At 52.6% G+C, this 57,473-nt stretch carries 50 protein-coding genes (2 of these 50 cut by a window edge); 23 read left to right on the plus strand and 27 right to left on the minus strand.

Going from position 1 to position 57,473, the window contains the following annotated elements; genetic code table 11:
* On the minus strand, positions 1 to 2,754 hold the 5' portion of the coding sequence (locus ACFE8Q_RS05090) for a SusC/RagA family TonB-linked outer membrane protein (RefSeq protein WP_375444272.1). Its footprint begins 273 nt before the window's first position; only the first 2,754 of its 3,027 coding nucleotides appear in the window; it begins with the start codon at positions 2,752 to 2,754; its stop codon lies beyond the left edge, outside the window.
* Positions 2,755 to 2,963: 209 nt separating this feature from the next.
* Between ACFE8Q_RS05090 and ACFE8Q_RS05095 the strand changes: the two genes are divergently transcribed.
* Complete coding sequence (locus tag ACFE8Q_RS05095) at positions 2,964 to 5,867, plus strand: two-component regulator propeller domain-containing protein (protein ID WP_375444273.1); 2,904 nt, start codon at positions 2,964 to 2,966, stop codon at positions 5,865 to 5,867.
* 6 nt (positions 5,868 to 5,873) lie between these two features.
* Here ACFE8Q_RS05095 and yiaK read toward each other — a convergent pair whose 3' ends face one another.
* The 3 genes from yiaK to ACFE8Q_RS05110 all read right to left on the minus strand — a co-directional run bounded on the left by yiaK (position 5,874) and on the right by ACFE8Q_RS05110 (position 9,446).
* Positions 5,874 to 6,857, minus strand: a complete 984-nt coding sequence (yiaK, locus tag ACFE8Q_RS05100; RefSeq protein WP_375444274.1) for a 3-dehydro-L-gulonate 2-dehydrogenase — start codon at positions 6,855 to 6,857, stop codon at positions 5,874 to 5,876.
* 78 nt (positions 6,858 to 6,935) lie between these two features.
* On the minus strand, positions 6,936 to 8,951 hold the full coding sequence (locus ACFE8Q_RS05105; RefSeq protein WP_375444275.1) for a M1 family aminopeptidase: 2,016 nt from the start codon (positions 8,949 to 8,951) through the stop codon (positions 6,936 to 6,938).
* A 78-nt stretch (positions 8,952 to 9,029) separates the two neighbouring features.
* Positions 9,030 to 9,446 (minus strand): DUF2141 domain-containing protein, encoded by a 417-nt coding sequence (locus tag ACFE8Q_RS05110; protein ID WP_375444276.1) that lies wholly within the window; start codon positions 9,444 to 9,446, stop codon positions 9,030 to 9,032.
* A 63-nt stretch (positions 9,447 to 9,509) separates the two neighbouring features.
* Between ACFE8Q_RS05110 and recJ the strand changes: the two genes are divergently transcribed.
* Positions 9,510 to 11,279, plus strand: a complete 1,770-nt coding sequence (gene recJ / locus ACFE8Q_RS05115; RefSeq protein ID WP_375444277.1) for a single-stranded-DNA-specific exonuclease RecJ — start codon at positions 9,510 to 9,512, stop codon at positions 11,277 to 11,279.
* Positions 11,280 to 11,383: 104 nt separating this feature from the next.
* On the plus strand, positions 11,384 to 12,118 hold the full coding sequence (gene lptB / locus ACFE8Q_RS05120) for an LPS export ABC transporter ATP-binding protein (RefSeq protein WP_375444278.1): 735 nt from the start codon (positions 11,384 to 11,386) through the stop codon (positions 12,116 to 12,118).
* 89 nt (positions 12,119 to 12,207) lie between these two features.
* On the opposite strand, the gene ACFE8Q_RS05125 is transcribed toward lptB, so the two are convergent.
* Together ACFE8Q_RS05125 and recO are read right to left on the minus strand one after the other, a co-directional pair.
* Positions 12,208 to 12,987: a hypothetical protein gene (locus ACFE8Q_RS05125; RefSeq protein ID WP_375444279.1), complete on the minus strand. Its 780-nt coding sequence runs from the start codon at positions 12,985 to 12,987 to the stop codon at positions 12,208 to 12,210.
* Between the two features lie 117 nt (positions 12,988 to 13,104).
* A complete protein-coding gene (recO, locus tag ACFE8Q_RS05130; RefSeq protein ID WP_375444280.1) occupies positions 13,105 to 13,797 on the minus strand; it encodes a DNA repair protein RecO in 693 nt (230 codons plus the stop codon).
* A gap of 118 nt (positions 13,798 to 13,915) precedes the next feature.
* On the opposite strand from recO, the gene ACFE8Q_RS05135 reads away from it, so the two are divergent.
* Positions 13,916 to 14,464, plus strand: a complete 549-nt coding sequence (locus tag ACFE8Q_RS05135; RefSeq protein ID WP_375444281.1) for a hypothetical protein — start codon at positions 13,916 to 13,918, stop codon at positions 14,462 to 14,464.
* A 75-nt stretch (positions 14,465 to 14,539) separates the two neighbouring features.
* Here the strand turns inward: ACFE8Q_RS05135 and ACFE8Q_RS05140 are convergent, their stop codons facing one another.
* Entirely contained in the window at positions 14,540 to 15,394 is an 855-nt protein-coding gene (locus ACFE8Q_RS05140) for an SdiA-regulated domain-containing protein (protein WP_375444282.1), read from the minus strand.
* A 243-nt stretch (positions 15,395 to 15,637) separates the two neighbouring features.
* On the opposite strand from ACFE8Q_RS05140, the gene ACFE8Q_RS05145 reads away from it, so the two are divergent.
* A complete protein-coding gene (locus ACFE8Q_RS05145; protein WP_375444283.1) occupies positions 15,638 to 17,017 on the plus strand; it encodes a M20/M25/M40 family metallo-hydrolase in 1,380 nt (459 codons plus the stop codon).
* Positions 17,018 to 17,191: 174 nt separating this feature from the next.
* Here the strand turns inward: ACFE8Q_RS05145 and ACFE8Q_RS05150 are convergent, their stop codons facing one another.
* On the minus strand, positions 17,192 to 18,205 hold the full coding sequence (locus ACFE8Q_RS05150; protein WP_375444284.1) for a T9SS type A sorting domain-containing protein: 1,014 nt from the start codon (positions 18,203 to 18,205) through the stop codon (positions 17,192 to 17,194).
* Positions 18,206 to 18,369: 164 nt separating this feature from the next.
* On the opposite strand from ACFE8Q_RS05150, the gene ACFE8Q_RS05155 reads away from it, so the two are divergent.
* On the plus strand, positions 18,370 to 19,584 hold the full coding sequence (locus ACFE8Q_RS05155) for a carboxypeptidase-like regulatory domain-containing protein (RefSeq protein WP_375444285.1): 1,215 nt from the start codon (positions 18,370 to 18,372) through the stop codon (positions 19,582 to 19,584).
* Here ACFE8Q_RS05155 and ACFE8Q_RS05160 read toward each other — a convergent pair.
* The 4 genes from ACFE8Q_RS05160 to ACFE8Q_RS05175 all read right to left on the minus strand — a co-directional run bounded on the left by ACFE8Q_RS05160 (position 19,565) and on the right by ACFE8Q_RS05175 (position 24,208).
* Positions 19,565 to 20,779 carry a sialidase family protein gene (locus ACFE8Q_RS05160; protein WP_375444286.1) on the minus strand — a complete coding sequence of 405 codons (1,215 nt, stop codon included), beginning with the start codon at positions 20,777 to 20,779 and terminating at the stop codon, positions 19,565 to 19,567. The genes ACFE8Q_RS05155 and ACFE8Q_RS05160 overlap by 20 nt on opposite strands.
* Positions 20,780 to 20,902: 123 nt before the next feature.
* The gene (locus tag ACFE8Q_RS05165; RefSeq protein ID WP_375444287.1) at positions 20,903 to 23,236 is read right to left on the minus strand and encodes a TonB-dependent receptor; all 2,334 of its coding nucleotides are present in this window, start codon (positions 23,234 to 23,236) and stop codon (positions 20,903 to 20,905) included.
* 143 nt (positions 23,237 to 23,379) lie between these two features.
* Positions 23,380 to 23,766 (minus strand): hypothetical protein, encoded by a 387-nt coding sequence (locus ACFE8Q_RS05170; protein ID WP_375444288.1) that lies wholly within the window; start codon positions 23,764 to 23,766, stop codon positions 23,380 to 23,382.
* A gap of 160 nt (positions 23,767 to 23,926) precedes the next feature.
* Positions 23,927 to 24,208, minus strand: a complete 282-nt coding sequence (locus ACFE8Q_RS05175) for a hypothetical protein (protein WP_375444289.1) — start codon at positions 24,206 to 24,208, stop codon at positions 23,927 to 23,929.
* A gap of 52 nt (positions 24,209 to 24,260) precedes the next feature.
* On the opposite strand from ACFE8Q_RS05175, the gene ACFE8Q_RS05180 reads away from it, so the two are divergent.
* Positions 24,261 to 25,175, plus strand: coding sequence for a cation diffusion facilitator family transporter (locus ACFE8Q_RS05180; protein WP_375444290.1), 915 nt, complete (start codon positions 24,261 to 24,263; stop codon positions 25,173 to 25,175).
* A gap of 52 nt (positions 25,176 to 25,227) precedes the next feature.
* On the plus strand, positions 25,228 to 25,971 hold the full coding sequence (locus ACFE8Q_RS05185; protein WP_375444291.1) for a class I SAM-dependent methyltransferase: 744 nt from the start codon (positions 25,228 to 25,230) through the stop codon (positions 25,969 to 25,971).
* A 20-nt stretch (positions 25,972 to 25,991) separates the two neighbouring features.
* Here the strand turns inward: ACFE8Q_RS05185 and ACFE8Q_RS05190 are convergent, their stop codons facing one another.
* The 4 genes from ACFE8Q_RS05190 to ACFE8Q_RS05205 form a co-directional block, all read right to left on the minus strand.
* The gene (locus tag ACFE8Q_RS05190) at positions 25,992 to 26,399 is read right to left on the minus strand and encodes a PaaI family thioesterase (RefSeq protein WP_375444292.1); all 408 of its coding nucleotides are present in this window, start codon (positions 26,397 to 26,399) and stop codon (positions 25,992 to 25,994) included.
* 151 nt (positions 26,400 to 26,550) lie between these two features.
* On the minus strand, positions 26,551 to 26,907 hold the full coding sequence (locus tag ACFE8Q_RS05195) for a type II toxin-antitoxin system HigA family antitoxin (RefSeq protein WP_375444293.1): 357 nt from the start codon (positions 26,905 to 26,907) through the stop codon (positions 26,551 to 26,553).
* The gene (locus tag ACFE8Q_RS05200; RefSeq protein ID WP_375444294.1) at positions 26,904 to 27,215 is read right to left on the minus strand and encodes a type II toxin-antitoxin system HigB family toxin; all 312 of its coding nucleotides are present in this window, start codon (positions 27,213 to 27,215) and stop codon (positions 26,904 to 26,906) included. The genes ACFE8Q_RS05195 and ACFE8Q_RS05200 overlap by 4 nt, the downstream gene beginning before the upstream one ends.
* 70 nt (positions 27,216 to 27,285) lie before the next feature.
* Positions 27,286 to 28,965 carry a VRR-NUC domain-containing protein gene (locus tag ACFE8Q_RS05205; RefSeq protein ID WP_375444295.1) on the minus strand — a complete coding sequence of 560 codons (1,680 nt, stop codon included), beginning with the start codon at positions 28,963 to 28,965 and terminating at the stop codon, positions 27,286 to 27,288.
* Positions 28,966 to 29,093: 128 nt separating this feature from the next.
* Between ACFE8Q_RS05205 and ACFE8Q_RS05210 the strand changes: the two genes are divergently transcribed.
* From ACFE8Q_RS05210 to ACFE8Q_RS05220, 3 genes are all read left to right on the plus strand, one after another.
* Entirely contained in the window at positions 29,094 to 30,062 is a 969-nt protein-coding gene (locus ACFE8Q_RS05210; protein WP_375444296.1) for a DUF2157 domain-containing protein, read from the plus strand.
* A 30-nt stretch (positions 30,063 to 30,092) separates the two neighbouring features.
* Complete coding sequence (locus tag ACFE8Q_RS05215; RefSeq protein ID WP_375444297.1) at positions 30,093 to 31,268, plus strand: hypothetical protein; 1,176 nt, start codon at positions 30,093 to 30,095, stop codon at positions 31,266 to 31,268.
* 237 nt (positions 31,269 to 31,505) lie between these two features.
* Positions 31,506 to 32,558 (plus strand): hypothetical protein, encoded by a 1,053-nt coding sequence (locus ACFE8Q_RS05220; RefSeq protein WP_375444298.1) that lies wholly within the window; start codon positions 31,506 to 31,508, stop codon positions 32,556 to 32,558.
* Positions 32,559 to 32,568: 10 nt separating this feature from the next.
* On the opposite strand, the gene ACFE8Q_RS05225 is transcribed toward ACFE8Q_RS05220, so the two are convergent.
* Both ACFE8Q_RS05225 and ACFE8Q_RS05230 read right to left on the minus strand, forming a co-directional pair.
* Positions 32,569 to 32,988 (minus strand): hypothetical protein, encoded by a 420-nt coding sequence (locus ACFE8Q_RS05225; protein ID WP_375444299.1) that lies wholly within the window; start codon positions 32,986 to 32,988, stop codon positions 32,569 to 32,571.
* A 1-nt stretch (position 32,989) separates the two neighbouring features.
* Positions 32,990 to 33,376, minus strand: coding sequence for a nuclear transport factor 2 family protein (locus ACFE8Q_RS05230; RefSeq protein WP_375444300.1), 387 nt, complete (start codon positions 33,374 to 33,376; stop codon positions 32,990 to 32,992).
* A gap of 140 nt (positions 33,377 to 33,516) precedes the next feature.
* Between ACFE8Q_RS05230 and ACFE8Q_RS05235 the strand changes: the two genes are divergently transcribed.
* Positions 33,517 to 34,704 carry a phosphoglycerate kinase gene (locus ACFE8Q_RS05235; protein ID WP_375444301.1) on the plus strand — a complete coding sequence of 396 codons (1,188 nt, stop codon included), beginning with the start codon at positions 33,517 to 33,519 and terminating at the stop codon, positions 34,702 to 34,704.
* Between the two features lie 111 nt (positions 34,705 to 34,815).
* Here ACFE8Q_RS05235 and ACFE8Q_RS05240 read toward each other — a convergent pair whose 3' ends face one another.
* On the minus strand, positions 34,816 to 35,463 hold the full coding sequence (locus ACFE8Q_RS05240) for a peptidoglycan DD-metalloendopeptidase family protein (protein ID WP_375444302.1): 648 nt from the start codon (positions 35,461 to 35,463) through the stop codon (positions 34,816 to 34,818).
* Positions 35,464 to 35,652: 189 nt separating this feature from the next.
* On the opposite strand from ACFE8Q_RS05240, the gene mdh reads away from it, so the two are divergent.
* A complete protein-coding gene (gene mdh, locus ACFE8Q_RS05245) occupies positions 35,653 to 36,582 on the plus strand; it encodes a malate dehydrogenase (RefSeq protein WP_375444303.1) in 930 nt (309 codons plus the stop codon).
* 253 nt (positions 36,583 to 36,835) lie between these two features.
* Entirely contained in the window at positions 36,836 to 38,029 is a 1,194-nt protein-coding gene (locus ACFE8Q_RS05250; RefSeq protein WP_375444304.1) for an aldose epimerase family protein, read from the plus strand.
* Positions 38,030 to 38,123: 94 nt separating this feature from the next.
* Here the strand turns inward: ACFE8Q_RS05250 and ACFE8Q_RS05255 are convergent, their stop codons facing one another.
* Entirely contained in the window at positions 38,124 to 38,432 is a 309-nt protein-coding gene (locus ACFE8Q_RS05255) for a hypothetical protein (RefSeq protein WP_375444305.1), read from the minus strand.
* Positions 38,433 to 38,674: 242 nt separating this feature from the next.
* Here ACFE8Q_RS05255 and ffh point away from each other — a divergent pair, with 242 nt between their 5' ends.
* The 3 genes from ffh (at position 38,675) to ACFE8Q_RS05270 (ending at position 42,115) form a co-directional block, all read left to right on the plus strand.
* A complete protein-coding gene (gene ffh, locus ACFE8Q_RS05260; RefSeq protein ID WP_375444306.1) occupies positions 38,675 to 39,994 on the plus strand; it encodes a signal recognition particle protein in 1,320 nt (439 codons plus the stop codon).
* A gap of 109 nt (positions 39,995 to 40,103) precedes the next feature.
* Positions 40,104 to 40,559 carry a hypothetical protein gene (locus ACFE8Q_RS05265; RefSeq protein WP_375444307.1) on the plus strand — a complete coding sequence of 152 codons (456 nt, stop codon included), beginning with the start codon at positions 40,104 to 40,106 and terminating at the stop codon, positions 40,557 to 40,559.
* 101 nt (positions 40,560 to 40,660) lie between these two features.
* Positions 40,661 to 42,115 carry a S41 family peptidase gene (locus ACFE8Q_RS05270; protein WP_375444308.1) on the plus strand — a complete coding sequence of 485 codons (1,455 nt, stop codon included), beginning with the start codon at positions 40,661 to 40,663 and terminating at the stop codon, positions 42,113 to 42,115.
* Here ACFE8Q_RS05270 and ACFE8Q_RS05275 read toward each other — a convergent pair.
* The 3 genes from ACFE8Q_RS05275 to ACFE8Q_RS05285 all read right to left on the minus strand — a co-directional run bounded on the left by ACFE8Q_RS05275 (position 42,104) and on the right by ACFE8Q_RS05285 (position 45,767).
* Positions 42,104 to 43,381: a T9SS type A sorting domain-containing protein gene (locus ACFE8Q_RS05275; protein WP_375444309.1), complete on the minus strand. Its 1,278-nt coding sequence runs from the start codon at positions 43,379 to 43,381 to the stop codon at positions 42,104 to 42,106. The two genes, ACFE8Q_RS05270 and ACFE8Q_RS05275, sit on opposite strands and share 12 nt — an antisense overlap.
* Before the next feature lie 59 nt (positions 43,382 to 43,440).
* Positions 43,441 to 44,628, minus strand: coding sequence for an AIR synthase related protein (locus ACFE8Q_RS05280; protein ID WP_375444310.1), 1,188 nt, complete (start codon positions 44,626 to 44,628; stop codon positions 43,441 to 43,443).
* Positions 44,629 to 44,771: 143 nt separating this feature from the next.
* Positions 44,772 to 45,767, minus strand: coding sequence for a Gfo/Idh/MocA family protein (locus ACFE8Q_RS05285; RefSeq protein WP_375444311.1), 996 nt, complete (start codon positions 45,765 to 45,767; stop codon positions 44,772 to 44,774).
* Positions 45,768 to 45,836: 69 nt separating this feature from the next.
* Here ACFE8Q_RS05285 and ACFE8Q_RS05290 point away from each other — a divergent pair, with 69 nt between their 5' ends.
* Positions 45,837 to 46,685 carry a DUF481 domain-containing protein gene (locus ACFE8Q_RS05290; RefSeq protein ID WP_375444312.1) on the plus strand — a complete coding sequence of 283 codons (849 nt, stop codon included), beginning with the start codon at positions 45,837 to 45,839 and terminating at the stop codon, positions 46,683 to 46,685.
* 2 nt (positions 46,686 to 46,687) lie between these two features.
* On the opposite strand, the gene ACFE8Q_RS05295 is transcribed toward ACFE8Q_RS05290, so the two are convergent.
* On the minus strand, positions 46,688 to 46,891 hold the full coding sequence (locus ACFE8Q_RS05295) for a hypothetical protein (protein ID WP_375444313.1): 204 nt from the start codon (positions 46,889 to 46,891) through the stop codon (positions 46,688 to 46,690).
* Positions 46,892 to 47,127: 236 nt separating this feature from the next.
* Here ACFE8Q_RS05295 and ACFE8Q_RS05300 point away from each other — a divergent pair, with 236 nt between their 5' ends.
* Complete coding sequence (locus tag ACFE8Q_RS05300; protein ID WP_375444314.1) at positions 47,128 to 48,594, plus strand: tetratricopeptide repeat protein; 1,467 nt, start codon at positions 47,128 to 47,130, stop codon at positions 48,592 to 48,594.
* Between the two features lie 85 nt (positions 48,595 to 48,679).
* On the opposite strand, the gene ACFE8Q_RS05305 is transcribed toward ACFE8Q_RS05300, so the two are convergent.
* Positions 48,680 to 49,768: an endonuclease/exonuclease/phosphatase family protein gene (locus ACFE8Q_RS05305; protein ID WP_375444315.1), complete on the minus strand. Its 1,089-nt coding sequence runs from the start codon at positions 49,766 to 49,768 to the stop codon at positions 48,680 to 48,682.
* 229 nt (positions 49,769 to 49,997) lie between these two features.
* On the opposite strand from ACFE8Q_RS05305, the gene purE reads away from it, so the two are divergent.
* From purE to ACFE8Q_RS05325, 4 genes are all read left to right on the plus strand, one after another.
* On the plus strand, positions 49,998 to 50,477 hold the full coding sequence (purE, locus tag ACFE8Q_RS05310; RefSeq protein WP_375444358.1) for a 5-(carboxyamino)imidazole ribonucleotide mutase: 480 nt from the start codon (positions 49,998 to 50,000) through the stop codon (positions 50,475 to 50,477).
* 13 nt (positions 50,478 to 50,490) lie between these two features.
* Positions 50,491 to 51,201: a LysM peptidoglycan-binding domain-containing protein gene (locus ACFE8Q_RS05315; protein WP_375444316.1), complete on the plus strand. Its 711-nt coding sequence runs from the start codon at positions 50,491 to 50,493 to the stop codon at positions 51,199 to 51,201.
* A gap of 862 nt (positions 51,202 to 52,063) precedes the next feature.
* Positions 52,064 to 53,893, plus strand: coding sequence for a molecular chaperone HtpG (htpG, locus tag ACFE8Q_RS05320; protein ID WP_375444317.1), 1,830 nt, complete (start codon positions 52,064 to 52,066; stop codon positions 53,891 to 53,893).
* A gap of 208 nt (positions 53,894 to 54,101) precedes the next feature.
* Entirely contained in the window at positions 54,102 to 55,145 is a 1,044-nt protein-coding gene (locus tag ACFE8Q_RS05325) for an adenylate/guanylate cyclase domain-containing protein (RefSeq protein WP_375444318.1), read from the plus strand.
* A 15-nt stretch (positions 55,146 to 55,160) separates the two neighbouring features.
* On the opposite strand, the gene ACFE8Q_RS05330 is transcribed toward ACFE8Q_RS05325, so the two are convergent.
* Positions 55,161 to 56,402, minus strand: coding sequence for a BamA/TamA family outer membrane protein (locus ACFE8Q_RS05330; protein WP_375444319.1), 1,242 nt, complete (start codon positions 56,400 to 56,402; stop codon positions 55,161 to 55,163).
* A 167-nt stretch (positions 56,403 to 56,569) separates the two neighbouring features.
* Positions 56,570 to 57,473, minus strand: partial view of a thioredoxin family protein gene (locus tag ACFE8Q_RS05335; RefSeq protein WP_375444320.1) — the 3' portion only. 479 nt of this gene lie beyond the right edge of the window; only the last 904 of its 1,383 coding nucleotides appear in the window; its start codon lies off the right edge, out of view; its stop codon occupies positions 56,570 to 56,572.

A 57,473-nucleotide genomic window follows, 5' to 3' on the forward strand; every position in this document is an offset into this window, starting at 1 on the left:
ACTGTTGGCACCCGGCTCCGTCTGCGACCCATTTGCCGAGGTCCAGCGGCTGTATGCCATCGTTTTTTCGACGTTGTCGAGCACATTCTGGCGGAAGGCCCGCTTTCCGTTGTAGACCTGATTGCCAACATTTCCGTAGATATCGACGCTGAAATCGAGGCTTTTATACGTCAGGCCAAGGTTCAGGCCAAAGTAGGCTTTGGGTTGGTAAGAGCCCGCGAATACCCGGTCGTTGTCGTCGATTTTACCATCGCCGTTGGTGTCCTGGTATTTAAAGTCGCCGGGTGTTGCCGAGGGTTGAATCACCTGGCCGGTCTGGTTTGTATAGCTGTTTATGTCGGCGTCGTTCTGGAACACGCCCAGCACCTGAAGCACGTAGAAACTGCCGACGGGCTGGCCATTGTCGGTACGGGTGGTATACTGCTGGTTGGCGCCAATGCCGCCGTCAAGAATGGGCTGACCACCGTTCAGACCGATCACGCTGTTGCTGTTCAGGGTCGCGTTGCCGCCAATGCGGTAGGTCAGGTCGCTGTTGATCCGGCCGCGCCAGTTGAGGGTTAGTTCGAGTCCCTGATTGCGAATCGACGCGGCATTGGTTAGCACAACCCCGTCGGCATCACCCGTTACTGAGGGTACTTTCACATTGATGAGCAGGTCGCGGGCTTTCTTGTCGTAATAATTGATTTCACCCGTTAGCCGACCTTTCAGGGCCGAGAACTCGACACCGAAGTCAGTTTCTTCGGTTGTTTCCCACTTCAGGTTCGGGTCTTTGATCTGCGTGATGGCGCTGCCGGGCGTGGCTACACCGCCGCCGAACGGATACGCCAGATTGGGTTGAACGGTGATGGCATACGAGTCAGACGGAATACGGTCATTACCAACCCGTCCCCAACTGGCCCGCAGTTTCAGCAGGTCGAAGATGTGCTGATTCTGCATGAACGACTCATTGGAAATAAGCCAGCCCGCACCCACCGACGGAAAATAACCCCACCGGTTCTGACTCGGAAAGCGCGACGACCCATCAGCCCGGATGGTAGCCGTCAGCAGGTATTTGTCATCGTAATTGTAGTTGAGTCGGCCGAGGTACGAGTTGCGGGTATACTTGTCGCCCGTGCCGTCATTGGTCGATGTATTGGCGTTACCCGTACCGACATACCAGAGATTTTCGGCCGCAGGTACGTCCTTCCTGAATGCGTTGACACTGGCCAGCGTGTATTGTTCGGCGGTTGTTCCGGCCAGTACGGTCAGCGTGTGCTTGTTGAACTGGCGATTGAAGGTCAGTAGGTTATCGAACGTCCAATGGAAAATTTTGGTGTTGCCGACGCTCAAATTGCTGTTCGGGTTCCGCTGATTACCACCGGGGTTGAGAAATGTCGTAGTATCGTTGTTGAACTGGTAGTTATAAACCCGGCTGTTCTGGGTGACCCAGTCGCCGCCCATGTTGGTCCGGTAGGTTAGCCACGATACCGGCTTGATTTCCAGATATGCCGAGCCCAGCAACCGGTTGTCGATGGCCAGGTTGTTGTTCTTCTCAATATCCAGCACGGCGTTGCCTACGTTCTGATACACCGACGTGTTACCGTATTTGCCATTCTCTTTGGCGGCAATGATCGGCGCGGCGCGATAGGCGTTGTTATAGGCCGAATTCAGGTTGGCGATCTGGTTATTGCCGTTGGCGTAGGAAGCCGAAAAGCCAGCCCGCACCACTTTGTTGAACGTGAAATCCTGGTTGGCCCGAACTGAAAAGCGTTTGTAAATATTGTCGATCACGATGCCCTGATCGGTGTAGTAACCCGCACTCAGAAAGTAGGTCGACTTGTCGGTGCCGCCGCTGAGGGAGAGGCCGTGGTTCTGCTGGAAACCGGTACGAAGAATCTGGCTATACCAATCCGTCGATGTGGCGCCAGGGCTGACCAGATTCCCGCTGGCCGTGCTGACGTAGTTGGCGTATTCGGTCGCATTGGCCATCTGTACCAGGTTGGCTGGTAACCGAAAGCCCGCATTGCCCGAATAGCTGACAACCATTTTGCCCGCTGTACCGCGTTTTGTCGTAATAATGACTACGCCATTGGCGCCACGCGCTCCGTAAATTGCCGTTGCCGACGCATCTTTCAACACGTCTACGTTTGTGATGTCGGCGGTATTAATGTTGGAAATATCGTCGGTCAACACGCCATCGACGACAAACAGGGCGGCTGTTCCGGCGAGGGCGGTGCCTGTGCCACGTACCCGGATGACGGGCGAACTACCGGGCTGGCCACTGCTGATGATCTGCACACCGGCGGCTTTGCCCTGAAGTGCCTGCGTGGCGGTCAACACGGGTTGCTTCACCAGTTCGTCGCCTTTGATGGTGACGGTGGCTCCGGTTACGTCGGCCCGTCGCTGGGTGCCGTAGCCAACAACCACTACTTCGTTCAGCGACCGCGAATCGTCGATAAGGGCTACGTCAATCACCGTTCGGCCACCGACCGCAATTTCCTGGCTGGTATAACCGATGCTCGATATTACCAGCGTTGCATTGGTGGGAGCCTGAATGTTGTAAGCTCCGCTGGCGTCGGTATTTGTTCCCAACGTAGTGCCTTTGATCTGGATGGTTACGCCGGGTAAATCAGCGTTGGTCGCTTTTTCGATAACCTTACCCGTGATCCGATTCGTAACAGTCTGCGCATGGGTCGTGGTCACCTGTAGAAGTAACAACAGGAAAACGGTCAGGAAGCAGGCGGCTGCTTGTCGATTAAGTGAAAAGTAAACCATCTATTGTCGAGGTTAAGTGTGGCACGTTCTGTAGGCCTGGGTACGTCGTAGTACGCCCAGGTACGTTATCCTGCATGAGCACTAATTTTCTTATATTTTTTTGGACAAAAGTAGGCGGGTGATTGTTCGCTACCTAAATTAGGGGTACATCATTACCACATCATATCGCCGTTTTTAGGCTGTATTCACTGTTTTTCGACACATCAACCGTGTTTTTACTACTAAATCGCATCTTTTCTCTCATCCACCGGCAACGGGCAGTCAAACAGTTACTGCTCGGGCTTATTTTTATACTAGTTGCCTGCCATGTCGGTGTGAGTCAGGATAGTTATAGCTTTTGCCGACCAGAGATAACACAGTTCTCGCGGCAGGTGTACGGAGCCTACAATCAGACCTGGAACATCAGCCAGCAGCGGGGGAATCGGTTCATGTATTTCGCTAATTCCAAGGGCCTGCTGGAGTTTGATGGGAGTAGCTGGCGGCTCCATGAATTGCCGCAAAAGCAGAAAGTACGGTCGGTGGCTGTTGATGAAACCGGACGAATTTATACCGGTGCTCTCGGCGAGTTTGGCTATTGGCTGCCAGATCAAACGGGAAAACTAACCTACCATTCATTAACCGCCCTGATTCCGGATCCGTCATTTCGGAACGAAGAAGTATGGAATATCCTGGTCACGTCGCAGGGCGTGCTTTTCCAGTCGTTTGCCTATGTGTACCGCTACGCGAATGGTAAAGTGCAAACTTTACATCCGCCCGGAAACGTGCTATTTGTCAAGCAGGTACGTTCCCAACTAGTACTGGAAGTGATCGACAAAGGGCTGTATGAATTGCGGGGCGATACCTTTGTGCTGGTGAAAGGCAGCGAGTTTTTGGGCAAAGAAACCGTGAATACGTTGCTCCCTGCCGGGGACAAAGACATTCTGATTGGTACCGAACGCGCCATTTACCGGTACAACGGACAGCAATTTCTACCCTTCAATTCCCGGATCAATGCCTTTATGCAGCAGAATCGGCTAAACCAGGGACTAAAGATTGGAGGCGACCGGTACGCGTTCGGTACGCTGCTCAACGGCGTACTGGTCACCACGGCCGACGGGCGGGTACTATACCAGTTCAACCAGAAAAATGGCTTGCAAAATAGTACCGTATTATCCATGTGTCAGGATGCGGATGGGAACCTATGGGTGGGGCTGGATCGTGGTATCGATTTGATCAATTTCAATTCGCCGATCCGGTATTTCACCGATCACGACGACAATCTGGGTACCGTTTATGACATTGCCCGACAGGGCAATTACCTGTATCTAGGCACCAATCAGGGGCTCTACTACAAACCACTTGCCGCGCCCGACAGGCCATTTCAACTGATTCCGGAAACGCAGGGTCAGGTTTGGGATCTGACCGTGATGGATGGCCAGCTACTCTGCGGGCATAATCGGGGTACGTTCCGGGTCGATGGTACAAAAGCGCGCCTGATCTGTGCTATTACGGGTGGTTGGGTGTTGCATCGCCTCAGCCGACACCCTGAGCGGCTTATTCAGGGTACGTACACGAAACTTTGCATCTACCAGAAAGACAGGCTGGGGCAATGGGCGTTTTCGCATACCGTCGATGGGTTTTCGGCACCGGTCAGGCAATTGGAAGAAGATAAAACCGGTGCCATCTGGGTCAACAAAGCACCCAATCAGGGGTTGCAGCGGGTACGCCTCTCGGCTGATCTTCATCGAATCGAGGCCAGCAGTGTATACAGTGACCCCGTTTTTCAGCAGTCGATCATAAACCTTTGCCAAATTGGAAATGAGATCATGGCCACGTCAGCTAGAGGAATAAGGCAATATCAGGCGGCTTCAAATCGGTTTGTGTCGGCTAATACACTGTTTCCGCAGGCCGAGCCGATTATTCGGAAGCTATTTCCTGTGTCGGCTACCGAATTGTTCATTCTTCGTCAGGATGGAACACTGTCTTTTGTACGGCCGGGGAGTGATCAATTTGGTAGCGGAGCCACCCGAGAATTGCCCATCCGTACCAATCAATGGGTCGAAGAATCGGAAGCTATTGTGCCGCTCGATACAAATTATGTTGCCCTATGCCGTGAAAACGGGTTTGCATTGCTGCCTCGTGCCGAACTGCCCCGGCTCGCCACCGATTCCGTCAGTGCGCCAATCATCCGGTCCATAGCGGCCCTTGATGATCCGGCTCACACGTTGACGTTCCAGAGCAATCAACAACAGGGGTCGTTGCCAGAGCCTTCTTTCGCCCATCGGCAGGCCGATTTGCTGGTCACCTTCTGCACGCCCTATTATACCCGCCCCATAAAGTACAGCTACTGGCTCGAGAATAGCGCTAGAGCCTGGTCGCCCTACGCAGCAATTCATCAGAAGGAGTTCAGTAACCTGCCGCCGGGCCAATACGTGTTGCATCTCCGGTCGAACCTGAGCCAGTCCGAAACAACCCTGACGTTTGAGATCAGGCCGCCCTGGTATTGGAACACCTGGAGCAAACTGCTGTATTTCCTGTTACTGCTGGCGCTGGTGTGGCTGTTTTATCAACTGCACCTTCGTCGGGTGGCTGTGAAACAGGATCAGGTACGTGAAAAGCTGGAAGAACAGTTGCGCCATCAGGAAGAGGCTAGTCAGCGGGAAATTATTCTCCTGCAAAAGGAGCAACTGGAGCAGGGGTTGATCCAGAAATCCGAAGAACTGGCCAACTCGACCATGTCGCTGATCCAGAAAAATGAACTGCTGATGCAGTTGAAAGATGAGTTGAAACAGGTGAAAAATCAGTTGGGAAGCCGAATGCCAACCGACCACTTTCAACGGATCAACGTGCTGATCGACAATAACATGTCGAGTGAGCAGGACTGGAAACTGTTTGAAGCTAATTTTAATAAAGTGCACGAGCAGTTTCTCAAACACCTGATTGACCGATACCCTGATCTAAGTCAGGGCGATTTGAAACTGGCGGCTTATCTGCGCATGAATTTATCGACCAAGGAGATTGCTCAACTGCTCAACATCACGCACCGGAGTGTTGAATTGAAACGGTATCGGCTTCGGAAAAAGCTGGCCCTCGATGCTGAGATCAACCTGAGTGAGTTTATGATAAAGCAGTAGTCACCGTTACATGGCGAGTAGCTCCTGCCAGTAGCGCTCATTCACGTGAACGCCGGTTTCCAGGCTCTCTTGCCGACGGGCAAGCGTGCTTTCACCGGGATACCGGATGGGGCTGTCTGGCTCGACCAACGCGCTTGATTTGGTATACTCGATCAACTCATTGATGAGTGCTTCGTGCATGATGGGGTTCTTGATGCAGATAAAGCATTGAGATACGCCCGATTCGTTGCCACTGTTGGTGATGGCCGCCACTGATTTGCCGCCCGTTAAGGCCGTCAGCAGGACGTCCAGTATCATAGACAGGCCGGAGCCTTTCCAGAAACCGATCGGCAAGGCCCGCTGGGTTTCGCGGATGGCCTCCGGGTCGGTGGTCAGGTTGCCCTGCTTGTCGTAGCCGCCGGGGAGTGGGAGTTGTTTTTTGTCGGCGGCGTACTGCCCTATTTTTCCATACGAATACTGCGACATGGCCATGTCGACCACAATGTTACCTTCTTGTCGGGGCACCGCGATAACGAACGGATTATTGCCTAATCTTGGTTCTATACCACCCCAGGGCGGTACATTAGCAATGGTATTGGTGAAACAGATGCCGATATAACCCGCGTCGGCCGCTTGCCAGCCGTAGGTGCCGCCGCGCATCCAGTGGTTCGTATTCCTGATGGCCACACAGCCAATGCCGTTATCGTCGGCCAGTTTCATGGCACGGTCCATGCACAGGGTGGCGTTGTACATGCCTGGAGCAAGGTTGCCATCCCACCGTTCTATCGCGCCAAGCAGACCCGTCACAATCGGTTCGGCATCGGGACGAATCAATCCTTCTTTGACAAATTTCACGAAGGTAGGAAACCGGTTCAGGCCGTGTGTTTCCACACCGTCGCGGCTGTTTTCGGCAAAGATTCGGGCGCATAAATCGGCCTTTTCTTTGGTGAACGCAAGCGTGAGTAATACCCGCTCAAATTCCGCTTGAAGTTGGTCGAATGGGATTCGCATGGGAGTAGTGCCGACGCTCCAGCTTCGGTAGTCAAGGCTAGTTTTATTTTACCGAAGCTGGAGCGTCGGCACTACTACTTACTTTACCAGTACAGCCGCACTTTTTACGCCATCAGCAGTTTGCAGGCGCAGAACGTACCTGCCCGCCGGGAGTGATTTCAGCGACAGCGAACGTACCTGTTTACCCGCAGGTACGTTGCTGTCAGCTTGCGTCGACACCGGTTGACCAAGCAGGTTGACGAGCGAAACAGTCAGCGGACCGGCGGTTTGGGTGGTAAATTCAGCCGTAAGCAGATCGTTTCCGGGATTCGGAAAAACGCGCAACTGACTAGCCTCTTCTGTAGCCAGCACAATCGGTTCAACCTGGGTTGTTATTTGGGTAATGGTGGCGCCGCGCAGAATCCAGGTATTGGGGTCGATCACGACGTTGGTCACGGTACCCCGCCCTGTGACGGTAAACGACTGAACCGACTGGTCGTTGAACACCGTTACGGTGCTGTCGCCCGCTAACGATTGAACCGTAATCTGCACCGGCATGGTGAAGGAAGCCGGATTTGTGCTGGTTTGTGTTTGCCGAAGCTGCACCACGGCCCGATTGGTGTTGGCAACAGGCGCTACCGAGTAGCTGTAGGTCGGGTAGCTTTCCCCGTAGAACCACTCACGGAAGAAATAACCCAGGCTTTTGCCTGAAGCAGTTTCCATGACTTTTTGGAAATCTTCCGTTACGGCCGTACTGTAAGCAACCGGCGAACTGGCGTAGGATCTCATGCCTTTAAAAAAGGTGCTGTCGCCCAATACGCCGCGCAGCATGTGCAACACGACGGCCCCTTTTGCGTAGGTACGGTTGCTACTGAAGATCTGGTTGATGTCGGTTACGTTCTGCACATACAACGTACCTGAAGCTAGTCTGGCCTGCGAAATGAAAGTATTCATATAGCTTTTATAAGTGCTCAGACCGCCAATCGACTCCTGATAAATGGCTTCACCGTACGAGGCAAATCCTTCGTTGAGCCAGATATTCTGCCAGTTGCGGCAGGTGATTTTGTCGCCGAACCACTGGTGCATCAACTCATGCGAGATCGTAGTGCGGGTCATGGCACTTTTAATGATCGACGTGGCCGTTTGGTGTTCCATGCCGCCACCCCAGCGGAACTGGGCGTGCCCGTACTTTTCGCGAATGAATGGGTACGTTCCAAACAGGTCGGAAAACACCTTGATCATGTTGTTTGTCTCCGTCAGCGCGGTTTTTACGCTGGCCAGATCTTCCGGAAAAACGTAGTGCGTCACGGGCATGGTTTTGCCCTGATAGGTGAACGGGTTATCGTAGAGCGTGTAGTTCGAGCAGGCAATCGAGATCAGGTACTGCGCAATGGGGTAGCTGTTTTTCCAGCGATACGTTTTCGTGCCGTCGGTATTGGTGGTTACGCCTTGCAACAATCCGTTGGAAACTGACACGAAGAACGGAGCCGCCGTTACGCTCACGTCCGACGAATCGGCTTTGTCGGCGGGGGTATCTTTGCAGGGAAACCAGTCGGAGGCACCGTATGGCTCGCTGAGGGTATAAATCAGCGGATCGGTGGTGGTTTCGTGGGTACTGAACACAAACGCCTGATCGGTCAACCCGGCGTTGGGGGTAACAGGCAGGCCCTGATAATACACCGTAACGCGGCCGGTTTGGCCTCTGGTGATTGCCTGCGGCAGCGTGATGGTGAGCCGGTTGCTCTGGTGCGTGTACGTCAGCTTTTGTACGCCCGCTTTCACCGAATCGACCTTCATATTGATGTTGAAATCCAGATAAAACTGCGACAGCGTGGGTACGTTGGCCTTCATGGCCACGGTTGCCGCCCCACGCAGGTAGTTGGGCGAGGTGGTTATCCGCAGATCCAGCCCGTAATACGTAATGTCGACGGTCGAATCGCCAATCGCCTGAACGGTAGGAGCCAGTTGACGTCCCGACGCTTGCCCGGTCTGAAAGAGTTTGCCAAAGTAACGGACCTTCCCTTCCGCACAGACGTCTGCTCCCGTCTGCTCGGTTTGGGCGTGGGCAGTTGTCAGCAACAGCCAGCTTGTAATCAGAAAGAAGATGTGTTTCATAAATCTGTAGCACCGAAGCTCCAGCTTCGGTAGTCAGAACGGCACAATCACTACCGAAGCTGGAGCTTCGGCGCTACTTTATTCAATACGTACGCTGACGGTTTTTGGATCGTGACCGACCTGCACGCGACAATCGGCGAATTTAGGTGCCGAGAAGCGCGGGCGAACGTTATTACTGAATCCGTAAGGCTCTTTGGGTATAAAAAAACGCATGTCGATTTTTCCGTTGCTGTTTACATCGTGGAAAATAGCGAGTGCATAATCTCCGGGATCGACTTCAAATACGGCCTGGACAACGCCTTTGGTGGCCGTAACATGTTTCGATTCGGCTGGCCTGCACTTATCTGGAAACCCGTCGCAGGGCTTAAACAGGCCAATCTGCACCGTGCCAGTTGCCGCACGAACATTATGTACTTCTACAGTAAACAGTGTTTTGCGAGCCGGGGGCGGGGTAGGGGTCGTTAGCAGGTTAAGCAGCGACAGGAAAATGAGCATGAGCGAAACTGTTTTCTTTGAAACGAAATTAACTTGCGTACTGATGCTTTGCTAACCGACCGTATGATTGTTCGTTCATCTCCTGCTGCCAAACGCTGGCTATACAAGCCGTTTCCCGATTCGCCGTCTCAAAAATCGGCCGTCGAATCGTTGGTACAGACGCTGAACATCAGTCCATTTCTGGCTACACTGCTGGTACAGCGCGGGGTGACAACCTTTGAGGAAGCCCGTACCTTTTTCCGGCCTGAACTAGGCCATCTGCACGATCCCTTCCTGATGAAGGACATGGACCGGGCCGTTGACAGGATAACCCTGGCGATGGAAAAAGGTGAAAAAATTTTGGTATACGGTGATTACGACGTAGACGGGACCACCTCGGTTGCGCTCATGTTCGGATTTCTGCGCACTCTCTACGACCGGCTCGATCACTACATTCCAGACCGCTACAAAGAGGGATACGGTATTTCGCAGGCGGGTGTTGCCTATGCGGCCGAAAACGGTTTCTCGCTGATCATCGCCCTCGACTGCGGCATAAAGTCGATCGAGCGCGTGGAGGAAGCTACGGCGATGGGCGTCGATTTTATCATCTGCGATCACCACCGTCCGGGCGACCAGATTCCTGCCGCCGTGGCCGTGCTGGACCCCAAACGCGACGATTGTACGTACCCATATGATGAACTGACGGGTTGTGGCGTAGGCTTCAAACTACTGCAGGCCCTGTGTATGGTACGGGGAATGCCGGCCAGTACGCTGTGGCCGTACCTCGATCTGGTGGCGGTGAGTATTTCCTGCGACATTGTTCCGGTGACGGGCGAAAACCGCGCACTAGCCTACTACGGGCTGAAACAACTGAATTCGTCGCCCCGGACCGGCCTTTGTGCGTTGCTCCGTATTGCGGGTTTTGTGGCCGAAAACGAAACCTGCCCGCCCCCTGCCAAACACCTGGATGTAACCAACGTCGTGTTTGGTCTTGGCCCACGGATCAACGCCGCCGGGCGTATCAAGCATGCCCGCGCGGCGGTGGACCTGCTGCTGGCTACGCACCACGACGAAGCCGAAGACTTTGCCTATGGCCTGAACCGCCATAATGCCGACCGCCAGCAGTTCGACAAGAGCATGACCGAGCAGGCACTGGCGATGATCGAAGCCGACGAATGGTTAAAAAACGCTAAATCGACGGTTCTCTACGACGCATCGTGGAATAAAGGCGTTATCGGTATAGTGGCCTCGCGCTGCATCGAACGGTTTTACCGACCAACGATTATTCTGACCCAATCGAACGATAAAGCGGCGGGGTCGGCCCGCTCGGTGGCGGGTTTCGATGTGTATGAGGCTATTGAAGCGTGTTCCGATTTGCTGGAGCAGTTTGGTGGCCACACCTTCGCCGCCGGGCTGACGTTGCCCGTCGAAAACATCAAGGCATTTCGGGAACGGTTCGAGCAGGTAGTATCTGACCGGATTCTGGCCGACGATCTGGTTCCGAAGGTTGACATCGATATTCCGCTGGACTTTACTGAGATCGACGCCAAATTTTACCGGATCATGAAGCAGATGTCGCCGTTTGGTCCTCGAAACCTGGCTCCGGTTTTCTGCACAGAGGACGTGGTGCTGGTGGGTGAACCGATTATTATGAAAGAGAAGCATTTGAAATTCACCTGTAAGCAGCTTGGGTCGGGCCGAAGTTTTGTCGCTATCGGCTTTGGCATGGCAGAATGGGCGAGTCATCTACAGCAAAATGAACCGTTCTCAATCTGTTATTCCGTAGAAATGAACCACTTCCGCGACCAGTCAACCATTCAGCTCAACCTGAAAGACATTCGGTTGCCGGAGTAATTTTTTTGACAGGATTTACAGGATGGACAGGATTTTTCTCCCTAGAAGAGGTAAGCAAATCCTGTTCATCCTGTAAATCCTGTCAAAAAGATCAACCCACATATATGATTCTTAGAACCGAACATTTGGTAAAGAAATACGGCAGCCGCTTCGTTAATAGCGACGTGTCGTATCAGGTTGCGCAGGGCGAGATTGTTGGGTTGCTGGGCCCAAATGGCGCGGGTAAAACCACGTCGTTTTACATGGCGGTGGGGCTGGTGAAACCCAACAGCGGTAAAGTCTATATCGACGATCTGGACATTACCAACCTGCCCATGTACAAGCGGGCACGCCTGGGGCTGGGTTATCTGGCGCAGGAAGCGTCTATTTTTCGCGACCTGACGGTGGAGGAAAATATTCTGGCGGTGCTGGAAATGACCAACAAACCCAAAGCCGAACAGCGGCAGCGAACCGAAGACCTGATTGAGGAGTTCAACCTCGGCCATGTGCGCAAAAATCCGGGTAAGGTGCTGTCGGGTGGTGAGCGGCGGCGCACCGAAATTGCCCGTGCGCTGGCTGTTGATCCGAAGTTTATTCTGCTCGACGAACCCTTTGCGGGCGTTGACCCGATTGCCGTCGAAGACATTCAGAGCATTGTGGCCACACTGAAACACCGCAACATCGGGATCCTGATCACCGACCATAACGTGAACGAAACCCTGTCGATCACCGACCGGGCCTATCTGCTGTTTGAAGGCAAAATCCTGAAACAAGGCACCGCCGAAGAACTTGCCAGCGACGAACAGGTACGTCGCCTGTATCTCGGTCAGAACTTCGAGCTAAAACGGAAGTTTGTGTAGCGGCTGGGTACGTTGTCCGTAAAAGTCGTTTAGTTTATTCTCCAACCCCCTGAAGGGGGTTGGAGAATAAACTAAACGACTCGATTATCTTAAAACGTTAATACCGCGCCGACGCCGTTCTGGCCGGGCGTAAAACGGAGGGTCGTTGGCTGGCGGTTGTTGTAGCGATCGGCCGCCCGGCGAAACTGAACCGACGCGCGGTGATCGAGCCAAAGCGAGGCCACGCCCAGTAAAAGGCCACTGCCCACCAGCGCAGCTCCTGCTCTACGCCCGTCGTGCCGGTTGTCGAAGGATGGCCCGCCTGAGTTGGTGAAACCTGGGCCTCGCCCGCCACGTCCGTCGCGTCCGATAGACAGGCCTATTCCTGTTCCAATCAAGGCCCCCGCCGATACGGCTGTAACCACCGACCAGGTACGTAGTGAGCGACCCCGGTCAAGCGCATTTAAAGCATCAGGCTGGCTGTAGAATAATGAACTGGCCTGAGGCAAGCCAATTTGCTGACCATTGTTTCCGACGTAATAACGGCTAAATAAGCCACGGTGATACCGAAGTCCATCCAACCCCTGCATTGGGGCAGCAGGGCCACCTATTTCTATGGGCGTGGGTCGTGCTGGTCGGTTACGCATCATAGGCCGGTCATTGCCGAAGGTATCTTTAGTTCCATTGGCGTATTTGATCAACAATACATCACGCAGGGTAGCGGTATAAATCGGGCCGTCGGGGTTGGCCGCCTTTCGGTATTTAAGGTCCGTCTGAGTTACTTCAAGCACTTTTGCAGGAACCTCCTCCCCATTTCTTAGAATGATATTGTCCTGGGCATAGGTGAGCGTGGCCGTTAGCAGCGAGACCATCAGGATGAATAAGCGCATATGAATGAATGGTTTGCCGAGCGGGATATCGCTCTTATGTCCCCATACGCGTGTAGTGCGGCAAATCGTTGCTGTGGCCGACTTATTTGTTTGTTAAATAGCGTTAATACTGCTTCCTCAACCCATCACTTCCCGCAGAACCGGTAATGATTTTACCTCGCCGAGGTTATCGAAGTGGATACGGTAGTAGGACACCAGTGCGTCGAGGAGGTCGGCGCGTTGGGTACGTGTCAGGCGGACGGGCGTATGTATGGGCTGGCTCATGAGCGTGGTAAGTGCCTCGTTCATGGCGTCGTCGGCCATGTAGGGAACCGACCGTTCGCGGAGTTGATTCTCAAATTCCTGTGCACTTTCCGGCCCGAATCCCAGGTACGTTGCCAGTTGCAGCAGGAACGCGATATGCAGGTTTTCGTACTGCTCGGTGGCTTCTTCCAGATACACGATGGACGTGAGCAGAAACCGAAAAAGATGCGGATTGCCGGCTTCTTCCTTCAACGTTTTGCTCAGTATCTCGGTCATAAACAAGGCCATACTCGACTTGGCGACCTCAAACGGAATATGCTGAAACGGATACGGCGTTTTTACTTCCGATATCCGGTGCAGGTCGCGATCGTCGCGGTAATACACCACCATATCGAGTAGGGTCAACGGTTGAAACAAGGCGATTTTGTTCGTCTTGCTTTTGGCCGACCGCACCCCGTTGATGATGTAGCTTTGCAGCCCAAAATCTTCGGTATATACGCGGGCAATGATCGACGATTCGCGGTAGCGGATGTAGCTAAGGGTGATTCCCCGGGTTTTATGCAGCATGAATAAAGGAGCAGATACGCCTGTTGCTATAACAAGGGTAGCGCGAAAAAAGTACCGGATAACAAACACACCCGTTAGTGCGTTGAGAAACAGTTACACCACTAGTTCGCCCACAACCTTGATCCTACGTTTTACTTTTGGCGTGTTGCTGGCGCTTCTCTCAGAAGCCGGTTACGCGCAGCGCGACACGTCGTTTTACCGACAAATTCCCGTTCCGGCTCATCTGCGCCCCATCGAACGTGCCATTGGTTCGTCGGCACTGGGCAGCGTGTATTTCTACGGCGAGAAGAAACTGAATTCGCCTTACTCGCTCGAAGTGCCCTTTTTTGAGCTTAATGACCCGCAGGTGAATCAGCATTTTCGAAATTTCCGCACCTGGAACACAATAAGCCGACTTACGGCGCTGGTGCCACTGGTCTATTTCTTCACCCGGACGCGCTCAGTAGGCTTTAATTCCGGCGAGTACTGGACAGTCTATGGCGGCAGTGTAGCCCTTGCTCTGGGAACCGTTATTGTTGCCAACACACAGGTAAACAAAGCCGTTGGCCGGTACAACACCATGCTCAGACAAGTGCCAACGGGCATCATTCGCGTTGGTGCTGTGTATACGCCTACTTCCCTGGGTACGTCTGTCGTAGGCGTTGGAGGCGCGTTGGTGATCAGGTAATAGGGGTCAAGTGGCATTGCTAATCAACCACCTGCTTACTTAGCAACGCTACTTGAAACTTGACACGTCAACCCTTTATTTCTCTTTGAACTCCAGGATAATTCCTTTTTTACCGTCGCCTTCGCTGGCGATGTAGAGTGTGCCGTCGGGGGCAAAGCAGATGCCTTCGGGCTGGCGCAACTCCTTATCGTTGAGTGGAACGAGTGATTTTACCTTTCCATTGGGCGCTAAAATGGCTAGCCGGTGGGCCGCGCTGGAGAGTACGTAGTAGTCGCGCGTTTTGGGATGAACGGCGATTCCCGACGGTTTAAACTCGCTCATCGACCCATCGAACGCTTGTAAATCAGCCTGTTTGAGCACGATACCCTGAAACAGGGTCTTATTCTTGAGGCTGTAGTAATAAATGATTTTATCGGTCCCTTTGCCATCTTTGGTGGCCAACAGAAGGGCGTCTAACTGCGAATCGTAGCTCAGGCCTTCCATGTCGTTTTTGCCAGGGAGGTCAATCTTGATATGGCGAGTTTGGGGACTACCGCCAATTATCTTAACGCCGTCGGTGGGTTCCATCTCGTAGAGTTCGCCATCGCTCCGCAGCATATAGAGCTTTTTGCCCACGTATTCGACGCCTTCATAATCCCCATTCTTGCCAAACACATGCTCATCAACGATGTCTTTCCGGCCGAGGTCATAGATGAATACTACGCCCAGCTCATCCTGGATGCAGGCTAATCGGCCGGGTTTGTAATAGCTCAGGCCCGATACTTCACGCAGGTCGCCGGGTAATTTATGGCGTTCGGTAGGGTTGGCCAGGTCGTAGGGGACAGGTATGTTGACTGCCGACTTGTCTGTGCTATCTGCCTGCTTTTTTTTGTCGGGCTGGCAGGCGAAAAAGCTCGTGAGCAGAAAAATAGAAACTAGAATAGGACGCACGGTTAGGCTGGATTTAGGGTGGGAACTGTGTTTTACCCACTTGGTAAGCGGCTGTCAATGTACAGTGAACTAAGGGAAGAACATCCAGTCAACTTGTTTTTAACGGGCTAATTCTACACAGAGGTGTTTTTTCGCTATTGGAACGCGGTTACTTAGATTGTGCCGTTTCGTGCTTCGATTGCCGCAGGCTCACTGGTTTGCGCTTTTTTATTGTAGTTTCGTCTGCTAAATCAACAACCTGTCATGTCATTGAGAACATCATCTTTACTACTTTTTTTGGGGCTGCTCACGTCCCCAATTTTCGCTCAAACCATCATGCAGCGCGATCCGGTTATTGCCGATCTGGTTGGGCAACTGTCGGCCGATAGTCTCCGGGCGCATGTCGACGGGCTGGTGCGATTCGGAACGCGCCATACGCTCTCGACAACTACGGACCCCAAAAAAGGGATTGGAGCCGCCCGCCAGTGGATTCTGGGAAAGTTCCAGCAGTACGCCAAACAGTCGGGTGGCCGGATGACAACCGGACTTGATTCCTGGACCCTCGCCGCTGATGGTCGGCGCATCGACAAGGCGTCGGAAATTGGTAATGTGATGGCGACGTTGAAAGGGACCGAACCAACTGACGACCGCGTCTTTATTGTGCAGGGCCATATGGATAGCCGCGTCACCAACGTGATGAACCGCGAAAGCGACGCCCCCGGTGCCAACGACGACGGATCAGGAACGGCGGCGGTGATCGAACTATGCCGGGTGCTGAGCAAATCCCAGTTTCCGGCTACGATCATTTTTGTGACTCTAACGGGTGAAGAACAGGGCCTGCTTGGTGCCGAGCACCTCAGCGAACGGGCTGTTCAGGAAAAATGGAATCTGGAAGCCGTGCTGAACAACGACATTATGGGCAGCAACCACTCCAACGAAACGCGCATTATCGACAACACGCGGTTGCGGGTATTCAGCGAAGGGTTGCCTGCTTATCAACTTAGTGACCGCGCTTCGAACATCAGGCAGTTTGGCTCTGAAAACGATGGAAAAGCCCGTACGCTGGCCAGGTACGTTAAAGAACTCGGCGAACGCTACGTGGATAACCTGGAAATCGTGACCGTTTACCGTAATGACCGATACCTGCGCGGCGGCGATCATACGCCCTACGTACAACGCGGTTTTGCGGCCGTCCGCCTGACGGAGATGAACGAAAATTATGATCATCAACACCAGGACCTGCGTGTTGAAGGCAAGGGCAATGCCGCTGTCGAGTACGGCGACTATGCTAAATTCATGGATTTCGATTACCTGAAGAAAAACACGGCGGTGAATCTGGCCACGCTGGCGAACCTGGCAAAAGCACCGTCTACGCCCCAGCAGGTCACTATCGAGGTACGTAACCTCACCAATTCAACGGCTTTGTACTGGCAGGCTCCTAAAACCGACGGCAGCCGTAAAGCGAAGGGCTATTATGTGCTGATGCGCGAAACGCACATGCCTTACTGGCAGAAAAAATTCTTCACAACCAAGCTCGGAATGACGCTGCCGTACTCGAAAGACAACTACTTCTACGCCGTTCAGGCCGTTTCTGAAGACGGTAACGAAAGCCTGCCCATCCTGCCAGCTCCCAATCTTCGGTAGCAGAAACGTCAGTAGGCTACGCTGTCATTGATTGTCATTTGTAGTCATTAGTTGTCATTGGTAGTCATTGGTTGTCATTGATTGTCATTAGTAGTTTTACAACAAATGACTACCAATGACAATCAATGACTACTAATGACAACCAATGACGGCGTGGCCTACTGACGTTACCAATCAATGCTGAACCAGGATGCGTTGCGAATGGGTGCTTGTTTCGTCGGTGGTGCGGACGATGTACATCCCGCTCCGCAGGGCCGACAGGTCGAGGGTGGTGGCAGCCTGGAGTGAATAATGTTGTTGCAATACGCCTTTCAGATCATAGATACTGAGTTGAACATCGCTGTCGATGCCGGTTACGAGCAGGTAGCGGTCGGTGATGGTTGGCTGGATTGTGATCGTGGGATTCACATCAATCGTTACGCTTTGCGGACGAAACGCGGTGGTTTTGCCGTCGCTGTCAACCTGCTTAAGCCGGTAGTAGCTCGTGCCGCGTAACGGGCTCTGATCATGGGCCGTGTAGGTACGTTGCTCAGTGGTGGTGCCGCTTCCCTCAACGGTAGTAACTCGTTGCCAGTTGATTAGGTCACGGCTGCGTTCAACGTCGAAATGGCTGTTGTTCTGTTCCAGAGCGGTAGTCCAGGTCAGGGCAACGGTCGTGTTTTCCTTTTGGGCTTTGAATGATACCAGCGTAACGGGTTGGGCCTCTTTACCTGTCACCGTGAAAACGATCGATTGAGTAGCACCCATGAACACCTCGCCGCCGGGTGTTTTCTGAAGGCTCAGGAAAGCCTCCAGCGTAAAGGTGCCATTGCCGGGTGCTGCCGTGTACAAATCCAGGTCGATTGGGCAGTTGCAACTGTTGCCATTTACGCCCCGATACAGCCAGATATTGTCTGAGCCCGTACGTTCTGAAGGAATCAACTGGGTAAACGTGCCTACGCCGGGTGTGCTGCTTTCCCGAATGCGATAGCTTAAGCGGGCTGTTGACAAGGTAAAGGCATCGCGCGGGCCGAAAAACTCCTCCGAACCGACGTAAAATAGCTGATTCGGCGCGGTTATATCGTAGGAGGTTCCATTGGCCGCTTCATTTAATACCCCGTTGAAGCGAACACTGATTCGTTCATTGAACGAAAATTGAGCCGACGCTATAACTGGCAAGAATAGCAGCAGAATGCAGAGTTTTTTCATAACCAGATGGGTAAGCAATCAGTATATACAGTTGTTGAAAGGCGGGGTGAGCTATTTATCCAGTTATGACCTTTATTCATCAGGTACGTTACAAAAATCTTGATCGAACGGTCAATGAATGGCGTTACTTTACTGGCCACACTCAACTTTTCAGGCAACTGGTTATGTACAATCGCCTACTGATTGGTTTATTGTTGTTTATTCCTTTCTGCCTGAAGGCACAGGAACAGGCTGTTGTTGTGAAAGGCCGCCTGATTGATAAGCAGACGAAAGAGGCGTTACCCTATTCAGCGGTTTACATACCCAGTCGTAAAATGGGGACGGTAGCCAATGGAGAAGGCCGCTTCGCCTTTCACATAAGCCAACCTACCATCGCCGATTCGGTCGTGCTATCGAGTGTGGGCTACGTGTCGGCCCGGTTGCTGCTGGCAAAGCTGCTCAATCAGCGCGATGAGCAGGTCATTGCGTTGCAGCCATCGGTACAACAACTGAACGAACTGGTGGTGCGGCCGGTCGATCCGGTTGAACTGGTGCAGGAGTCGATGCGGCGCGTTGCCCGTAACTACCCGTTGAACCCTTCGTTACTGACGGGCTTTTACCGGGAATGGGTACGCGAAAAAGACTTCATCGTTCTGAGTGAAGGCCAGTTAGAATTGTATAAGACCGGCTATAAAAAACATACCTTCGACGACGCCGTTCGGATAGTAAAAGGTCGCCGTAAGCCATTGCCCGATTACTTTCTGTCGGGAGGTGACACGTGTCATCTGCCCGACATTACGAACGGCCCACACCTGGGCATTATGCTCGACGTGGTGAAGAATCCGGGACTCAGCAACTTTCTGGAAGCGGTAGGCCCCGACCTGTATGAATACACCTATGCAGGACAAACCAGCGTGAACGACCGCAACGCGTATATCATTGAATTCACGCCCAAATACACCCCGGCCATAGCCATAAAAGGCGGTATCAACAATGCCATTTTTACAGGCAAACTGCTGATCGATACCCAGTCGGAGGCGATTGTAAACGCTGATTACACCCTCACTGTGAACGGGTTACGGATTGTAAACCGTAGCCTGGAGGCGCTCAGGCTTCCTATCCGGCTAGATAACCGGCGGTATGTAGTCAGCTACCAGCCTTTAGACGACCGCTATGTGCTGCATCATGCCCAGGTTGAAAACAGCTACACGTACAAGCTGCGCCCAGCACAGCCTATACGGAGCCGAATGGATTTTGTGGTCACACAAACCTCGTTCAATAACGTGCAGCGGCCAAACAAAAAAGACATCATCAAGGCCGATCAGTCGTTCAGCGAGCGGGTGATGACCTTCGACGAGACGTTCTGGGCCAATGACAATATCATTGTGGATGAGCAATAAGCTGGGTGACGATGACGGGTTTTTGATCGCCGTTTTTTTGCTCGAATGCCACCAGTAACCCCTTGGCCGTTGCCAGTGCAACTGGGTACGTTGCACTCACCGTTTGGGAAGTCAGGTACGTTACCGGGGCTGTTGGGGCCGTGCGCAGGGCGATGCGCTGCGTGAATTTTGGCATGGGCTCGTCGGCCGGTTGATTGGGAAGCCGCACCGACTCGTCCCAGAGCCACATCAACTGATTCTGGTAAGCAACCACCTGTGGATGCTTCGCCCGGCTCGACGGTACCGTTGCCGCCAGATCGGCCTGGCCCGCTCTGGCAAGACGTACTCCTTCGCTGCCTTCTTTCCCCGAAAACCAGGTCGTATACAGGTCATTACCCACCTGCGCCACGCTCGATCCGGCATGGGGACAAGCCGCCACGCGCCAGTCGTCAACGTAAATTCGCTGTGGCGTACCAAACGTTTTACCCCCGTCGGTCGATGTTGCCCGGCTCATGTCGCGGGCGGCGGGCGAGCTTTTACCGGTCGGAATCAGGTCACGGTAGGTGAGGTGAATCTGGTTTTTCGAGTCGATAAATACATTCGTCCGGCAGCACTGACAGGCGTTGCTGTCGACAATGATTTCCGGGCTAAAACCGCCTTGTGGTTGCGTCTGCACAAATTTGATGCATCGCCCCTCCTGTCCATTCAGCTTTTCGTCGATCCAGACAAGGCCGACTTCCCCATTGGGCAGGCGGGTTAGATCGCCGAACGAGTGGCTTTTGCCGGGCGTCACATCCCGGTGTACTGGCTTTGGGTCGGTCCATGACTGCCCGTTGTTGGTCGAGGTCATGGTGTAAAGATTCCCCGCATAGGGCGACTCGGTGGTGGGGTGCGCCACCTCAAAGAGAGCGATCAGCGTGCCGTTGCCTTTTATGGCGATTTTTGGCATTCCTTCGGCGTGCGTAGACAGGTCGGCCGGTACGGGAATGCGCATGGCAGCCCCAAACGTTTCGCCGCCATCTGTAGACACGCTAAAGAAAAAGACAGCGGCTTTGTCGCTCGTCTTTTCGGCCCAGCTCAGCACCGGATTACCCCGTTGATCTGTCGTAAATCGTGGCGTGGTGCCAGCGTGGGTCGGGTTCGATAGAATGGTTTCCCGGATCGGTTGATCGAAGAACGTAATCCAAAGGAGCAGAAGTGCTAAAATCGATTTCATAAGTTAACGTGATTTATCGATAATCGTGCCTGTAAGTAGTTGGTAGTTAATGTATTGCTGACGCCTAGTTGAAGGGGCACGCGTCAGCAATGCGGTAAAGAATTATCCACAATTCATGTTAAGTCATTTTCCTGAGAAGCTGTATTGTAAGCCGACCACAAAGGTGCGGGGCGCCGCCGGGGTATAGGTGGTGCGGTCGGTGGCATTGTTGCCACGTGTAGCGTTGGTCGCAAACAGCGCGTTGGTGGCATTCAACACATTGGTGTACAGCTCAATGCCTTTGTACTGGTATCCTAGCCTGACATTGGCAAAATCATAGCCGCCGTAGCTAACTGTGTTGATCTGGTTTTGATACCAGCCCGATACATGTTGCCATTCTACCGCCGTACGGAAATTTTTCAGCCACGACGGATAGTAGCTGATTTCGGTGTTCCAGAGCGTGCGTGGTGCCGACGGCATGTCTTTTCCGTTCACGTTTTGCAACGCATCGGAGGTACGTTGACTAAGGGTGAACTCGACAAACTGATGCACGGCATGGGTGCCCCCGAAGCGGAAAAACAGTTGCTTCGACGGCCGGTAGGTGAGGCCAAGCTCTACGCCCCGGTGCAGGGTTTTTCCCGCCGATTGGTAGTCGGTCGAATTGTCGGGCTGGCGGATGTTGAGCAGTTCGTTGGTGCCATTCATCTGGTACAGAGCCGCATCGACATAGACTTTATTGTTGAGTAGCGAGGCCCAACCGCCGATTTCTACATTGTCGAATTTGGCGGGCTGGAGGTTATAATAAAATAGATCGCCGGAAGCCGTTGGCGTTGTGCGTTTCAGGAAAATAGCCGTTAGTGCCGGGGGCGAAAAACCCCTGGCGTAGTTGGCATACAGGCCCTTGCCGCCGCCCAGATCGTAGGTAGCACCCAACTTCGGCGTCACCTGGCTGTAGTCTTTTCCGCCGGTAGTTTTATCCAGCGCGTTGGTATAATCGAACGCCATTTGGTCGTAGCGCAGGCCCGCCGATAACCGGAGTTTGGTTATGGGTTCGAAGTCATATTGAGCGTAAGCGGCCGTGTTGTGAATATCAGCCTGGTAATTAGCGAGCTGGATATCAGGACGTTCTTTCAAAAGTGTATACTTGACTACCGATTTTTTATCGGCCCTTAAATCCGCTGTCAGGTCAGTCTGGTAAGCGTAATAGGTGTTTGGCGACAGGTCGATGGTAGCCCCGATGGTGAGTTTACTGTGCAGGAAATTCAGGTGCTGCGTGTGCTGGGCAATGGCGCCGTAACTCTTGAAATCGTTGCTGTTTATCTGGCCCGTTGCCGTTGCCGAACCACTGGTCCACCGAATTGAATAGGCTGGGTTTTGGCCCACACTGTTGTTGCGAACAAAGGCAGTGATGAAGGATTGAGAGCCATTGGCCCAGTCATGTTCAAGCGTGAGTCGGCTGCGGAGCGAGAACGTTTTACGATACGTGAAATCGGTGGTGCTCACATACTGCCGGGCGAAAAAGGCCGTGCTGTCGACGCTACCGCTTGTCTGTGAATTGTAATCGTTATACGACAACGTACCTGTGAGCCGGGTTTTGGCCGTAAAGGCGTATTCGAGCCGGGCGAAGTACGATGACTTATCGTAGTCGGAACTGGCCAGCCACGAGTTGCGCTGCCGGGAAACGAGACCCCCGATGTAGATGCCGAATTTTCCCTGCCGGGCACCTGCTCCAAACTGGAGTCGCTGATACCCCCACTGGTCGGCCTGAATACCTACGCGCGCCGTTGGCACAGCCGTTGGGCGCTGGGTGATAAAGTTGACCGCGCCGCCTACCGCTTCCGGCCCATAAATTGACGATACCGGTCCTTTCACTACCTCGATCGAGCTAACCGTGAACTGGTTCATTTCGAGCAGCGCGTTGTGGTTGAATACACCCATTGGCCGAACAGGCACGCCATCTTCGAGGTACAGAAAATACGCATTGGTTGTCATCGGTTGCCGGATCGCCATCATGTGCTGCTCATTGTTGAGGTTAACCATCAGCACGCCCGGCGTTTTATTAATGACTTCATAAATACTCGTTGGCTTGGTTTCTTCGATCAGCCGGGGCGATAGCTTGGAAATGGCAATTGGCGTCTGGGTACGTAGTGCGGCCTCCCGATTGCCCGTGACCACCACCGTTTGCAGGTCTTCGATGGCGGCTTCGAGCGCAATGCGGATGGGCTTGCCGGGAGCTAGCGTGATTGTCTGCTGACGATACCCAACTGCCGAAAGCGTAATGGTAGATACGACGTTAGGGAGCGAAAAATGGCCGTTTGCGTCGGTAGTAGTGCCTGATTTTCCATCGGCCCACGATACCGTCACGCCTGGAAGTGGTTCCTTGGTTTGGGCATCGTATACCTGGCCCGTAAGAGGAGATTGAGCTATAGCGCCCAGGCTGAAAAACAGCCCCAGGAGCATACAAAAGAAGTTAGTCATGAAGATTGTACGGGCCAGTATCGCCCGATTGTGGTAAGCGAGGTGTTGAGAAAGCAGCAGCAGGAAACCTGCGAAGACTCCTTTAGACCCTAGGGGTTTAAGAAGCACAACGGGTCGCCAATTGCCACAAAAAAGAAGGCCGCTTATCCGATGCGTGGGGGCTGGAAGATACCGTGCAGTGGCGCGGCATAGGGCGATTGCTGGTAGTACGACAGTGGGCGGCAAGAGGTTGCGTCTCCGGTGGCGTCAGCAAAGTGGAAGGAAAATAAATCGGTGCAGAACAGGGTCAGCACCGGCATGTTCTGAATGCGCTCGGTAGTTTCGCGATCTTCGCGATCATGCTGCGCCTTCAGCTTTTTGGCCAGATAACACGTACCGTTACAATTCAACTGGGGGCGGTTTCGGTTCTGGCAGAGGTTTTTGGCAATGAACTCGCGGTTCAACTCAAACGACATCACAATTACCTCGCGGCTGAACAGTTGCAGCAGCAAAGAGGCAATAAGTGTGTACGTGAGTAGTTGACGAACCATGTGTATAGCTACAGGCTGGCGGCAAAAGTAAGGCGATCCACTATCCGGTCGATTAAAAGAGCGGAGTAATTTCGCTGACGGAAAACATACGACTTATCAGCAACCGTAGTTTTAGGTAAGTTGCTATTTAGTTGGCTGGCAAGCTGCCTTTTTGTAAGCGCTATATATCGGGCTCTTCCGGTTTGGCCAGCAAATAAATCACCAGGCTGAAAACCAGGGCTCCGGCACTACTCAGGAGGAATGTGAAAACGGTCAGGTTGAAATCGTCGCCGGGCAGAATGGGGCCTGTACGTGCAAGGAGGTAGCCGATTCGGGCTACCAACGTCACGGCCGTCAGGGTTGAACCAACTACGATCAGCCAGAGTACGGCTGGTACGCGGAACCACCGCCAGCTAACCACGCGCCCGTCGGGTGTAACATAGGTTTTTATCGATTTTTTCATTCCCTGAGAAAATACTGCGTTGCTTTGTAGACAGTCGAATAAAGATACAACAATGCACAACCACGCGCACGATCATTCACACGCCCATACACCCACTATAACCACGATAAGCCGCACCCTGTTAATCGGGGCCGGGCTGAATATTGTTTACGTGGTGATTGAATTTGGCATGGGGCTACGTACCCAGTCGCTGGCATTGATGGCCGACGCCGGGCATAACCTGTCCGACGTGGCCGGGTTGCTGTTGTCGTTGCTGGCGTTCCGGCTGGCCAAGGTCAAATCGAACCAGCGGTTCACGTACGGACTTCGGAAAAGTACCGTACTGGCTTCGCTGGTCAATGCCGTATTGTTGCTGTTGGCCGTAGGTGGAATTATGCTCGAAAGTATTCAGCGGTTTCGCCATCCCGAACCCGTATCGGGCAACATTGTGGCGTGGGTAGCCGGGCTGGGTATTATTGTCAATGCGGCGTCGGCCCTGCTGTTTTTTCGGGATAAAGACCATGATCTGAACATGAAAGGAGCGTATCTGCATCTGCTGGCCGACGCGCTGGTGTCGGTCGGAGTGGTGGCGTCGGGGCTGGTCATCAGCTATACCGGCTGGTTCTGGCTCGACCCGTTGATGGGCCTGGTGGTGGCGCTGGTAATTCTGTCGGGTACGTGGCAGTTGCTTTCCGATAGTCTGCGCCTTACCCTCGATGGCGTGCCGATGGGAATCGACCTGGCCAAAGTACAGCAGGTTGTAAGCTCGGTGCCGGGCGTCGTAGCGGTAGATCATGTACATATTTGGGCCATGAGTACTACCGAAAATGCACTTACGGCTCACCTCACGATAGCACCAGAGTTGACGAATAGCCAGCTCGACAGCGTGAAGAAAGAGGTGCGCCATGAACTGGAACACCTGGGTATAGAACACGCTACGCTCGAAGTGAATACAGAGGGAATGGCGACCGACAAAACGACTATCTAACGCACCGGATTGCACCAGGTTGACCTAAATTCATAAATCTGAACTAGTTTACATGTCTGTTCCCCTCGACCGTTTCTCCGGCCACGCCGCTGATTACGCCCGCTACCGGATCGACTATCCCGGCGAGTTGTACGATTACATACTCAACTACGTACCTGGCCGACAGGCCGCCTGGGACTGTGCTACCGGGAACGGACAGGCGGCCGGTGCGCTGGCCAATTACTTCGAGCAGATCGAAGCAACCGACCTGAGCGAACGGCAACTGGCGAATGCCGTAAAGCGGCCCAACATTACGTATCAGGTCGCCACGGCCGAAGCAGCTCCTTTCGCCGACGAAAGCTTTGATCTGGTCACCGTTGGGCAGGCATTGCACTGGTTCGACGTACCTGCGTTTCATGCCGAAGTGCAGCGGGTACTGAAACCGAAAGGCATCATTGCCGAATGGGGATATGGCCTCAACGAAGTCAACGCGCCCATCGACGCGCTCGTCCGCTTTATTTACCGCGAAGTGGTTGGCCCGTTCTGGGACCCGCAACGGCGACATATCGAAACCGAATACCAGAACCTGCCTTTCGACTTTGCCGATGTGAAATACACCCGCGTTACTGCCCGCCGCGAGTGGCTGGTGGAGTGGTACATGAACTATCTCCGTACCTGGTCGGCGGTGCAGGGCTTTCGCAAACAGCATGGCTACGACCCAATCGACCAGTTCGATAGTGACTTCCGGCGCCTGTGGGGGCCTATTCACCGCGAGGTCCGTTTCCCAATCTTTCTCCGTCTGGGACAGAAAAAGTAAACGTTGGACTTTGTAGCCGCTTACTTTTTCCTTAGCACATTAAAAACGGCGCTTACACGGACAATGCGTTCGTCGTCTTTCATAATAAAGGCATTGACGAACGCTACGGCGTCGCCGATTTGTTGAATATCGGTGTGTACTTCAAGCCAGTCGCCCACTTTGGAGTTGCCCACAAAATCGGTGGACAGGCTGACGGTGACGAGCGGCACGGGCGGTTTTTGTGAGAAAGCGGCGGCGTAGCCCATTGCCACATCGGCTAACGTGGTGTATACGCCCGAGTGCGTAAAGCCACGGCCATTGACGTGCTTATCGAGTACCAGCATGCCGATAATCAATTCATCACCAACTTGTTGACTATACAAAGGACCTGCCGTTTCCAGGAATGGGCTGGTGCGAAAAATAGGCTCAAAGCCTTCTGGAATTTCCATAAAGAGAGATTTGAGGCCAATTTACAACAGCCGAAAGGATTTTTTGCCGAATGTATATACCGAGTCTGCCAAGTAGGTAACCGGGTATAGTTGTGTCATGCACAGTGCAAGACTGATGTAATCAGGTGTATCTGGAATGTCAGAATCTCGCTTAAGCCAATAAAACGCTGGCTGGAATGCCTAATTCTTTGTAAAAGAACTTGGCCATTGTAAGTGTGAGCGGTTTACGTCGATTGAGAACTGCTGATACGTAGCTTTTGCTGCCCAACTTGCCAACAAAGTCTTTATTGTGGATTCCTTTCTCGGCCATCTTAAGACGTATAGCTTCTATTGGGTCAGGCGATGGTATGGCATACTGCACATCCTCGTACGATTTAATGAGCAGTAGGGCGACCTGTAACGCTTCGCCATCTGGACTATCCGGCTTTACTTTTCTGTCAAACTGTTCATCGACCCAAGCCATCATCGAGTCGTACTCCTGTTCCGATTTTATTGTCTTAAGTGTCATTGCTTATGATATTGAACAGTGGAAACAGCTACCTTATCGTATTCGGTATGCGTTCCAAACCACTTGATCTGAATCGTCTTATAATCAAATACCATACGTACCACCATACGATATTTGTTGCCCATGATATTGAAGACTACCCGATCATCGGCGACTACGCTAACGTTGCCAAATGTTGCTTTCAACTCATTGAAATTCGTAAACTCCCGTTCTTGTAAGTCGATATACCAATGTTTCAAGGCGTTTGCGGCTTGAGGGTATAACTGGCAATAGTCGAGTAGCGTCCGGCGAGCTATGATGTTGAACATGAAGCTACAGAGAGAAGTTTACTCATAGTGAACAAAACTACTCCTCTTTCGCTGGCGGTCAAAATAATACTTACATGGCCCAGATCACGCGTACGACTTTGCCCTGCACGCCGATGGTCTGGAAATACTCGAGCCAGTGAAGCTGCTGAGGCCCCAGATGGTCGGTAGGGGATTTTACTTCCACGAAACTGTAATCGCCCGTTTCGTTCCAGATCAGCAGGTCGGGAAAGCCGCGCGTGTGCTCGCGGACGTTGCGCGCCATTTCGAGCAGGATCAGCCGTAGCTGCTCGATATCCAGCACGTCAATCAACTGATTCACCAAGCCCAATAGCTCATCATTCCAGTCGACCAGCACGTTGGTGATGCCGTACTTGGCGTTGTAGGTACGTCCCACGTGCCGCCGCCACTCATCTTTGGTGGTCAGTTCGGTCAGGCGCTTCTTGAGCAGGTCTTCGCGACGTACGTAAAAATCGGGCAGGTAAAAATCTGACGGGGCGCGTTGCAACGGGTGGTGAATCGCGGCTACGTTGGCATCGTAAATCACATCCCAGAACACCAGCCCGAACAGGCCGCGCCAGGGGTAATTTTCGGTGAAGGCCGCATCGTAGCCTTCTTCCAGATAATAATTCATCACGCCCGCCTCAACATGGTGCCGGTACGCCGCCGGAATATCGAGACTTTCGGCATCGGACAAAAAACGAGTAGTGGCTTTCCGGGTACGTTTTTTGGCGGTGGTGCCCAGAATTTTCTCCCGGAAATCAGTGGCAAAATACCGTTCTTCGGCGTTTTGCGGCGTCACGGCAATCTCGTCGATCAACGCCAGGGCTTCATCGACCAGCCCGTTTTTGAACAGCAGACGTACCCGGCGTTCGCGGGCCGGCACCCGATCTGAAAGTTCGTAGACCGCCAGCGCCTGATCGGGGAGTTTTTGCCGTTCGAGGTAGGCACCAACGCGGCAGACCAGCTTCTGGTAGCCGGGAAACGCGATTTCGGTCAGTTCGGGGCGGGTTTCGTTCCAGTTCAGGAACCAGTTGTAAATGGCTTCGGGCGGTGTTTCGGCTTCTTTCTGCTCGTAAAAAGCTTCGTTCGTCAGCGAGATCAGCAGCTTGTCTTCCACTTCCTTGCGCGTTCTGAAACGAGCCGTCATCTTGCTTTCGTCATGCTGCTCGAAGTTCATCATGCCCATATCGCGCATCACAAACTCGGTCATGTCGGAGCCGCGATTGCCGAAGAAGAGGAACTTCACCATCATGACTTCCGCCTCGAAATTGACTTTTACCACCGTTTCGCGCGTGGTGAGGCTGGTCACGATTTCGCCAAAATCCAGTTCGTTAAGGGCGTAGCGAACCACCTCTTCCTTTTTCAACTTGGTCAACGCACGCACTTCGTCGGGTTCCAGCGGCAGCAGATCCATCAGATCAGGCTTCGTGAACACATCGAGCGCTTCGTGGCCCATGCCTTCGTGACGGGCATGCAGGCGGTCGACAAATCCGGCATTCAGCAACTCGCCCAGGGCAACCGGTAGGTCGTTTATTTCGCGGTAATTCAATTTATTGACCCGAAAGAATACACCTTTGCGATTACTGACCCTCACGTACAGGCATTGCGCGTCGGTGCTTAATGCATCAAAACGATTCAGGAAATCGGTTTCGGCCTCGTTGAGCAGCCCGCCATAGAGCCGCCGCACAAAGTCGAGCACGTACCTGAAATTATGCCAGTAATAGCGGGGTTGAAGAATGACTTTTTGCATGGTTCTGATAGAACGCAGATTAAGCGGATCAAGCAGATTTTTGTAAATAAAGCGAAAGAAAAATCTGCGTAAATCCGCTTGATCCGCTCAATCCGTGCTCTATTATTTTAACACAAAATCCCCCGTTTATGTCCCCATTTGACGTGCTGACGGCCCTGAAACAGCGGAGCTTACTCACGCCCACGCAGGCTGACGCACTGGCTGATTTTGAACGACAGCGACCCGTTTCGCTGCATCACGAACTGCGGGCTGCGCTGTATGTTGGTATCCTGCTTTTAACGGGTGGCCTGGGCTTACTGATCTACGAACATTACGACGAGATTGGCGACCTGGCCATTATTGGGGGCATGGCCGCTTTATGCGTCATATCGTTCTGGTATGCCTGGAAAAATCGCCCGTTGCTTTCGCCCGAACAGGCCAGGAACCGATCGGTTTTTGGCGATTATACCCTGCTGCTGTCGTGTTTGCTGTTTCTGTCGCTGGAAGGCTACGCCCAGTACCGGTTCAATCTCTTTGGTACCCGCTATGGGCTGGTTACGTTTATGCCGGCGGTTCTGTTTCTGGCCATTGCCTACCGGTTCGATCATCGGGGCGTGTTGGGCATGGGCCTTACCGCGCTGGCTTCGTGGGTGGGGGTTACGGTTCGCCCGCTCGAACTTCGGCTGAAAACCAATTTTTTCGACGAACCCACCGTGCTGGCCGCCATCGGGCTGGGTACGTTGCTCATTGGCGCGGCACTCTGGCTGGAGAAGCGCCGCATCAAAGCGCACTTCACCTATACGCTGTTGACGTTTGCTGGTAATTTGCTACTGCTGGCGCTGCTGGCGGGCGTTTTTAATTTCGACGGGCGGCGGTGGCTGTATGGCGTGCCGTTGTTTGCCGTTTGTGCCGCCTTCGACTGGTTATCCCGGCGCGAGCAGGTATTTCTGTACCGGTTGATGGGCGTAGTCTACGCCTATATCGGAGCAACGTACCTGATCCTCTTTCGTCTGCTCGATGGCATGAACTACCCAACCGAAGTGTACCTCATTTATTTCATAGCCACCGGAACGGCGGCCGTTTATTACCTGACCCACACCTTCCGCAAACCCCGCTGATGCTGGCCAAACCTACCTGAATACGACCCTATGAAAGCATATAATCTGGCCTGGCTCGAAGAACGCGACATCCGGCAGCAGGCCGACCGCTGGCAGGCCCAGCACGTTTTGACCGATGAACAGGCCGAAGCCATCCGACAGGCGTATCCGATTCGCTTTAAACAGACCGGTACAGCGCTTGAAATCGGGTCGTTTGTGTTTACGTTGCTGGCGGCGCTGGCACTCTACGGGCTCGTGAGCATTACGCTGGATATAAACTCCAGAGGGTCGGGGCTGGTGTCGCTGATCATGGCGGGCGGCACGTTTGCGGTAGCCGTATTTTCCATCCGGTCAAACCAGTTTTACCGGAATGGAATCGACAACGCGTTGTGGCTGGTGTCGGCTCTGTCGGCGGTCTGGGGGCTTGTTCTGGTCTTTTTCCAACGAAACGATGTGTTTCCGCCGTTCTGGGAAGTTTGCCTGATTGCCCTGCCCGTTTTGCTGGCTTACATCATCTACACCGGCGATACGATCCTGACCTACTTCGGCTTGGCTGCGTTCTATGGCCTCATCTTCGACGGTTTGCTCGACATAAGTTGGGGGCAATCTATGTTGCCATTCGCCCTGATGGGTGCTTCGGCGGGGTTGTTTGCGCTGGTCAGTTGGCTTGGTAACTCAATGACTAACGCCGTGTATTACAGCGACGTGTTGACGCTGGTGCAGTGGGTGTCGCTGTTTATTGGGCTGGCCGCTGGCAATTACTACGTCGTCCGCGAACTGAACGCCCTGCTGCTCGACGGCCGTTATGCCATTTCGCCGGAGATTGCTCTGCCCGGTTTATTCTGGCTTACTACGTTTGTTATTCCGCTGCTATACGGGGTGGTTGGCTTTCGGCAGCGCAACCGGATGCTGCTGGTGGTGGCGGTTATCGGTGTGGCGGGTGCCATTGCAACGGTGTATCATTATGTAGGTACGTGGCCGCTCTCGGTAACACTCGCGATTCACGGCGGGGTAGTGATTGGTCTGGCCATTCTATTGATCCGCTACCTGAGAATGCCCAACTACGGATTCACCGATGCCATTGATGAGGAGCCGCCTTTGGAACTGCTTCGGCACGTTGGCCTGCTGACCACGTTGCAGGGCACGGCCAATGCCCAGAATCAGCCTACTGGTCCACGCTTTGGGGGCGGTGATTTTGGCGGGGGCGGCGCTGGCGAACAGTATTGATCTGACGATTTACAAGCAGCGATTAGCCGAAAGTGGTGATGATATACATGGCTGCCGGAACGTAATCTATCCCGTTGAATCTAATTGTTACTTTGTCTGTAGACTTTATAGTCAATAATCAATTCAGGTACGTTATCTAGCTACAAGTACATCTGTAACAAGTGATCAGTAGCAAACTGAAATGGGACGAATCGTCGCAGAAACAGGCTGTTTATAGCTGGGATCTTCGCTTTTTTTATGTCTCGAAATGTATCGATTGAATACCTGAAAGCTGTATTGGTGAGCGTGATGGTATTCACTCACAGTTTTGCGTTGTTGGGAACGCTTACTCCCGGCAATATCAGTAGTCAGGCGTATTATCTGTTTTCTGTAGTGGGTACGCTCATCGTTTTTTCGGGCTTCATTTTCTGCTTCGGCTACGCTTCATACCACGCTTATCTGTCGAAACCGTTTTCACAGGTTCGACAGAACCTGCTGACTACCGCGAAGAATCAACTGGTGAGTTATTACATTTCGGCGCTGCTGGCGGTGGTTTGCCTGCCAATTCCGGGCCGGGCCACCGGGGTTCTACTGTCAGGCGATGTGGGTGCGGTACTGGGGTTTTCCTACATAGCTCCGTATTCCGAGTTTATGCTCGCTTACTTCCTGATTACGGTCATCACGCTCCTGCTTTTCAAACCGCTGGTAGCTCTGTCGAAATCGCCTTTGGCCCTGTTGATTACCGGGTTGCTATCATTGATTGCCACCGTACTGATTCCGTATGATCTGTTTATCGATAACCCACTTGGTCTCTTCGTGGGTAGCCGGAGCTACGCCGCATTTCCGCTTGTGCAGTATGGGGTGTTTTACATGGCAGGGCTATACTTTGCTCGTTTCACCATTATCTGGAAGTGGCCCGTTGCGGTTATTGCACTAAGTGGAACGCTATTTTTTGTCCTCTACTACCTCAAAACGGGTTCGTTTCCAGTCCGGTTTCCGCCATCGATCGGCTGGATATGCGGGTCATGGGGCATTCTCTACGGGCTATATTTATTGATACACTGGGGTGTCTCCAGGGGATTCACATCGCCGCTTTTGTTGATGATGGGCGGCAACACGCTGCTCTTTCTGCTGCTCAGCAACATGATGTTTTTTGCCCTGAGCAATCGAGTCAAAACCACGCCAGTTGGGGCCATGCTCATTGGTGCCGCTGTCTTGATGGCCTGTTGCTACATGGTGCAGATTACCCGAAAACCACCCGCCCTCATCCGGCGGGCAACCCCCGTTATCGAGCCAACCGAGTTAAGCTGATTCGTTGAATTTATTTTTCCCGATTTCCCCACTGATAGGCTATGTAAACCACATAAGCTACCACGGCAAACTGAATCTGCCAGATACGTTGCTGGATCAGTTCATAACCGGGTAGCTGGGTACGTTCGGCGGCCCAGAGCGTGGCTGCTTCGCGCGAAACGATGGTCAGAAACGGGATTGTCGCGAACCCCAGTGCCACAACGAGCCGGTTACCCATTGGGCTTTCGAACCCGGTCATCGCTTGCTTTATGGCGAAGAAAAGGAAGGCAACAGGTACCGTTGAGAGGAGCCACATATGCCATTTGCCAATGACCAGGTACGTATCGTATACGGTGATGGAAGTGGCTGCTTCGGGCAGGAAAAACACAAGAAGCCCGCATCCACTGGCAATAACCAGCAGATAGATAAGTTCCCGATAACCGGAGTTCATTTTACTGAATATCAATCAGTTTGCTGATGAGCCGGTCTTGCAGAACAAAAACGGAATGGCTTTGAAGGCTGATGGTTTCGCCCGCCGTCCGGTCGTTGAAATCAACGGCGAGGGTGGCGCTGTAATCGATTTTTACGCTGATCACGTCATCGGCTACCGTCCGGTCGCGGAGGGTTTGCTCGCGCTGACTAAATAGCTTGGCGGCCTTTTCAGCTTGCTCCCGAAAAGCGGTTTTCCCGGTCAGGGTCATCACCGGATGCCCGTTGGTCAGGTGTTCAAAAATAACATCCTCGGCCAGGCAGGCCATCATGCCATCAATATCTTTGCGATTATACGCGTCCACATAAGCGACAACTGTCTGTACGTTCGCTTCTTCAATGCCAGTCATGCAGGTTGAACTTCAGTTTGGTAATTTGACCCTGAAATAGGGGAAATTTAGGCAAACTATCACATAGTTAACTTAGCCACGTTTGGATTCGCGTACTTTTGGACCGTAATACAAACCAGAAATAACCTTCTGACGCTCCCATGCAGACCGTAGACTCCTACAATTTTGCCGGTAAAAAAGCCCTCGTTCGTGTCGACTTTAACGTACCGCTCGACAAAGACTACACCATTACCGACGATACGCGGATTAAAGCGACGATTCCCACGATTAATAAGATTCTGGCCGATGGTGGCTCGGCCATTATGATGTCACACCTGGGCCGCCCGAAAGATGGACCTACGGAAAAATATTCACTTAAGCACCTGATTACCAAGTTATCGGAGACATTTGGCCGGGAAGTAAAGTTTGCGGACGACTGCATCGGCGAGCAGGCTACTGAACTGGCCGCGAGCCTGAAACCGGGCGAACTGCTGCTGCTCGAAAACCTTCGTTTCTACAAAGAAGAAGAGAAAGGCGACGTTGCTTTCGCCGAAAAACTGGCCAAACTGGGCGACGTCTGGGTGAACGACGCCTTCGGAACCGCCCACCGCGCCCACGCCTCAACGGCCGTCATCGGTCAGTTTTTTCAGGACCGGGTTTGTGGGTACGTAATGCTGGCCGAAATTGAAAATGCCGACAAAATTCTCAACCATGCCGAGCGCCCCTTCACCGCGATTATGGGTGGAGCCAAGATTTCAGACAAGATCCTGATCATCGAACGGCTGCTCGATACGGTCGATACGCTTATCATTGGTGGCGGCATGACCTACACCTTCACTAAGGCGCAGGGCGGCATGATCGGCAAGTCGCTGCTCGAAGCCGACAAGCAGGAACTGGCCCTGGAGATTCTGAAGAAAGCCGAGGCCAAAGGCGTGAAGATCGTGATGCCCGTCGATAATATTTGTGCCGACGCGTTCTCGAACGATGCCAACCGGCAGATCGTTGCCACCGGTCAGATTCCCGACGGTTGGGAAGGCCTCGACATCGGCCCTGAGTCGGTGGAGTTGTTCAAAGAGATCGTGGCTAACTCAAAAACCATCCTTTGGAATGGCCCAATGGGTGTATTCGAGTTTCCGAATTTCGCGACGGGCACCAACGCCATTGCTGAAGCAGTGGTAAAAGCCACCGAAGAAAACGGCGCCTTCTCGCTCATCGGCGGCGGAGACTCGGCCTCGGCCATCAACAACGCGGGCTACGGCGACCGCGTTAGCTATGTATCAACCGGCGGCGGCGCCCTGCTTGAATACATGGAAGGCAAAGTGCTGCCCGGCGTAGCAGCGTTGCAGTAGGTATATAGTTCCGACGTAGCCCCCGCCCTACAGGGAGCCTGCTTGCGTGAAAGTAACTTCGCCATAGGCATACGCAAGCAGGCTCCCTGTAGGGCGGGGGCTACGTCAAACCTAAAATACAAACGGGTTCGGATCGGGGCATAAACCCAGCCAGTAGTCCCGTTCCGACTCCCGGCAGACACCGGGAAAATCGCCGCGCAGGCCCAATATATCGTGCATGAGTTGAAAATGCAGATGCGGCGGCCAGTCACCGTTTTCGGGGTAGGGGCCAAGTTCGGCCAGCTTTTCACCCGCCTTTACTACTTTTCCTTCATACAAATCGGCCAGCGACGCCCGCGACAGGTGCCCATAGAGGCTGTAGCGGGGAAATCCGCCGTGGTCTGCCGCTGCGGTCTGGTGTTCCAGAATAATCGTGGGGCCGTAATCGGCATAGCGGGCGTTGTCGGCGAAACTGTGGATGATTCCGTCTACGGGAGCGAATACCGGCGTACCGGCGTCGGCCCAGAAATCGACGCCGAGGTGAATCGTACGGGGCTCCTCATCGGTGGGGGTAAAATGGCCACTGTTGCGGTAAATAACCCGATCTTCGGCATACCCACCCACGCCCACTACAGCTCCCGCTTCGCGCAACTTGCCGGACACGTACCTGGCGAACGTACCTGTATTGGTCAGGTCGAGGGTGGATAGGTCAGGATTGTTAGCGCTAAAATCGAGTAGTACGTAAGGGTCGTGGGCAAAATCGAAGGGAAGCAGGTGCATAGCGAGGCAACGATTGGACGTATGGAATTAGGTATTCATTAATTAAACCACAAAAAACGGCTTTAATCATTAGTCCCGACGGCTTTTGGCCTTTCTGATTAGATCGGCGAACGTAATGCCTTGTTTTGCTGGGTGGTGTACCTGAACTTTACGCCCAGTCGATTTACCCGTTTTAACACTGATTCTCGCATGAAAATTACCGTAGTAGGAGCCGGAGCCGTAGGGGCTACCTGTGCCGATAACATTATCCGTCGTGAGCTGGCCGAAGAGGTCGTGCTGCTTGACATCAAGGAAGGGCTCAGCGAAGGCAAAGCCCTGGATATGTTCCAGACAGCCACGCTTTGCGGTTTCGATACCAAAATTACCGGCAGCACCAACGATTACGCCAAAACGGCCGGGTCGGGCGTGGTGGTTATCACCTCAGGTATTCCGCGCAAACCGGGCATGACCCGTGAGGAACTGATCGGCACCAACGCCAACATCGTGAAGGGCGTGACCGAAAACATCCTGAAGCATTCGCCCGAGGCCATCATCATCATCGTGTCGAACCCGATGGATACCATGACCCAACTGGCGCTTCAGGCGTCGGGGCTACCCAAAAACCGGATCATCGGTATGGGTGGTATCCTCGATTCGGCCCGCTTCAAGACGTACCTGTCGCTGGCGATGGATTGCCCACCCAACGATATTCACGGCGCAGTTATTGGCGGTCATGGCGACACGACCATGATTCCGCTGACGCGCCTGGCTACTCGTAATGGTGTGCCCGTGAGCCAGTTTCTCGATGCGGCAACGCTGGAAAAGGTTGCTCAGGACACGATGGTAGGCGGTGCCACACTGACGAAGCTCATCGGCACGTCGGCCTGGTATGCACCGGGTGCGGCCGTGGGTGAACTGGTAGAGAGCATCGTTCGCGACCAGAAGCACATTTTCCCTTGCTGCGTAGCGCTGGACGGCGAATACGGTCAGTCGGATATTTGTCTGGGTGTGCCCGTTGTGATTGGCAAAACCGGCTGGGAGCAGATCATCGATTACAAGCTGACCGATGAAGAACAAGCCACATTTAACAAGTCAGCCGAGGCCGTTCGGAACATGAACGAAGTGCTAAAAACGCTGTAAGAACGATAAATTATGAATAATGAGTAATGGATTGGCTGCTTTAGTGACAAGCAATTCATCACTTATTATTCATAATTAATAACTCAATTAGGGAGATATTACCAACTTTATCCTTTCACTATCATGAACTTGTTTCATCATAGGTTAGTAATGAAAAAAAACGTCGGCCCCCTGGTCGACGTTTTTTTTGTAGTAAGTAGAGCCGCCGTTTTTCTTTAGTTTGTGCCTTTTAACTGGCCTATCACCCTTTTTCATGAAAAACTTCATTATTCCTGTCGCACTACTGACCGTACTGTCGGGAGCTGGTTGCCAAACCTCAACAAAGTCGGGCGATGCCGACACTGACACTGCTTCGCAGACCGATTCAACTACTATGTCTGATACCACGGCTATCGATTACAAACTGCCCGATCCCAAAGCGTTTGAGGGAACGATCAACGGCAAGAAAACGGCCCTTTACACCCTTAAAGGAGCCAACATACAGGCAGCCATTACCAACTACGGTGCCCGGATCGTAAGCCTGCTGGTGCCCGATAAAAACGGTAAACTGACCGACGTGGCGATGGGCTTCAGCGGCATCAAAGACTACGAAAAAGATGGATCCGATTTTTTTGGACCCATTGTAGGCCGGTTCGGAAACCGCATTGGTAAAGCCCAGTTTACCCTCGACGGGAAGACGTACAAAACCGCGCAGAACAACAACGGCAACACGCTGCACAGCGGGCCAACGGGCTTTCATAAGCAGGTGTGGGATGCCAAACAGATCGACGATAAAACGGTACAGCTAACGTACCTGTCGAAAGATGGCGAAGGCGGTTTCCCCGGTAACGTAACCACAACCGTGACGTACTCGATCGACGGCGACAATGCGTTAAAAATCGAATACAAAGCCACCACCGACAAGCCAACGCCTTATAACCCAACCAGCCACGGGTTTTTCAACCTGAACGGCGACGGTAGCGGTACGGTGAATAATCATGTGCTGATGATTGATGCTGACAAGTATTCGCAGGTCGATAAGGGGCTAATTCCGCAGGGTGAGCCCGTATCAGTTGACGGAACGCCGTTCGATTTTCGGAAACCGACGGCCGTTGGTGCACGCGTTGATGAGAAAAACGAGCAACTGACCTTCGGCGGCGGCTACGACCACAACTGGGTGCTAAACCACAAGATGGGCTCGCTCGATAAAGTGGTGGAAATCACGGGCGACAAATCGGGCATTAAGATGAGCGTGTTGACCACCGAACCAGCGATGCAGTTCTACGGCGGTAACTTCTTCACTGGGACCGACAAGGGTAAATATGGCCGGGTAACGAATTTCAGGGGTGGTTTTGCCCTTGAAGCGCAGCATTACCCTGATTCACCAAACAAGCCAACGTACCCAAACACGATTCTGAAACCCGGCCAAACGTACAAGCAAACGACGGAGTACCGGTTTGAGAAATAGGGGTTCAAGGGTTCATGTTTAAAGTCTAAAGTCGCGCTGCTACACTACGTATGGTTGGTATGCAGCGCGACTTTAGACACTGAACTTTGAACTCTTACTGTTTCGGTTTCTTCTCTACGGAATGGACGTCCCGAAAGGCATCCATGATGCGTGACCAGAAACGCTTGCCCGATTTATCTGTTACTTGTGCCGTAGTAGCTGTTGTCGATTTGGGTGATGAGGCGGTCGACTTAGCCGTAGTAGCTTTGTTTGTTTTTGTCTGAGGCTTTTGGGACGGCTTTTCAACCAATGCTGTACTGGTTTGCTCCGTAGACAGGCGCAACGAGCAGGCAACTACGGGTGAGCCAAGCAAACTGGCCAACACAACGGAATAAATAATAATTGAGGCCGATTTCCTGGACATAAACTGGTTGTTGTATGATTAGTAGATCAAGTATTCATGTTTACGGTATGGCAATGTATAAATTTTAGACGAAAGAATTAGACTTAAATTGCGGGTGTTCTTGTTTTTATTTTGTTCTATAGAGTTAGTATTTATTAAAAAGATAGATCAGCCGGGTGGTAATGAAAATGTCTTTGGCCTGGTTAGTTATAGGCGTCTGCGGGCGAAACCGTTATCTTTGCTGATACTACGTTTACAATATCATGTTCGAGAACCTACAGAGTAAGCTTGATAAGGCCTTTAAAACCCTGAAGGGACAGGGCCGCATTACCGAAATAAATGTTGCCGCTACCATTAAAGAAGTTCGCCGCGCCCTGACCGACGCCGACGTAAACTACAAGGTGGCTAAAGACGTAACCGATCGGGTTAAGGAGAAAGCCCTTGACCGGAAGGTGTTGATCGCCGTTGAGCCGGGGCAATTGTTTGTCAAGATCGTGCAGGAAGAACTGACCGAACTGATGGGCACCGAAGCCAAACCGATCAATCTGAAAGGGGAACCAGCGGTCGTTCTGATTGCCGGTCTGCAAGGGTCAGGAAAGACTACGTTTTCGGGGAAACTGGCTTCGTATATTAAAAAACAGGGTAAAGGTGTGCTACTCGTTGCCGCCGACATTTACCGTCCCGCCGCTATTGACCAATTGAAAGTGCTGGGTGAACAGGTTGGCGTTGAGGTCTTTGCCGAGCCGGAAAATAAAGATGCCGTTTCGATTGTGCAGAACGCACTGGCCCACGCCAAACGGACGGGCAAGAAAGTGATGATCGTGGATACCGCCGGTCGGTTGGCGGTGGATGAGGTGATGATGCAGGAAATCGAGAAGGTGAAAGCCGCCCTCAATCCAGCCGAGACTCTGTTTGTTGTCGATTCCATGACCGGGCAGGATGCGGTAAATACGGCCAAAACCTTCAACGACCGCCTGAATTTCGACGGGGTGGTACTGACCAAGCTCGACGGTGATTCGCGGGGTGGAGCCGCCTTGTCGATCAGGGCGGTGGTGAACAAGCCGATCAAGTTCATGAGTACCGGCGAGAAAATGGATGCGCTCGACGTATTCTACCCCGACCGGATGGCCAGCCGGATTCTGGGCATGGGCGACGTCATTTCGCTCGTTGAACGCGCCCAACAGGCATTCGACGATGACGAAGCACGCCGGATCAACGCCAAGATGCGGAAGAACCAGTTCGATTTCGACGACTTCCTGAGCCAGCTTCAGCAGATCAAAAAGATGGGTAACATCAAAGATCTGATCGGCATGATTCCGGGCATGGGCAAAATGGTGAAAGACCTCGATCTGGATAACAAGTCGTTTGCGCCCATCGAAGCCATCATCAGTTCGATGACACCGAAAGAACGCGCGCGGCCCGAAATCATCGACATCAGCCGCAAAAAACGCATCGCCGCTGGCTCTGGTACCGACGTTCAGCAGGTAACCAATCTGCTAAAGCAGTTCGATGAGATGCGGAAGATGATGAAGAAAATGAACAACATGCAGTCGTCGGGCAAACTGGCGAAGATGATGAAATAGATAGACTTAGAGAGTGAAAGAGCTAAAGAGTGATAGAGTGAAAGTTGCTTAAATCTGGCGCAAGCAACTTTCACTCTATCACTCTTTAGCTCTTTCACTCTTTCGCCATATGAAGCACCTCTCCACCATTCTTCTTTTTCTTGCCTTACCCGTAACGGCTTTCAGTCAGGCGTCTGTGGGGTATTATCCGTTCAATAGCTTCGGTTTGTTCACCGTTAGTACCAATCCCGATAAACTGATCTGGCTGGACGGCCGCTTGCAAACCAACTCGCTGTTTGAGCAACTCAGCACCACGTTTTGCCCGATGGTGAACGTGAAGCGTACCGAACGGGTGAATTATTACGTGGGTCCTGGCATACAGATCAACGCGCTCAATTCGGTGAATGGCGATAAAATTCTCGAAGGCTATTCGCTGCACGTTGGCGTTCGGGCGGCACCGGTAGCCAGTCTGCCCAACCTGCGCATTGCGTTCGAGTTGTCACCATCGGCCCGGTCGAATTTTAAATCAGGCGTCTTCTACTCCTATCTGGGCTTGGTCTGGCACTTTCGCAAACGAACTGACTAATAGGTCGGTAAAACGATTTTTTCATACTTTTTTAAGCCCGGCACCGCCACAGTTGCCGGGCTTTTTGCGTTAAGTAGTATATAGAGTCTACAACGTTTTCTATGAACATCTCAACAAAATCAATCCGTACCGTTCTGGCGCTTTTCGTCGCAGGTACGTTGTTGCTGACGGGCTGTAAAAAAGACCCCGTAGAGATTAACCCAACCGGCGCAACAGCCACGAATGGGTACGTCGACAACTGGATTCTGAATAACATGCGGTATGCTTATTACTGGGCGGATAAGATTCCTGCCAGGCCCGATACAACGCAGGCGCCGCGCGATTTCTTCAACTCGATACTGTATACATACAACGCGACAACCAACCCGAACGGCGACCGTTTTTCGTGGATTCAGGAAAGTTCGGCCGACCTGACGGCGTTGCTGAATGGGCAAACCACCACCACCGGTATGGAATTTGACCTGCTGCCACGGGCGCAGAACAGCACCGATGTCGTAGGCGTTGTGCTTTACGTATTGCCCGGTTCGCCCGCCGATAAAGCTGGTTTTAAACGAAATGACGTCTTTTACTCGGTCAACGGAACACCGCTGACTACGACAAATGCGGGTATTGCCTATGGTGATGGGACGCTGACGTTTGGCATGGCCACCGTTCAGAACGGCGCGTTGACCAACACCACCACGACAAGGGCAGTGACGCCGGTTGTGTTTCAGGAGAATCCTATTTTTAAAGACTCTGTCTACGTTGTTGGCGACCGCAAGATTGGGTACTTGATGTACAATCAGTTCGTGCCTGGCCCGAACGGCTCAACCACCCGCACGTATGATAATCAGGTGAATACAGTGTTTGGTAAGTTCAAATCACAGGGTGTCAACGAATTAGTGCTCGATCTGCGCTACAACGGTGGGGGTGACGTACAATCATCGACCAATTTGGCCAGTCTGCTTGTAAAGGGCGTGAACGGACAGGCGAAAGTGCCGTTTGTGCGCAAAGAGTTTAACCCGCAACTAACAGCCGATATCCTCAAAGATCCTCAGGGTGGAAGCGACTACTTCTATAATTATTTCAGTAGCCCGGCTAACAATATCGGCAGTCAGTTGTCGCGGATGTATGTACTGACGACTGAACGCACAGCATCGGCCAGCGAGTTGATCATTAACGGGTTACGGCCGTTTATGACAGTCAATACGGTCGGTTCAACATCGGCTGGTAAAAACGTAGGTTCGTTTACAATCACGGACGACAATAATTCGGGCAACAGGTGGGGTATGCAACCTATTGTGTTCCGTTCATACAACAAGAACAATGAGTCGGACTATTGGACAGGCTTCACGCCGACTGTATCGGTTGATGAACCCTATGGCGCGCTTTATCCCCTTGGCGATACCCGCGATGCCCTGCTGGCCGGTGCGATCAGCCATATTCGTGGCCTTACATCGGGCGGGCGTATTGGCCGCGTAAACGCGCAGACGGTAGTTGGCTCATCGTTGACCCGCAAGCCAGGCGGTAGCGTGATTACGCTGCCACAGGCTATTACTCATAAGTTACTGAACTAGTACCCGCTTGGTAAGCCGGGCGGTTCCGGTACTGGCGGTGAGCAGATAAACGCCCGAAGGCAGAGGATGTTGCAAAAGCAGCGTTATCTCCCCTTCGGGCGTTTCGCGTTGCTGGCAGGATACAGGGTGGCCTGCCAGGGTGCTAATCAGGTACGTTGCTCCGGTCAGGTTCCGGGCAAGTAGCCTTATGAACGTACCTGCGCCGGGATTATCCAGAATGGTAAATCCAGGTACGCTGGTGGGTACGTCGGCGGTCGCGATTTTGCTCAATACCACGGAGCCATCGGTATTGGTTTGTCGAAGCCGGTAGTAGTTTATGCCCTCTGCTGGCTGTGCGTCAATGAAGTCGTAGGTACGTTGCTTTGCCGGGTCATCTGTTGCCTGAATGATTCCGATAGCGGTGAATTCCTGTGCATTGGTGCTTCGTTCAACCGTAAAGAGCGTTGCCAACTGGTTCACTGATTGCCAGTTAAGGTTAACCTGCGTGCCTGTTGCCTGAGCTTTTAACAGGGTAGTAGCGACCGGTAATGCGCCGTTTATGTCGCGAATCAGGAAGTTATCGAACTGGAAAATGGCCGCGTAAACATCATCGTCAATACGGAGCTTGAAATCCGTCATGGTTTGGGTTGGTGTAAGAACAGGAAGGTCGGTAAAGACCCGAGTTGTACCAACCCATAGGTCATATGTATCGTTGGGCAAGGTTTTTAAACCGCCGCCGGGTTGCAGGTACGTAACAGTATAGTCGGCATTATTCAGAACAAACGTTAGTGTTTGTTTGCCAGTAAACGCTACCGAATTGGCACCACCGCCACCAGACGGAATACTGCGCACCGAAAATTCGTGTCCGTTGCCTGTAAAGTTGATGCCGAATCGGGCGTAAATATCAGCGTTACTCGGGTTGCCCGGACCGTTACTAAAGCTATTTCCTACGTAAAATAGCAGTACGCTGTTCCCTGCTATTGTTGTGGCAGAAACCACTTCGAAATCAAACTGGATATATAACGAACCCGGCGTTGGGTTGAAGTCAGTATTATGGGCAAAATGACCTGTAGAGCCGTTATTGGGGCGATCAAATTGAAGCGCACCATTTAGGATCGACGCCGAAGGTCCCGAAATTCCTTTGAACTTGGTTGACCCGGGGTTGCTGGAATTGACGTAATCACTGAGTACGCCGCCCGCCGAAAAATCCTGCTGAAAAAGCGTAGTTTGGCCAAAGCCAGCACACGTTACCAGACTAACTAAACTGGTAATAAGTATAATCTTCATGGCATACGGTTTCGTTATCCGTTGCCAAACTACCATTTTTCTAACTACTTACAAATTTACTAGTACGTATACGTAATCGAATCGTGTTGAATCGTTACCCGTTTGCCCGCGTAGGCCTCAACGTGGCCAATAACCTGAGCGTCAATGCCGAATGAACGCGATACGTCGATGACCGTCTGTGCGTGTTCAGGAGCGAGGTACACTTCCAGGCGATGTCCCATGTTAAAGACCTTAAACATCTCCTGCCATGAGGTGCCGCTTTCCTGCTGAATCAGCGTAAAGAGCGGCGGCACGGGCAACAGGTTGTCTTTCACCACGTGCAGGTTGTCGATGAAGTGCAACACCTTCGTTTGTGCTCCGCCCGAACAGTGAACCATGCCGTGAATCTGGCCACGTAGTTGGTCGAGCAGCGTTTTCGCAACCGGCGCGTAGGTACGTGTCGGCGACAGGATCAGCTTGCCCGCCGGAACCGTCTGTGTATCACCGCCCGGTCCTTTTCCAATCTCCACCGGTGATTGCAAATCCATGCTACCACTATAAATCAGGCTACGGTCAACGGCGGGGTCGAAACTTTCGGGATAGCGGTCGGCCAGGTTGTGGGCCAGCACATCGTGACGGGCCGAGGTGAGGCCGTTACTGCCCATGCCGCCGTTGTATTCAGTTTCGTAGGTCGCTTGCCCGTAAGACGCCAGCCCAACTACCACATCGCCGGGCCGGATTTGGTCATTGCTGATCACATCGGCACGGGGCATCCGGGCAATAACCGTGCTGTCGACAATGAGGGTACGTACCAGATCACCCACGTCGGCTGTTTCGCCGCCCGTACTGTGAATATCGATGCCATGATCGCGCAGCATCTGAAGTACCTCTTCGGTCCCGTTGATGAGCGCCGCAATGACCTCGCCCGGAATCAGGTTTTTGTTGCGGCCAATGGTCGATGAGAGCAGCATGGGGCCGGTGGCACCCACGCAGAGCAAATCGTCGGTATTCATCACTACGGCGTCCTGAGCAATGCCTTTCCAGACGCTCATATCGCCGGTTTCGCGCCAGTAGAGGTAGGCCAGCGACGATTTGGTGCCCGCGCCATCAGCATGCATGATGGTGCAGTAATTTGGGTCACCGGCTAGCGCATCGGGTACTATTTTGCAGAAAGCCTTCGGAAACAGGCCTTTATCGAGGCGGGAAATGGCGTTGTGAACGTCTTCTTTGTCGGCAGAAACGCCCCGTTGGGCATAGCGGTCAGTCATGCACGCAAAGATAAGGACGGTCTACGTTGTAGCGTCTACAGTTTACTGTCTAAAGTTCAGAGTCTAAAGTCGCTCCGCTGGTTTGCTAATCGTAGGCCAGCGGAGCGACTTTAGACTTTGAACTTTAGACAGTATACATCATTTTACTCATAAATAATGCCAGCGGCCCGGCGCACATCGTCGAGCAGGGTCATCAGGTTTCGGCTGTCGGTATGGCTCCAGAGCGGGCTTTCGGTGAAGCCGTCATTCAGGCAGTCCATCACATGCTGCGCCTCATAATCGTAGCCGAAGGTAGTGCGGTCATACGTATGCGTCAGCGGTTCGGTATCCGGTTTTTCCAGCGTCACGACGGTTGATTCGTGGAAACGCCCGTGAATGCGAATGGTCCCTTCGGTGCCATAGATCAGTGCCACATTTTCGGTATTGGCCATGAACGTGCTGTTCAGGATCGCCATCGCGCCGTTAGAATAAGTTAGCACCATGCCGCATTGCTCGTCGGCACCAGTGGGAGCCAGGGTAGCCGAAGCCACAATGGAAGCTGGCATACCGTTGATGAGGTAGCTGATAAAGAGCGGGTAGATGCCGATGTCGAGCAACGAGCCGCCGCCCAACTCCTTGTTGAACAGCCGTTTGCCGGGGTCATACTCGGCTTTGAAACCAAAGTCGGCCTTGACGGTCAGCACCTGACCAATAGCTCCTTCATCGATCCACTTTTTGGCCTGTTGAATGGTGGGCATGAACCGGCTCCATAGTGCTTCCATCAAAAACGTTTGTCGGGCCTCGGCAACACCAAGCATCTGGTTTACGTCGCCGATGTCCATGCCAAACGGTTTTTCGCACAACACTGCCAGGCCGCCATTCAGGCAGAGCAGCGTGTTGGCGCGGTGATAGACATGACGCGTGGCAATGTACACCACATCAATATCGTCGGCCAGGGCAAGCAGCGCTTCATACGTACCCAGCGCACGGGGCAATGTGCCGTCGGGGCGGGAATAGTGCGCGGCGAACTCGTCGGCCCGGCCCTGATCGGTCGAAGCAACGGCTACCAGATCGGCATTTGGAAGGGTGACTAAGTCGGTAGCGAACTTATGGGCAATACGGCCTAAGCCCAGGATGGCCCAGCGAGTTTTTGTTGGCATGAGTCTGTTTTTACCGCAATGAAGCGACTTTTGCGAAAATCATTGTGTCGCTTTAGTAAAAACAACGTTATGCGCTTTCTCCTTCTTTTTAGTTTAGTGGTGTTCGCTTTGCCCACGTTTGCCCAGAATACCGAACAACCCGACCCGTTGCGCCCCTCCCTGCGCGACAGCACGCAACTTGCCGCCGATTCGACCCGGAAAGTGGCCGATTCATTGCAGGGAAAACCCAAAAGCAGGCTGGCTTTTACCCCCGTTTACCGCTTCCGTCTAACCACCGATGGCACCTTTACGAGCGGCAACGTGAATCGATCGCTGCTTCAGATTGTCAGTGCGTTTGATGTGGAAGTGAGTAAGGTGGCTAAACTGTCGACAACCCCTTCGTTTGTCTTTGGCCGACAAAGCGGACTACTGGCTGAACGGGAATATTTCGGCGACGCCCGCCTGACAATGTTCTATGAAAATAACCTGTACTACCTGGCATTTGGCTCCTATGAACGGAGTAACCTGCGCCAGATCCAGAATCGATACACAGCCGCCGCAGGCATTGGCTATAAACTGCTCACGCGCAAGCACGCCTACCTGTCGATTACCGACGTACTGATTCGTGAGTATACCGATTATATGGAACTGAGCGACGTGAACATCTGGCGTAACTCGGCGCGGCTTTTTGGTGAATACACGTTTGACAAAGACCGTTGGAGCGTGTCACACACGGTCTTTTATCAACCCGCGTTGAGCAGGCAGGAAGGGCAACCGCTCAACGTACGCTGGAACGGGAGCGTTAGTGTTCAGTATAAGTTCAGTACGTACCTGAGCTTTAGAACTACACTGGCCAACTCCTACGAAAGTGTCGTGGTGCCGGGCCGCGTGAACAATGATCTGCGCCTGACGGTAGGAATGACCTACGAAAGAAAGTAAAATCAGGAATTCACGTATCGCATGCTCAGCCCGGCACTGACTAGCAAAATGGCCACCAAACGCAGTACCCAATGAGCCTGCCGTCTGCCGATCTGTTGCTGAACGCGCTTAAACTGGTTAAGGCCCACAAGAGACGAATAGCCCATCAGCGCAAGTATGTCGTAAAAGAACAATAATAACCCGTAGAAAAGCAGGTAAAAACTCATGAATCCTCAGTTGATCTGTTACTGAAATGACGGCACGAATATAGGGCTTGCCCAAGTGTGAATCCCTGCCAAAGTTTATTAATAATAGCTTGACTTAACTAGTCAATTGGTTTACTATCGATTCCACTTAAGCGGGTATTGCATGGTTTAGACCAGATTGGGCCGTTGAAGTAACGCGCGGTTTAGCTGTGAATGAGATACCGTTTGGGAGCGATGGCTTGTAGCTTTGCCACCTTATGCGATACCTCCTGTTTTTCGGGCTATTGATATGGGCTGTATCCAGCCAGGGGCAGGACTTTGTCTGGACACCGGGCCTGCGCCATTCCTACATTGACCTCACGAAAGGACGTCTGCAAGCCGCGCGTCAAACGTTGGCGATGGAGTCTGCCATGCCAGTCAATGGGGTGCAGATTTATGTAGCAGACTACGCCGACATGATCGCGCTGCTCAGTTCCGATGATGATCGACTGCTCGAAAAGCTATCTGCGCGCGAATCAGAGCGCCTCGATCAGTTGGAAGACCTCGACGAAAAGTCACCGTATCAACGGCTGCTACTGGCCGAGGTACGTCTGCACTGGGCGTTCGTGAAACTCAAATTTGGCAAAGAAACCGCCGCTAGTTGGGGAGTTATCAAAGCGTATAAACTGCTGGCCGAGAATCAGCGGCTGTTTCCCGGTTTTCTGCCTACCTACAAGTCGCTGGGTGTGTTGCGGGTCATGATTGGGTCGGTGCCGACCAGCTACGCCTGGGTGCCGCGCCTGCTGGGGTTACGGGGTACTGTCAGCCAGGGTCTCGCCGATCTGCAACGAGCCCGGCACGACTCTATTTTCGGTGCGGAAGCCCAACTGGCCGATTTGCTCATTCGTGCCTATGTGTTGCGTTTTACGGAGAGCGACGAAGCCAACCTGAGCCGGCTTGTGGCCGAGTCGCCGGATAATCTGCTGGTTCGTTTTTTTGCGGCTACCACGGCCATGAAAAATGCGAAGTCTGAACAGGCACTTCTCTGGTTAACCTCGCGCCCCACTGGATCAGCCTATGTTTCGTTGCCCGTTATCGAAAATCTGCTGGGCGATATTTATCTGCAAAAAGGGCAATACGCTATGGCTCTGACCCATTACGGCTCATTTCTAAGTGTCTATCGGGGGCAAAACCTGCTGAAAGACAGCCACTATAAACGCTTTCTGTGTTATTGGCTGGCGGGTGATGAGGACCGCGCCCGTCTGGAATTACCCCGGATCATCTCCACCGGAAGAACCACGGTTGAAGCCGATAAAGCCGCCCAGAAGGTAGCCGAAACGTACCTGAAAACGTTTCCGACGCAACGGCAGCGAGTGCTGATGCAGGCCCGGCTGGCCTCCGACGGTGGCTTTCTCGACCAGGCCATTGCCGTGATGAAGCCGTATACTGAGGCTACGTTTCAAACGGTGGCCGAGCGGGCCGAGTACCAGTACAGGTTGGGGCGGATCTACCAGAAGCAGGGCAACGTACCTGCGGCCATCAGTGCTTTCGAGCGATCTATCGTGTTGAGTGACCCGGATCAGCTATCGTTCGGAGCTACGTCGGCCCTACAGCTAGGCTACCTTTTTCAGCAACAGCGCAACGTACCCAAAGCAAAGCAAGCCTTCGAAAAAGCCCTCAGCTACAAGCATCACGAATACAAAAACAGCATCGATAACAAAGCCCGAGCCGCGCTTAATAATTAACAGTTATCAATGACCAGTTATCAGCGTTGCCAGAGCGCAACATGCCCCTTATAGTAAGGTTCCTTAGCGGAGCAATTGATAATTGTTAACTGGTTCTGCTTTTTTCTACGATTTCCTGCGCCTCCTGAAGGTCGTCGCCTTCAGGCTTAGGAGCCTCCCTGATGCGTTTAGGGTCTGGATTATAGGTTAACGAAACCAGGATTGGGAAGTGATCAGAGCCGCAGGCGGGCAGGCGACGCAGAGTGCGAAGCCGAAAATGATGCGACACAAAAACATGATCGAGCGGCCAGCGGAGAAAGAAATAATTCGCATGAAAGGTGCTGTACAGACCCCGGCCAATTCGGGGGTCGAATAGGCCACTAAGGCGCTGAAACAGCCTTGTGGTGTGCGACCAGGCTACGTCGTTCAGGTCGCCCGCCACCATAACGGGGCCTGTTTGCCTGCGCGCTTCCCGGCCAACCAGTACCAGTTCTGCGTCGCGCTCTGTTGAGCGATAATGTTCTGTAGGGCTTGGTGGTTGCGGATGAACGCCGTAAAAATGCACCAGTTGCCCCGACTTCATTTCAAGTTGGACGTAGATAGACGGAATATCATCTTCTACCAGAAACCGCAATTCCTGACGTTTGAACGGCAACCTTGAATAAAACAACATGCCGTAGGTGTTCTCCTGCGGATACAAAATCCGATAAGGGTAACTGGCTTCCAGAGACGATAACTCCTGCTTCCAGTGAGCACTGGCTTCCAGGATCATGATCAGGTCTGGCTGGTGTTTTTTTGCCAGATCAAGCACTTTCGGACATTGTGTATTGGTCATCAACACATTGGCAGTCAGCAATGTCACCGTGTTTGCGTCTTCCTGAGGCCTGATTCGCTGTCCACGCGGATAGCGCTGCCGAAGCACCTGCCGGGGGTGCAGAAACGTGTAGGGCCAGAATAGCCAGGCTTGGTAAATCATTGCCGCCGTAACGCCGGCTGGTGCCAGCCAGTGGGGCCACGAGTAGTCATGAACAAATATGCCCCAGCCAAGCAGGCCAATAGCAGCCAGTGCTGCAAGCTGGGTGTGTGGAAAGTCCCAGATACGTACCCACCAATATTCGATTCGTAGTAAGTGAATGAACGAAAGAACTGTTATCAGCAGTCCGTAGACCAGCCAGCCCCACTCAGTTGTTGTCATGCAAACCTAAACTACACTTTTGGCCTTCCGGTTTTTCAATGAACAATTATGAGTTATCAATGAACAGCGTTGCTCAGGTACAGCCTGCCCCGCAAGGTGAAGTTCGTGGTAACGCTATTGGTCATTAGTCACTAATAACTGCCAATTGTTCATTGAAAAACCTGCTCATTGAGTAAAAACTTAGTCACTAACATCTTAAATGCCTGTAAAGTCCGTTATTTCGCAGGAAATGAAAGTAGGAATTATCATGGGTAGCATCTCCGACCGTCCGGTGATGCAGGAAGCCGCCGATGCACTGACGGAATTGGGCGTAGCCTGGGAGATGGACATCGTATCGGCGCATCGCACTCCCGAAAAAATGGTCGAGTACGCAAAGTCTGCCCGCGAACGGGGGCTGCGCGTGATTGTAGCTGGCGCTGGTGGGGCGGCTCACCTGCCCGGCATGGTGGCGGCGCTGACGGTTTTGCCTGTTATTGGGGTGCCCGTCAAATCAAGCAACTCAATTGACGGATGGGACTCTGTACTGTCTATTTTGCAGATGCCCGGTGGTGTGCCCGTCGCTACTGTAGCGCTCAACGGTGCGAAGAATGCGGGCATTCTGGCTGCCCAGATCATCGCCACTGCCGACGAAACGGTGGCCCGACGTCTGGCTGATTACAAAGAGGAATTGAAAGTGAAAGTGGCTCAGATGAGCGAGCAGTTAAAGTGATATCCATACGACGATGCCCGAAACTCCTAATAACGAACGCCAGAAGGCTAGCACATCGCTGCCGCTGATTACGCTGCTGGTGCTGGTGGGCCTCATTGCTGCGTTGCTTTACATCGGTTACGACAGCCTGGCCGATGACACTGGCAATGCCAGAGAACTGACCAGCGTACCGCTCGACACCACCGACCAGGCGATGGCCGGCCAGAATGATAATCCTGAAAACATACTGCCTGATACCAGCACTACACCTGCGCCGGTAGACTTGTCGCAGGCGCCTGCTCCAACTGATGAGGATGTTGCCGATAAGCCGACGGAAAAGACCAGCAACGAAGCGACCGATGCCGACAAGCCAGTGAAGGAAGAGGAAAAACCGGAAGATAAGCCCGAGAAGAAACCAGAAACACCTAAAGTGAATGGCAGCAACTCGACGTACACCATAGGCGACGGCGAAACATTTTATGGGGTCGCTAGTCGACTAAATATGAAGGTAAGCACCCTGAAAGCGTTAAACCCGGACGTTGACGAAAGCAGTGTAAAATCAGGAGTAACTAAATTACGGGTGAAAGTGAAAGCTATCCACACCGTTGGCAAAGGCGATGTGCTGCGGGTGGTTGCCGATAAATATGGTGTCAGTAAAGAGGCACTGATGAAGGCCAACCACAAAACAAAAGACATTGCCACTCGGGGCGAAAAATTGATCATTCCCCTTTCCTCGAAAGAATAGGTACTGCCGAAGTAGCCGCTATCGACTGCAACAACGTACCTGAGCAAGTGATTAATCGACTGCCAGAAAGCAGGCCTACCTACGATTGGGCTTGCTTTTTTAGTTCGCGCTTTACTCGCTGCACGTAAGGCATTGGTACCTCGACTAGTAGGGCGATGCGTTTCGTGTCGAAATCCGGTTGGCCACGCAGGTTGACAGTCAAGTTATGCGTTGCCTTCCTAATCGCTATCTGCCTTTTTGAAGTCCTTTCTACAGGCCCTTTTGCTCCCAACGTCTACGCCTTTTTCCAAGCCACGCTGGTGACTGCGTAAATAGAGAAAGTCTTTCTCCTCTTTGAAAAATGTAGCAACACTGTCCATAACCAGGTCAAATATGGATTGTGAGTTACGTAACTGAACCAATACCCGCCACTGTTCTCTATACCGCTCAAACAGCAGGGCACTATCGGCAGTTTCGTTAAGCCGCCGAATAGTGGCTTCGAATATAGTGGTAGGTGGCTCACCGGCGGGGTTGCCAAAAATCGCAAAAACAACTTCCCCGGCCTTGTTGAGGAGAGGAAAAGCCGGTAGTCAATCTGCTTGAAATTAACGAGTTGGTACTGGAATGAAAAGCTTAACGTTTGAAGTGACGTAGTCACGCTCAATGGCTTCGTTGCCCACATAAATGACGAACTGCCTGACAGGGACTTCATACCTTTTCAGCAGCATAGCGCACAGTATACGTGCAGTCGGTGAACCATGCGGGTCATGGCGGGTAAGGTACACTTTTCTGTCAATCTGACAGACTTGCGCAGACTGGAACGGCATTTGGAGAGAACGTACCCAGCAACTAATCACTCTTTATCTCTTTTACTCGTTCGCTTATGGAAGCCGTACAAAACGAAAAAGGGCAGATCTCGATTCACACCGAGAATATCTTCCCGATCATTAAAAAATTCCTGTATTCCGACCATGAGATTTTTCTGCGGGAACTGGTCAGTAATGCCGTTGATGCTAGCCAGAAGCTACAAAAACTGGCGGCCTATGGTGAATTTGGGCAGGAAATCGGCGAGTTGAAAATTACTGTTTCGGTCGACCCTGAGGCTAAAACTATCACCATTAGCGACCGGGGCATTGGTATGACCGCCGACGAGGTCAAGAAATATATCAATCAGATTGCCTTTTCGGGAGCTACCGAATTCATCGAGAAATACAAAGACAAAGCGGGCGAAGAGACCAACATAATCGGTCATTTTGGCCTGGGGTTCTATTCGGCGTTTATGGTTGCCGAAAACGTCGAAATCATCACCAGGTCCTATAAAGAGGGATCGCAGGCCGTTCGCTGGGTGTGCGATGGGTCAACAGACTATGAACTGACCGAAGCCGAAAAGGAAGATCGTGGTTCTGACATCATCCTGCACATCGCGCCCGATTCGGAAGAGTTCCTTGATACGTACCGCCTCCGGGGTATTCTGGAGAAATACGGTCGGTTCCTGCCAATTCCGGTTGAGTTTGATGGCAGTATCATCAATAGCGCGACCCCGATCTGGACAAAATCGCCGAACGACCTTACCGACGAAGATTACAAGACGTTTTACCGCGAATTGTACCCGATGTCGGCCGAACCCCTATTCTGGATTCACCTTAACGTCGATTATCCCTTCAACCTGACGGGCGTACTCTACTTCCCTAAACTGGATAACGACAAGTTCCAGATGAAGCGGGAAAAAATCCAGCTTTACAGTCGGCAGGTGTTCATCACCGACGAGGTGAAAGATGTAGTGCCTGACTTCCTGATGATGCTTCATGGCGTTATCGACTCGCCGGATATTCCGCTGAACGTGTCGCGGAGCTTTCTGCAAGCCGACAGCAACGTGAAGAAGATCAACGGCTACATTACCCGGAAAGTCGCTGACAAACTGAACGAGCTGTTCCAGAACGATCGCGGTGGTTTCGAGGCCAAATTCGACGATATCGGGCTGTTCGTGAAATATGGCATCCTGAGCGATGACAAGTTCTACGAGAAGGCAAAAGACTTCGCGCTGGTGAAGAATGTAGACGGTAAGTACTTCACCCTGAACGAATACCGCGAGCACGTGCAGGCTACCCAGACCGACAAGAGCGAGCAGGTAGTGTTGCTGTACACAACCGACCGGAATCAGCAGGATGCGTACATCGAATCGGCCAAACGCCGGGGCTACGATGTGTTGCTGATGGATACCATCATCGATCCGCACTTCATCAACGCCCTGGAGTCGAAACTGGAAAAGACGACCTTTAAACGCGTTGACGCCGACACGCTGGATAAGCTGATCGACACGGGCGTGGCCAATGAGAGCGTGCTATCCGACGACGAGAAGACGAAGCTGAAAGAGGCGTTTGAATCCATGTTGAACGATAAGGCATTGACTGTCAACGTTGAATCGTTGCCAACCGATGAACTGCCCGTATCGATCACCATGCCTGAGTTTATGCGCCGGATGAAAGATATGTCGGCGCTATCGGGCGAGGCCAACATGTTTGGTAGTTTGCCCGGTGGTTATAACGTGGTGATCAACGCTAACCATGCACTGTCGCAGAAGGTACTGAGTCTGGAAGGGGAAGCCCAGCAGAACCTGGCCAAGCAACTGTATGATCTGGCCCTGCTGGCGCAAAACCGCCTGACTGGCCCTAGCCTCACGGCCTTCGTGAAGCGCACAGTAGCCGGTTTGTAAAAAAAGAGTACAAACACAGAGGCACAGAGAACACCGGGATTATGGGCATAATTGCCTTAATAACTCGGTGTTCTCTGTGCCTCTGTGTTGAATCAATCATTCGCCATTCATCCCGCTAAAGCGCCCTTTGCGTTATCCTTTGCGACTTTGCGGTTGAATTTATTTCGTACTGCTTAACTTTATCAACGAAACGAATACGTCCTGCTGCATGAAAGCAAAAATCCTTGTCGTTGATGATGAACCCGATCTCGAACTGCTGATCAAGCAGAAATTTCGGAAACAGATTCGCGAACAGAAATACGAGTTTTCGTTCGCCCATAATGGTGTTGAAGCCCTGGCCCTATTGCAACGCGAACCCGATGTTGACGTAGTGCTGGCCGACATTAATATGCCTGAAATGGATGGGCTGACGCTGTTGGTCAAAATGGCCGAATTCAACCCAATTCTGAAGGCGGTGATGGTGTCGGCCTATGGTGATATGGAAAATATCCGCATGGCCATGAACCGCGGTGCCTATGACTTTGTCTTCAAGCCCGTCAACTTTGAAGATCTGGAACTGACCATGTTGAAAACCATTCAGCATGTTGCCGAGCTACGGCAAACGGTTCAGGCTGTGAAAGAGAACAATATCCTTCGCATGTATGTAGACGAGAGCGTGCTGAAGTTCATGACCAAATCGGGATTCGAACAGTCACTGACGGCCTCTGAAACAACCACGGCTACCATCCTCTTTGTCGATATATGTAGCTTCACGGCCATTGCCGAACGCGAAAGCGCGGCTACCGTAGTTGGCCTGATCAACAAGTACTTCGATGTAATGGTGAAAGAAATTCTGGGGCAGGGTGGGTACGTCGATAAGTTCATGGGTGACGCTGTAATGGCCGTTTTTCAAGGCGAATACCACCTCGACCGGGCCATCGAAACCAGCCTGGCGATACGTGCCCAGATTCAGAATATCCAGGAGGTACTGTCGGGAAAGCCGTACCAGCCCGAAGTATCGATTGGAATCAACAGTGGCGAGGTGGTATCGGGAAACATCGGTTCGGTGGCCCTCCGGCGCCTCGACTACACCGTTATCGGCGACGTGGTGAATACGGCTTCCCGCCTGCAATCGACCGCTCAGGCCGGGCAGATTCTGATCTCGGAAGTGTGTTACGAAAAAGTAAAAGAGTCGTTCCAGTGCGAAAGCGTAGGTGAGCACAAGCTTAAGAACAAGCAGGCCCCCGCCCGTTTGTGGAACGTGATGGCGTAGGTACGTTGCCTACGGTCAAAACACCTCATTCAGGTTGAAATACAGCCCCTTCGAGCCGCCCGCACCAAACGCATAGTCAATGGCTAGGTTGGTGCGGGCGCTTTTATTGACCTTCACCCGTAACCCGCCGCCGAAGCCAGGCCAGACCTGTGTTGTATGAGACTGAGTGGTGCTTTCCAGACCCGCCGGAACGCCGTTTGGCCAGGGGCCAATGGTTTGTGCATTGGCAAACAAAACGCCGCCAATCAATCCGTTAGCGGTGAGTTGGGTCCGGTATTCGGCCTCCGCATAGTAGAGCGATGGTCCGCGCAACCGCCCCAGTGCGTAGCCCCGCCCGCTGTTGTTGTAGGTATCCCACCCGGTCGAAGGCAGGTCGAGGTAGGGGGCGTTGCCGCCAAAGGTTACCCAGTTGAAGCTCCAGATGGCCAGTTGCTTTTCCAGCCGCCCGGGCAATGGAATATACTTACGATAGTCGAGCCAGGCGGCCTGGTAGTTGACCGTGCTGCCGAGTTCCCTGACGTAGACGCGATATTGCGCCAGCAAATATGAACCGCCCTCCGGATTATTGGGGTTGCCCCGCCGGTCGCGCAGGAGGCCCACTACCATACCCGACGAGGTGGCTTGTCTGGCAAGACCATAGCGGGCAAAGTCGGTGATTTGCCCGTCGATGGCTATATTTTGAATGTCATAGTGGCGGTCGAACATGTAACCAACACCAACCATGTAATCGCGACCAACAGCTTTATAAATGGTTTGGTGAAACCGAATGTGGTTATAGTCGACGTCGCTGGCGTTGGCTAGCTGGGTTCGCGTTCCCAGTCCATAGGTGATTGTGGGAAAGTTATAGAAACGCCAATCGGTTTGGATATTGTAGCGATGCCCGGTTGTCCAGAGGTTACTGATGGCCGTTGCCAACACCTGATTGAACTGCGAATAACCCGCGTATAAATGGATGGTAGAGATTCGGGTACGTGGCGTTTCTTTTGGATAAAACGAGGAGGTAAGGATCAGTCCACCGGCAATGCCTGTGGCGGGCTGATAATTTAGCGAAGGTAACAGTGCCCACTGCGGCTTGGTGCTTAAGCCCGAATCAGCTTTCGGCAGTATAGAAATGCCGAACCAGCGTTTTGCCAGATCGAAGGCATCAAGCTGGGACGGGCGCGACGTACTGTCGGCGCTCATCTGCGCACATAAAGGCGTAGTTATCAGGAGTAATACGCCAAAAAGATACCGTTTGTACCGTAAAGGAAATACCATTTATTGCAGTGAATAGTCAACTCGGTTAACTATTCACTACGCCAAACGGTTCACAACCGTTGCGCAGATTGTATGAGCGGTAAAGTGGCTGTATCAGGTATGGCATATCGTGGTGATACGCCATACCTGATACAGCCACTTCGACGGGCAAGCCATGATTGGATGAACTACTTCTTGAACGAGGCCAGCGCTTTTTCGTAATCAGCTACGTCTTCACCCGCCGTTTTTGCCTTGGCAAGGGCCTCTTCCTCATACTGAATTGCTTCTTTTTTCCGGCCGAGTTTACCCAATAGCTGCGCATACGTGTCTAAAAGGGCTGGGTTCCGTTCCAGTTCAAGCGACCGGCCCGACCAGGCCAGGGCTTTGTTCAGGTCGGAAGGGTCAGTCATGGTTTCAAAATACGTCCAGGCCAGGCTGTTCAGTTTGTTGGCCATCTGTTGGGTTTCAACCATTTTCATATTAGCCGCAAACCGCAAAAAATTGGCACTACTTCTTACCGAATCGGGCATCAACTTCGATTGATCTACAAAACGCTGGTAGGAAGCGGCGTCTTTTGCGCGCAACGAATCAGGAGAAATAGCCAGCAATTCGTTGCCCATTTTGGTAGTTAATTCGCGGTATCTAACCATATTTTTGGTCCTTTTATAAAACGATGCACGGATATCATTAGCCATTGATTTCTGATCGAGATCAGATACGGGCTTGATCGACAGCATGGCGTTCATGTTTTGCCGATTGTTAATGAGTTGATCCAGTTCAGCTTCAGTTTTTGCCTGTCGCTCGTCCCGTTGTAGCGCCGTACCTGTTGCCTGCATAACGGTTTGGAGGCGCTTCGCCTGCCCACTGTTTCCACGCATGTCTTTGGCAGCTTTGAGCAGGGCATCAAACGCTCGTGAATTCGATGTGGTCAGGTTGCCGCTAATGGCATCGACATTATCAGGCGTAACCCATTCTGTTTCAGGCACAACCGTCAGGTACGTCTCCAGTGCGTCGGCGTTGGGCATGCCGAGTTTGGCGCGTTTGGCCAGATAGCCTTTCAGGAAAGTGGCGTCGTGGTTTCCGTCCACAAAC

It is taken from the genome of uncultured Fibrella sp. (genome assembly GCF_964250085.1).
Classification (GTDB): domain Bacteria; phylum Bacteroidota; class Bacteroidia; order Cytophagales; family Spirosomataceae; genus Fibrella.

Bases quoted from the DNA above. Each gene is read 5' to 3' on its own strand.
- yiaK (WP_375444274.1), bottom strand. From the start codon at position 6,857: ATGCGAATCCCATTCGACCAACTTCAAGCGGAATTTGAGCGGGTATTA.
- ACFE8Q_RS05105 (WP_375444275.1), bottom strand. From the start codon at position 8,951: ATGAAACACATCTTCTTTCTGATTACAAGCTGGCTGTTGCTGACAACT.
- ACFE8Q_RS05110 (WP_375444276.1), bottom strand. From the start codon at position 9,446: ATGCTCATTTTCCTGTCGCTGCTTAACCTGCTAACGACCCCTACCCCG.
- recJ (WP_375444277.1), top strand. From the start codon at position 9,510: ATGATTGTTCGTTCATCTCCTGCTGCCAAACGCTGGCTATACAAGCCG.
- lptB (WP_375444278.1), top strand. From the start codon at position 11,384: ATGATTCTTAGAACCGAACATTTGGTAAAGAAATACGGCAGCCGCTTC.
- ACFE8Q_RS05125 (WP_375444279.1), bottom strand. From the start codon at position 12,987: ATGCGCTTATTCATCCTGATGGTCTCGCTGCTAACGGCCACGCTCACC.
- recO (WP_375444280.1), bottom strand. From the start codon at position 13,797: ATGCTGCATAAAACCCGGGGAATCACCCTTAGCTACATCCGCTACCGC.
- ACFE8Q_RS05145 (WP_375444283.1), top strand. From the start codon at position 15,638: ATGTCATTGAGAACATCATCTTTACTACTTTTTTTGGGGCTGCTCACG.
- ACFE8Q_RS05150 (WP_375444284.1), bottom strand. From the start codon at position 18,205: ATGAAAAAACTCTGCATTCTGCTGCTATTCTTGCCAGTTATAGCGTCG.
- ACFE8Q_RS05155 (WP_375444285.1), top strand. From the start codon at position 18,370: ATGTACAATCGCCTACTGATTGGTTTATTGTTGTTTATTCCTTTCTGC.
- ACFE8Q_RS05160 (WP_375444286.1), bottom strand. From the start codon at position 20,779: ATGAAATCGATTTTAGCACTTCTGCTCCTTTGGATTACGTTCTTCGAT.
- ACFE8Q_RS05165 (WP_375444287.1), bottom strand. From the start codon at position 23,236: ATGACTAACTTCTTTTGTATGCTCCTGGGGCTGTTTTTCAGCCTGGGC.
- ACFE8Q_RS05170 (WP_375444288.1), bottom strand. From the start codon at position 23,766: ATGGTTCGTCAACTACTCACGTACACACTTATTGCCTCTTTGCTGCTG.
- ACFE8Q_RS05175 (WP_375444289.1), bottom strand. From the start codon at position 24,208: ATGAAAAAATCGATAAAAACCTATGTTACACCCGACGGGCGCGTGGTT.
- ACFE8Q_RS05180 (WP_375444290.1), top strand. From the start codon at position 24,261: ATGCACAACCACGCGCACGATCATTCACACGCCCATACACCCACTATA.
- ACFE8Q_RS05185 (WP_375444291.1), top strand. From the start codon at position 25,228: ATGTCTGTTCCCCTCGACCGTTTCTCCGGCCACGCCGCTGATTACGCC.
- ACFE8Q_RS05190 (WP_375444292.1), bottom strand. From the start codon at position 26,399: ATGGAAATTCCAGAAGGCTTTGAGCCTATTTTTCGCACCAGCCCATTC.
- ACFE8Q_RS05195 (WP_375444293.1), bottom strand. From the start codon at position 26,907: ATGACACTTAAGACAATAAAATCGGAACAGGAGTACGACTCGATGATG.
- ACFE8Q_RS05200 (WP_375444294.1), bottom strand. From the start codon at position 27,215: ATGTTCAACATCATAGCTCGCCGGACGCTACTCGACTATTGCCAGTTA.
- ACFE8Q_RS05205 (WP_375444295.1), bottom strand. From the start codon at position 28,965: ATGCAAAAAGTCATTCTTCAACCCCGCTATTACTGGCATAATTTCAGG.
- ACFE8Q_RS05210 (WP_375444296.1), top strand. From the start codon at position 29,094: ATGTCCCCATTTGACGTGCTGACGGCCCTGAAACAGCGGAGCTTACTC.
- ACFE8Q_RS05215 (WP_375444297.1), top strand. From the start codon at position 30,093: ATGAAAGCATATAATCTGGCCTGGCTCGAAGAACGCGACATCCGGCAG.
- ACFE8Q_RS05220 (WP_375444298.1), top strand. From the start codon at position 31,506: ATGTCTCGAAATGTATCGATTGAATACCTGAAAGCTGTATTGGTGAGC.
- ACFE8Q_RS05225 (WP_375444299.1), bottom strand. From the start codon at position 32,988: ATGAACTCCGGTTATCGGGAACTTATCTATCTGCTGGTTATTGCCAGT.
- ACFE8Q_RS05230 (WP_375444300.1), bottom strand. From the start codon at position 33,376: ATGACTGGCATTGAAGAAGCGAACGTACAGACAGTTGTCGCTTATGTG.
- ACFE8Q_RS05235 (WP_375444301.1), top strand. From the start codon at position 33,517: ATGCAGACCGTAGACTCCTACAATTTTGCCGGTAAAAAAGCCCTCGTT.
- ACFE8Q_RS05240 (WP_375444302.1), bottom strand. From the start codon at position 35,463: ATGCACCTGCTTCCCTTCGATTTTGCCCACGACCCTTACGTACTACTC.
- mdh (WP_375444303.1), top strand. From the start codon at position 35,653: ATGAAAATTACCGTAGTAGGAGCCGGAGCCGTAGGGGCTACCTGTGCC.
- ACFE8Q_RS05250 (WP_375444304.1), top strand. From the start codon at position 36,836: ATGAAAAACTTCATTATTCCTGTCGCACTACTGACCGTACTGTCGGGA.
- ACFE8Q_RS05255 (WP_375444305.1), bottom strand. From the start codon at position 38,432: ATGTCCAGGAAATCGGCCTCAATTATTATTTATTCCGTTGTGTTGGCC.
- ffh (WP_375444306.1), top strand. From the start codon at position 38,675: ATGTTCGAGAACCTACAGAGTAAGCTTGATAAGGCCTTTAAAACCCTG.
- ACFE8Q_RS05265 (WP_375444307.1), top strand. From the start codon at position 40,104: ATGAAGCACCTCTCCACCATTCTTCTTTTTCTTGCCTTACCCGTAACG.
- ACFE8Q_RS05270 (WP_375444308.1), top strand. From the start codon at position 40,661: ATGAACATCTCAACAAAATCAATCCGTACCGTTCTGGCGCTTTTCGTC.
- ACFE8Q_RS05275 (WP_375444309.1), bottom strand. From the start codon at position 43,381: ATGAAGATTATACTTATTACCAGTTTAGTTAGTCTGGTAACGTGTGCT.
- ACFE8Q_RS05280 (WP_375444310.1), bottom strand. From the start codon at position 44,628: ATGACTGACCGCTATGCCCAACGGGGCGTTTCTGCCGACAAAGAAGAC.
- ACFE8Q_RS05285 (WP_375444311.1), bottom strand. From the start codon at position 45,767: ATGCCAACAAAAACTCGCTGGGCCATCCTGGGCTTAGGCCGTATTGCC.
- ACFE8Q_RS05290 (WP_375444312.1), top strand. From the start codon at position 45,837: ATGCGCTTTCTCCTTCTTTTTAGTTTAGTGGTGTTCGCTTTGCCCACG.
- ACFE8Q_RS05295 (WP_375444313.1), bottom strand. From the start codon at position 46,891: ATGAGTTTTTACCTGCTTTTCTACGGGTTATTATTGTTCTTTTACGAC.
- ACFE8Q_RS05300 (WP_375444314.1), top strand. From the start codon at position 47,128: ATGCGATACCTCCTGTTTTTCGGGCTATTGATATGGGCTGTATCCAGC.
- ACFE8Q_RS05305 (WP_375444315.1), bottom strand. From the start codon at position 49,768: ATGACAACAACTGAGTGGGGCTGGCTGGTCTACGGACTGCTGATAACA.
- purE (WP_375444358.1), top strand. From the start codon at position 49,998: ATGAAAGTAGGAATTATCATGGGTAGCATCTCCGACCGTCCGGTGATG.
- ACFE8Q_RS05315 (WP_375444316.1), top strand. From the start codon at position 50,491: ATGCCCGAAACTCCTAATAACGAACGCCAGAAGGCTAGCACATCGCTG.
- htpG (WP_375444317.1), top strand. From the start codon at position 52,064: ATGGAAGCCGTACAAAACGAAAAAGGGCAGATCTCGATTCACACCGAG.
- ACFE8Q_RS05325 (WP_375444318.1), top strand. From the start codon at position 54,102: ATGAAAGCAAAAATCCTTGTCGTTGATGATGAACCCGATCTCGAACTG.
- ACFE8Q_RS05330 (WP_375444319.1), bottom strand. From the start codon at position 56,402: ATGGTATTTCCTTTACGGTACAAACGGTATCTTTTTGGCGTATTACTC.